This is a genomic window from Roseateles agri, from assembly GCF_034043675.1.
Lineage (GTDB): Bacteria > Pseudomonadota > Gammaproteobacteria > Burkholderiales > Burkholderiaceae_C > KK5.
Genome location: NZ_JAXCLA010000010.1, coordinates 55,276 through 109,134, shown reverse-complemented (window position 1 = coordinate 109,134; position 53,859 = coordinate 55,276). Strand labels below are relative to the sequence as shown.

Genomic DNA, 53,859 nt, shown 5'->3' with positions numbered 1-53,859 from the left:
GACGCCGCTGAACGCCTTCTACCTGCCGCCGCTCGACGGCAAGCCCGGCCCGCACGCCACTCTGGTGTTGGCCTATGGCGGCCCGCATGCGTCCACGGTGAACTGGGCCTGGCCGCGCGAGACGGCACTGATGGCGCACTGGCAGCGCCTGGGCTTCGGCATCATGATGGTCGACACGCGCGGTATGGCCAACCGCGACCGCGCCTTCACCCGTGCCCACCACCGCGCCTTCGGCAAGGTCGAGGTGGCCGACCTGTTCGCCGCCACGCGGCAGTTGCCCAAGCTCGTGCCCGACGTCGACGCCCAGCGCATCGGCTTCTGGGGCTGGTCCTATGGCGGCTTCCTCGCCGCGCGCGCGATGCTCGATGCCGACACGCCCTTCGCCTCGGCCGCCGGCGTCGCGCCGCCCACCGACTGGACGCTCTACGACACCGCCTACACCGAGCGCTACCTGGGCCTGCCCGACGGCGGCAAGGCCGAGACCTACCGCCAGGCCAACCTGCCCAGCCGCGCCGCGCTGCTGAGCAAGCCGTTGCTGCTGATCCACGGCACGGCCGACGACAACGTGCTGTTCGACAACTCGCTGCAGCTGATCCAGGCACTGCAAGACGAGGGCAAGGCCTTCGAGCTGATGATCTACCCTGGCAAGGCCCACGGCATCGCGGGCCGCAAGGCCCGGCTGCACCTGTACCGCACGCTGGACGGCTTCTTCACGCGGACGCTGAAGCCATGAACCTTGTGTATTCCACCGATTCGGGCCGCATGTGCCCGACCTGCCGCAAGCCCATGGCCGAGTGCCAGTGCGGGCAGGCCAAACGGCCGGAGGGCGACGGCATCGTGCGCGTCAGCCGCGAGAAGCGTTCGGGCAAGGTCGTCACGCTGGCCAAGGGCCTGCCGCTGGAGGCCGAGGAACTGACCGCCTTCGCCAAGAAGCTCAAGGCTGCTTGCGGCTCGGGCGGCACGGTCAAGGACTGGGTCGTCGAGATCCAGGGCGATCACGTCGACAAGGTGATGGCCGCTCTCACGCAGGCCGGCTACAAGGTCAAGCGCGCGGGCGGCTGAGCCGGATCAGCCGGCGCTGGCGGGCCAGACGAAGGACTCGTGGGCGGCCTTGCCCTGGGCCACGGTCACTGCCTGGCGCAGCGTCTTGCCCTGGTACTGCGCGTCGACCTTGTACTGGCCCGGCGGCAGCTTCACCAACAGGAAGGGGCCGCTGGATGTGGTTTGAAAGACCGCGGTGTCGTGCGCGTCGCGGATCGTCACCTGCACGTCCGACGCGTAGTCGGCGCGCGGCTGAGTATTGACGGCGAACTCCAGCGTCAGCGGCCATTGCGTGCTGACCGCCTTGATCGCCGTCGATTCGTCGCTGCCGATGCCGCCGCTGAGGTACTCGACCGCGCCGCTGCGCTTGACGGCCGGCAGCGGTGCCTGGGCGAAGGTCGCGCCGAAGGCGCACAGCGCGGCGGCGGCCACGAAGCGGTTGCGCAGTGTCTTCATCGTCATCGGATGCTCCTTATCGTGCCTGTCGGGCTTCTTCGGCTGGCGGTGCAGCCGCTCGGCCACAGCGCGCAACACGGAGGGGTTCCAGCACATGCCGCAGTGGCTGGCCTCGACCTCCACATGCTCTACATGCGGGTGCTCGCCGGGCTGGATGCAGGTCTGCCAGGCGACGACGCCATCGGTGCGGCTGTAGATCGAGGTGGTGGGGACTTCGGGCGCGGTCTGCAACTGCGTGCGCAGCGCATCGTCCAGCTGCATAGGCCGGCCATTGACCCAGCGCCACAGCAGGCCCACGCGCACCTGCGTCGGTTCGGCCGCGAAGGGCGAGCCGATCGTGATCACCTGCCGCACGGCCGGCTTGATGTGCTTGGATACCTCGCGGGCGTAGATGCCGCCGAGGCTCCAGCCCAGCAGGGTCACGCCTTCGGTGTGCGCGGACACCATCTGCTGGATGTCCAGCGCCAGTTCGCGCAGCCATTCCGAGGTGTCGCCCTGCGGGCCGTTGTTGTAGCCGCGGCCCCAGTCGTAGACGGTGTAGCCGAGGTCGCGCAGGAAGTCGCGCAACGCCGTCATCGTCTTGCCGTCGCTGGCCAATCCGGGGAAGACGACGATCGGGTGCCCATCGCCACGCGGCAGCTGCTGCCGGTTCATTCGGCGCATGCTGGCGTACTCGAACGCCGCGCGGATCGGCTCGAGGCCGAAGAGCTTGACCGAGGGCGGTGGAGCGGGAACTGCTGGGGTCGACGTCGTCGTCATCATGATCGAGGTCCTGTTCGCGTTCTGGTGGCTTCCTTGCGATCGATCATGCAAGAAGCGCGTCGGCGTGGGACCTCAGCGATGCCTGTTTGCGCGTCGGACGACTCCGACGCGAGGGGTCGGAGGTCCGTCGAGCGATCAGCGGCCGCGGTGGTCCCAGCCGCCGCGATCGTGGTAGTGATAGCCGCCGCGCGGCACGACGATGCAGCCGCTAATCAGCGAGGCGACGGCAGCCAGCAGCAGGGCACGGGTCAGCAATTTCTTGAACTTCATGGTGGAGATTTCCGTTGGTGCATGCAGCGTGATTGCTGTGCGTGTTCAACGGCAAGGGGCGGGCTCGTGTTGACCGCAACCTGATCAGCGCGAGCAAAGCTGCGGTAAAGCAGATGTAAGCAGTTGCAAGAACGGTGGCCTCGGGTGGCTTCGGGGTATGCAGCTTGCCGATGGGTGGTCAACGCAGTACCTCCGAAGGAGAACACCATGGACACGATCAACGAGCACGACAACGCCGCCGAATGCCGGGACAAACTCTGGAAGCTGATCAAGGGCACGCGCTTTTGCATGTTCGGCACGCAGCACGCGAACGGCCAGTTCCACTCGCGCCCGATGACGACGCAGAACCGCGCGATCGACGAGGACGACAGCCTGTGGTTCTTCATGTCGCGCCGTGGCGATGCGGCGGCGGATTTCGCGGCGCGGCCCGAGGTCAACATCAGCTACGCGAACCCGGACGATGACAGCTACGTCTCGATCTCCGGGCGTGCCGCCGTCGTCACCGATCCGGGCAAGGTGAACGAACTCTGGACCAAGATGGCGGCCGCCTGGTTCCCGGGCGGCCAGGAGGATCCGAACCTGATCCTGGTCCGCGTGCGCATCGCCCATGCCCACTACTGGGACGTCAAGGAAAGCAAGCTGCGCCAGCTCTACGAGATGGGCAAGGCGGTGCTCACCGGCAAGCCGCCGAAGGACCTGGGCGAGTCGGGTGACGTCGTGATGCGCGGCTGAGATCCCGGCTGATCTGGCCGGCGAGAATGCCGGCCATGACTGACAAGACCCGACCCTTTCACGCAGCATCCTCAGTGGTGCTGGCTGCGTTGCTGCTGGCGCCGTCATGGTTGCCGGCCCGCGCGGTCACGCCGTTGACTGGGCTGCTCGCACGCCAGGACTACGCCGCGGCCGCACCGCGCCTGAAGCCGCTGCTGGCGAAGAAGCAGCCGAGCGAGGCCGAGCGCGGCCTGATCTACACCTGGCTGTTCGCACACGACGACATGGCCGAGGTCGACCGCCGCAGCCGCGCCGGCAACACCGCTGCCGACTGGCAGGCGGCCGGCCGCCTGGCGATGGAGACCTATGACGAGGCGCGCGCCGAGCAATGCTTCCAGCGCGCGCTGCAGGCCGCCAATGCGTCGAATTCACCGGCCGACCGCGCCGCGGCGTTGAAAGGCCTGGGCCAGCTGGAGTTCCGCCGCCGCAACTTCGACACTGCTCTGACTCATCTGGAAGCCAGCATCGCCGCGCTGCCTACGGCCGATGGCTACGCCGCGCTGAACGAGACCCTGATCCGGCTGGGCCGTACCGACGACGCGATCGCCGCCGCCGAGACCGCCGTGCGTCTGAACCCCTATCAGGAGTTGGCGCACTACCAGCTCGGCAACGGCTACGCGCGCAAGAACTACACGCAGCTCGCCGCCGCCTACGGGCCGAAGTTTGATGAGGCGATGGCGCTGGCCAAGCGCGCGTCCGATGCATTCGAGCAAGCCCGCTTCGACGAGGCGCGCGACCTCTCGTTCGCCGCGCTGAAGATCTGCCCCGAGTTGGGCCGTGCACACGCGATCCTGGCCCGCAGCTTGGAATCGCAGCGCTTCCTTGTCGACGTACACCGCGCCGACTACGAGCGCCGCTTCGCCGCGGCGCCCATGCCTGCGGTGCCTGGCATCGAGCAGTACGTCAGCAACTGGAGCGAGCTGAGCCCGCGCATCCAGAAGCGCGTGGCGCTGTCCGTGGCGCCGTGGAAGGCCTTCATTCCAGTGCTGGTGGCGGGTGGCTCGCGGCTCTACATCAAGCCGATGGCGATGAAGCTGTCCGACGCGCCAGGCATGGAGGCGCTGAAGGACGCGCGGATCGAATACGACTCGCGCCTGTGGGACGACGTGCGCGGCGCCGGTGGCTACCTCACGGTGACCGGTGTCGAGGATGTCGAGCGCACGATCTTCGACCGCTACAACACGGTGCTGCACGAGCTCTCGCACCAGGTCCACGGCATCCTTACGGCCGACCAGTGGCGCGAGATCCAGGCGCTCTACAACCAGGCCAAGGCGCGCGACGCGCAGACCAAGAAGGGATTCCTGTCGCGCTACGCCGGCGGCTCGGTGTGGGAGTACTTTGCCGAGGGCGCGAACGCACTCGAATCCCCGCAACGTGACCGCTACGACACGCGCGACATCCGGCTCGACCGCCTGCAGGCGATCGACCCCGAGTTGCTCAAGCTGGAGCGCCGGCTGACGGCGCTGACCGATGTCTCGGCGAGCCTGCCGATCGCCTACGTCAACGCCGGCAACGACCAGCTCGGCCGGGGCCAGCTCGACGCGGCGCTGGGCTACCTCGCCAAGGCGCAGGGCGTGGCGCCGGACGACGAGCTGGTACTGGCCGCTGCCCTGTACGCCGAATCGATCAAGGGCGACCGCCCCGCCGTCGAGGCGCTGGCTGCTCGGGCGCTGAAGACGCATCCGGACGGCGGCGCGATCCGCACCGCCGTCGCCCAGGCGCTGTGGCACAGCGGCCATCCGCAGGCGGAGGTGCTGGCGACGCTCGGCCAGGGCCGCGACAAGCTGTCCGGCGACGATGCCTTCCGCGTGAACCTAGAGCTGGCGGATGGCGCGCGCCGCCTGGGCCGTGTGGACGAGGCGCTGGCCCGCTACGCCGAAGTGCTCGCCCACCAGGCCGACAGCCCCGAGGGCCTGTGGGGCCGCGCGCAGACCCTGGCGCTGGCGGGCCGCTGGGACGAGGCCTTCAAGGTCTATGCCGAGGTGCTGCGCCTGCGCACGGGCCTGGTACCGCTGCGCGCCGACTACCTGCGCGACCTGCTGCTGGCCGGCCGCGCCGACGAGGCCCGCGCGCAGTTGAAGGAGGCGCTGCTGCTCGACGCGCAAGACCCGACCCTGCTGGCGCTCTCCGCCTGGCTGGCCCTGGACGCCGGCGACGCCAAGCATGCGCTCGCCCAGGCGGATGAAGCCTTGGTGAAAGGCCCTTGGAGCGATCTGGCCTTGATCGTCCGCGCCGCCGCGCAGCGGGCGCTGGGGCAGGATGCGTCGGCGCTTCCTCCGTCCGCTGCGTCTCCGAGTTATGTCTACCGCGCCGACCAGTCGGCCTGGATCTCGGTGCACGAGGCGCCGGCGGTCGAAGCACGGGTCCGACAACGATTGCTAGGAGAGAAACAACAATGAGTAAGACGATGGAACACCGACAACTGGGCCGCTCGGGCCTGAAGGTCCCGGTGCTGAGCCTGGGCACGGGCACTTTCGGCGGGCAGGGCGAGTTCTTCGGCAAGTGGGGCCAGACGCAGGTGGACGAGGCGCGCCGCCTGGTCGACGTGTGCCTGGAGCACGGCCTGAACTTCTTCGACACGGCCGACGTCTACTCGGCCGGCGCTTCCGAGGAGATCCTCGGCGAGGCACTCAAGGGCCGCCGCGATCAGGCGCTGATCTCCACCAAGGCCACCTTCGCGATGGGCGAGGGCCCGAACGACAAGGGCTCCTCGCGTCATCACCTGGTGCGCGCCTGCGAGGCCAGCCTGAAGCGGCTGAAGACCGACTACATCGACCTGTACTTCATGCACGGCTTCGACGCGCTGACGCCGGTCGACGAGACCCTGCGCGCGCTGGACGACCTGCGCACCGCCGGAAAGATCGGCTACATCGGCGCCTCGAACTTCTCCGGCTGGCACCTGATGAAGTCGCTGGCCACCTCGGAGAAGTACGGCCTCGGCCGCTACGTGGCCTACCAGGGCTACTACTCGCTGATCGGCCGCGACTACGAGTGGGAGCTGATGCCGCTGGCGCTGGACCAGGGCATCGGCACGATGGTGTGGAGTCCGCTGGGTTGGGGCCGCCTGACCGGCAAGATCCGCCGCGGCCAGGCCGCCGGCGCGGGTCGCATCGCCTCGGGTGGTGCCGTGGGCGGCCCGCCGGTGGATGACGAGCGTCTGTTCGCCGTCGTCGACGTGCTGGACGCGATTGCCGCCGAGCGCGGCAAGACGGTGCCGCAGATCGCGCTGAACTGGCTGCTGGCGCGGCCCACGGTCAGCAACCTCGTCATCGGCGCGCGCAACGAGGAGCAATTGCTGCAGAATCTCGGCGCACTCGGCTGGACCTTGACGGCCGAGGAAATCGCCCGGCTCGACGCCGCCAGCCGCCAGACGCCTGCCTACCCGTACTGGCACCAGATGGGCTTCGACGAGCGCAACCCGAAACCCACCACCTGGGGATGACCACGATGAACATGCGGCCCCTGCTGATGACCGGCCTGTGCGCCACCGCGATCCTGCTGGCCGGGCCTTCCCGGGCTGCGCCCGAGGACGCGGCCGCCGGGCACATCACCGGCGTGGGCGGCGTGTTCTTCAAGGCCAAGGACCCGAAGGCGCTGGCCGCCTGGTACCGCGATGTGCTGGGCCTGGCACTCGAACCCTGGGGCGGCGCGGCCCTGCGCTACGACGCGCCGGGCCACCCGCCGGCGCTGATCTGGGGCACCTTCCCGGCGACGACGAAGTACTTCGAGCCGTCGACCGCCAGCTTCATGATCAATTACGCCGTCGACGACCTGGACGCCTTCCTCACGAAGCTGAAGGCCAAGGACGTCACCCCGCTGAAGCGCAGCGAGGACACGACCGGCCGCTTCGCCTGGATCCTCGATCCGGAAGGCAACAAGATCGAGCTGTGGGAGCCGCCGAAGCGGCCCGCAGCGCCCTGACTGCAACGCCCTGATCCGGCGGTGGCCTCGCTACTGCGCCGCCGACTCCGTCGTTGCGCCCAGCAGCACACGCAGGTCGATCGCGTCGGCCATGCGCTTGTAGCCGGCATCGCCCGGGTGCAGATGGTCGCCGGCGTCCAGGGCGGGATCGAGTCGCGCGGGATCGGCGGGATCGCGCAGCAAGCGATCGAAGTCGACGACCCCATCGAACACGCCCGCACGGCGGATCCACTCGTTCAGGGCCTGGCGCGTCGCATCCTTGTCGGGGCTGTAGTGCCCCTCCAGCGGCGTCCCCTGTAAGGCGTGCTTGAACGGCGGCACGGTGCCGGCCATCACGCGCACGCCGCGCGCATGGGCCTGCTCGACCAATTGCCGGAATGCCCCGGTCAGTTCCGCCAGGGTCACGGGCGCCTCGGTGGGGGCGAACGGACTGCCGGGGAAGCCGATGTCGTTGGTGCCCAGCAGCACGACGACCGCGCGGACACCGGGCCGGCTCAGCACATCGCGGTCGAGCCGCGCGAGCGCTGCGTCGCCCCAGCCACCGTGCAACAGCCGATTGCCCGCGATACCGGCGTTGAGTACGGCCACGCCCTGCGGTGCGAGCCGCCGGGCCAGGTGGTCGGGCCAGCGCTGGTCAAGGCCCATGCTGGAGCCGTTGCCGTCGGTGATCGAGTCGCCGATGGCGACCACCGACGCAGCCGGGTGATCGGAAGCCACCCACAGCTCGGAGAGGAAGGCGCGGGCGGTGGTGGTCTCCTTCGGTGTCGCGTTGCGGCGGCCCACGGCATTGCCGGGCAATAGCAGTGTGTGTTCCTGCGCGTCCCAGTGGAAGCTGGCGAGCTTGGCGGCACTCTTGGCGGCATTCGGCAAGTAGACATCCACGTCCAGGCGCTCGCCCGCATGGGTGGGCAGGTCGACCGGATCGCTGACGACCCGCGCGCCGGGCGGGACGACGATGCCGTCATGGCCCTGGAAGCGGACGGCCGCCGCTTGGCCATTGCCACCCGCGATGCGAACGCCGGCGGCGCCCAGTGTCAGCGGCGTCCTTCCGTACTCGTTGCCGAAGACCAGGCGAAGCTGTGGGCCGCCGAGGCTGGTGCGCACGACCTGTCGCAAGGTGACGTCGCGGAACTCTGTCGGCATGCCCATCGGCAGCACGGCGTCGTCGGCGAACAGGGGTTGGGCTGGTGAGATCCAGGTGGGTTGCCAATGCACGGGTGCGATGGGCTCCGCATCGGCACCGGTGACGAGCGCGGCCGCCAGCGAGGCGGCGAGAAGAGTGAGGGGTGTTTTCATGTCGTCACTCTCGTCCATTCCATCTTCATTTTGAAGTTGGCAAAATGGAAGCCAAACCATTCGATATTGGAATGCAATGGACAGGCTTCGCGCGATGAATGCCTTCGTGCGGGCGGCCGATCTTGGCAGCCTGTCGGCGGCTGCCCGGTCGCTCTCGACCACACAGCCCACGGTCAGCAAGCTGGTGGCCTCGCTCGAGGCGTCGCTCGGCGCGCGGCTGCTGGAGCGGGGAGCGTCGCGCGTCGTCCTCACCGATGAAGGGCTTCGCTTCCTCGAAAGCGCGCGGCGCCTGCTCGAGGACTACGAAGAGGCGGTGGCCCAGCTCGACGAGCGCACGGTGCGGCCGAGCGGCCGCGTGCGCATCTCGGCACCGATGGCGCTCGGCGAATTGAGGCTCCATGCCCTGATGCTGCGCGCGCTGGAGCTGTATCCGGATCTGCAGATCGACCTGATGCTGGACGACCGCTTCGTCGACCCGGTCGAAGAGCGCTTCGATCTCACCGTGCGCATTGGCGGCACCTTACCGCCGGACCTCGTCGCGCGCGAACTCGCGACCTGGCCCCGCTACATCGTTGCCTCACCCGACTACGTGAAACGCCACGGACGGCCGCGCACGGTGAATGACTTGCCCGAGCACAGCTTTCTGCGCTACCCGATGTGGACGGACGACAAGGTGACGCTCAGCAACGCCGAAGGCACGGTGGAGCTGCCAATCCAAACCCGCTACCGGGTCAATCATGCCGTCTCCCTGCTGGATGCCGTTCGCGGAGGCGCGGGCATCGCCTTCCAGCCTTGCTGGATGGTCAACGACCTCCTGAAGCGCAAGGAACTCGTACGCATCCTGCCGCAGTGGACGGGACCGGCCCAGACGGCATATCTGGTGTACGCACGCCGCCGCCGGCAGCCGAAGCGGGTGGAAGTCATGATGGACCTGCTCACGCGCGAGATTCAGTCCCTGTAGTGAGACTAGCCCTCGGAGCGGTCCGATCCCTCCCGATCGCGCTCGTAGTGCCGCGCGAGCGGGAAGGGCGGCAGCCAGGATTCGCGGCGGATCGTCCAGAGTTCGTAGGTCGGCTTGAACCGGTCGATCTCGTCCAGCGAGCCGAGGTTCACCTCGACCTCGTCGCCGCTGCGGCCGAAGACCGATGAGCCGCAGCGCGGGCAGAAGAATCGGCCGGCGTAGCTGCTCGTCTCGCCGCTGATCGCCACCTGCTCCTGCGGGAAGATCGCAGACGCATGTAACAGCGCGCCGTGGTGCTTGCGGCAGTCCAGGCAGTGGCAGACGCCGACGCGCCAGGGGCGGCCCGTCGCCACGTAGCGCACGGCGCCGCACAGGCAGCCGCCGCTATGTTGCTCATTTTGCATCGCCAGGCTCCCCGGTGGACTATCCTGCTCCATCATGTCCCAAGCCGAGCGGCGCCAGCGCGTCTTCATCAGCTACCGCCGCGCCGACGGCGCGGGGCAGGCGGGACGCCTGGCTGAAGATCTCGATCGCCTGCTGGGCGATCGGGTCTTCATGGACGTCTCGGACATCGCGCCCGGTGCGGAGTTCGAGCAGGTGCTGCGCAGCGAGCTGGCATCCTGTGGTGCCGTGCTGGCGCTGATCGGCCCGCGCTGGCTGGCATCGTTCGACGGCAGGCCGCAGGAAGCGCAGGACTATGTGCGCCTGGAGCTGGAGACCGCGCTGGCGCAGCAGGGCCTGCACGTCGCGCCCGTCCTGATCGGCGGGGTGGAACTGCCCGGCGAGGCGCAGATGCCGGCCGGTCTTGGCCCGCTGGCCAAACGCCAGGCCGTGATCCTGCGCGACGACCGCTGGCAGGACGATGTCGCCAATCTGGCGCGCGAACTTCGCGCGGTGCTGAAGCTGCGCCGGCGGGTCTGGCCCGCCATCGCGGCCGCGGTGCTGGTGGCCGCGCTCGTGTCGGGCTGGCTGCTGACGCACAGGACGCCGGCACCCGCGCCGTATTCGCACGACCAGGCTGCCGCGATCGCGGTGCGGGCGACGGAGAAGGCGATCGCGGCCTGCCGGCCCGCGCCGGCCGGCGACTGCCCGCTGGTCTTCCGCTTCCAGCCGGACGGCAGCGCGCAGCGGGTCTACTTCGACTCGGGCGCCTGCATGCTGAAGGCGCCGCCCTTCGGCGACTGCGTGCTGGACAAGCTCTCCACCGTGCGCATTCCGCCGTTCAACGACCTCGACGCGGCCGAGGTGGGGCTGGATCTCGTCGTGGAGCAGGGCGGGGTGGCGAAGGTCGTTCCGCAGCCCTAGCGGTCATCCGACCGACAGACCTCCAGCAGCAGTTCCCGCAGCCAGCGATGCGCCGGATCGCGGTCCAGGCGCGGATGCCACATCTGCGAGATGGTGATCGGCTCGGTCGGCACCGGCAGCTCGATCGCGCGCAGCGCGCCCTGGGCCAGCTCGCGTTCGAAGAAGCTGGCCGGCACCAAGGCGACCAGGTCCGTCGCCGCGGCGATGGCCAAAGCAGCGCGGAAGCTGGGCACGACCACCGCCACCCGGCGCGCCAGGCCGCGTGCGGCCAGCGCCTCGTCCACCGGCCCGCGCATGCGGCCGCGGCGGGAGGTGACGACGTGGCCACATGCCGCGTAGCACTCGGCGCTGAGCTGCGTGTCTGACAACAGCGCATGGCCCTCGCGCACGGCAGCCACGAAGCGATCGCGGTAGAGCGCCTGCACGCGCACCTCCGGTCCGGATTCGCCGAGCACGCCGATGTCCAGCTCGATCAAGCCCTCGCGCAGTGGCCGTACGTCCTTGTCCGGCTTGGGTGCGAAGCGCAGGCACACGCCGGGCGCCTGCTGCGCGGCGCGTGCCACCAGCCGGGGCGCGAAGGCTTCGATGAAACCGTCGTTGGCGCGCAGCGTGAAGGTGCGCTGCAGGGTGCGCAGTTCGAAGCCGGCACCTGCAGGCTGCAGCACGGCGCGGGCTTCCTGGGCCAGCTCGCGCACCCGTTCGCGCAGCGCCAGCGCGTGCGGCGTCGGCACCATCGCGCGGCCGGCCCGCACCAGCAGCGGATCGCCGGTGGCCTCGCGCAACCGGGCCAGCGTGCGGCTCATCGCCGATTCGCTGAGCTGCAGGCGTTCGGCGGCGCGGGCCACGCTGCCTTCGGACAAGAGCGCGTCGAGGGCGCCGAGCAGGTTGAGGTCGATATCGGCGGACGGCATGCGGCGACGCTAGCACGCCGCTGCCTCCCTCCACAGGCGTGCGATGCAGGTACAAGCTGCGCGCCGCGCGCTGGGCCGTCGCAGCCCCGGCCCGTATGCTGACTCCAACTCAGTCAGAGATGTTTCCGATGAACCCTTCCAGACCCTCCACTCGCCCGGCCGAGCCGGAATCCGACGGCCTGCCGCTGCCGCGCCGGCATGCGGCAGTCGCCGCCATCCTCGGCGCGATCGTGCTGGTGGTGCTGGATGGCGCGATCGCCAACGTCGCGCTGCCCAATATGGCCGAGCAACTGCATGCGACGCCGGCCGACACGGTGTGGATCGTCACGGCCTACCAGCTGGCCGTCGTGATGTTCCTGCTGCCGGCCTCGGCTATCGGCGAGCGCCTGGGCTATCGGCGCGTGTGGGTGGCCGGCGTGGCTCTGTTCACCGCGGCCTCGGCCCTGTGTGCGCTGGCGCCCTCGCTGCCGGTGTTGGTCGCGGGGCGCTGCCTGCAGGGGCTGGGCAGCGCGGCGGTGATGCCGCTGGGCCTGGCGCTGCTGCGCTTCACCTATCCGAAGCGGCAACTGGGCCAGGCGATCGCCTGGAACGCGCTGGCCGTGGCGGGGGCGTCCGCGGCGGGGCCGGCCGTGGGCGCGGCCATCCTGTCGGTGGCGAGCTGGCCCTGGCTGTTCGCGGTGAACCTGCCGGTGGGCCTGCTGGTGCTCGTCGTCGCGCGCGGCCTGCCGCACACGCCGGCCACGGCGCGGCCGATCGACCTTTGGAGCATCGCGCTGAACGCGGGCATGTTTGCCGCCTTCGTGCTGGGCAGCGACCAGTTGCTCGCGCAGCCGCTGCAGGGCGGCGTGCTGCTGGCCGTGGCGGCCGTCTGCCTCGCGCTGCTGATCCGGCGCGAGTTGCCGCGCGCCGCGCCGCTGATCCCGCTGGACCTGCTGCGCTCGCATTCCTTCCGCACCTCGGTGATTGCCTCGGTCTGCTGCTTCACCGGCCAGATGGCCGGCTACGTGGCGCTGCCCTTCTACATGCAGCATGTGCTGGGCTTGAGCGCGTTGGCCACCGGCCTCTTGATGACGCCCTGGCCACTGGCCGTGATGCTGGCAGCGCCGCTGGCCGGCCGCCTGTCGGACCGCCTGCCCACCGCATGGCTCTGCGCGGCCGGCGCCGCTTGCCTGGCGGCGGGCCTGGCGCTGTGCGCCGCTTGGCCCTCGGGCTCGGACCCGCGGCTGGCGCTGGTACTGTTCACCGCGCTGGCCGGCCTGGGCTTCGGCTTCTTCCAGACGCCCAACAACCGCAACATGCTGCTGGCCGCGCCGAAGGAGCGCAGCGGCGCAGCCGGCGGTGCCCAGGGCATGGCGCGCCTGACCGGACAGACGCTGGGCAGCCTGACGATGGGTCTGCTGTTCGGCCTGCTGCCCTCCGTACGGGCCACCCACTGGGGGCTGGCGATCGCCGCCGGCTTCGCGCTGCTGGCGGGCGGGGTGAGCCTGCTGAGAGGGCCGGGGCGGCTGCCGGAGGCAGCGGTCACGCGCCCCTGATGCGCGAGGCTTCCAGTTCGTCGAGCGATGTGAGCAGCAGGTCTTCGACCAGGCCCAGGATGCGGTCGCGTTCCCGCACGTCGACCCGGCCGCCGTTCAGCAACTGATGGAAGGGCTGCGCGATCGGCCGCACGGTCATCGCGCCGCGGCAGCCTTCCGCGAGGCCGGTGCAGCGCGGCGAAGGTGGCCGGTCGGTCAGGTCGAGCATCGTGCCGATGATGCGCAGCGCGCGGCCTTGCTCGTCGCGCTCGACGACGCGTCCGCGCGAGTGCAGGGTCCGGTAGCCCGAGCCGTTGCTGCGCAGGCGGAACTGCGCCTCGTAGCTGGGCCGCTCGCCGCGTGCGTGGGCGCGCATCGCGTCGAGCATCGGTTCGAGGTCGTCGGGGTGTACGCGGCAGCGCCAGAAGTGCGTGCTGTCGGCCGCGAAGGGCTCGGGGAAACCGAGCCGCTGCTTCCACTGCGGCGAGTGGTGAACGGTTTCGAGTTCCGGGCGAAGATCCCACACGCCGAGCTCACCGGCTTCGATGGCCCGGCGCCAACGCAGCTCGGCGGGCTGCTGCATTTCCATTTGGACGATTCTGCACGGCAGGGTCTCGCGCTTGATGTCTGCACTGATACCGAGCCGAATGAATCCGCCAACTTCTTGTCGGAAACAACACAGGTAACGCGTTATTTCAGCGGATACCGGGTTCCAGCTGCGGCAGTAACTGCCGGTGACCGAGCGGGGTCAGCTCCACAGCGCGGCCCTCGCCGCGCCGCACCCATTCGCGCGCCAGCCAGTGCTGGTAGATCGCCTCGGCGAGCTGGCCGGCGAGATGGTCGCGCCGCTCCGACCAATCCAGGCAGGCATAGGCATAACGCCGAGCCTGAGCGGAGGCAGGAACCTCCATGCCCATCGAGGCCAGCCAGGCGCGCCCGGCCTCGGTCAGCTCGAATCCTTCGCTGACGGCGCGCAGGCCCTGCAGTGCCTGCAGCCGCTCGTGCAGCCGCACGCCCAGGCGCCCGGCCAGATGCCCGTAGCAGCAGCGCGCCTCACGCAGCCGGCTGCGCTGCGGGGCCTCCCAGGCGCGTTCGTGAGCGCTGCGCTCTGCTACCAGCGCCAGTGCTTCGAGCGCATGGGCCACGTCCGGCCCGGCCAGCTTGTAGTAGCGGTGCCGGCCGCGTGGCTCGCAGGCGATCAGGCCGGCTTCGAGCAGCTTGGCCAGGTGACCGCTGGCGGTGGCCGGGGTGACCGATGCGCTGCGCGCCAGCTCGCCGGCACTGGCGTACTCGCCCGAGAGCAAATAAGCCAGCATGCGCGAGCGGGCCGGGTCGGCCATCGCGGCGGCGATGCGGGCGATGCGGGGCTCGTGCGGGGTGTCGCTGCTCATGATGGCGAGAGGGTAACGCGCCGTGTTGACGCCACGTCCTCCAGCCACGTGCGTTCCTCCCGCAGGATGAAGCGCTGGCGCTGTGCCCATTCGAAGTTCGCGCGGCCTTGCGGGTCGGCGCGCAGCGTTGTGCGGTAGCGCTCGTAGGCGGCCAGCGACTCGAAGCCGATCAAGCCCCAGGCGATGTCGTTCGTGCCTTCCAGCGGCAGGAAGTAGCCGATCAGCGCGCCGCCGCAGCGCGGGATGACCTCGGCCCAGACCTCGGCGTAGCGCTGGAATTCCGCGCGCTGGAACGGGTCGATCTGGTAGCGGATGAAGCAGGTGATGTTCATGGGCCCACTATCGGCCCGCGAGTGCCGCGCTTGTTTCGTTGTGGGCCGAAGCTTTCCATCCTGTCATGCGTCATTTAAGGGATTTCACCGAGGATTTGATGCATGAAAGTACAGGTGAGGGCGATCGGAGTACCGAAGCCGCAAGGACAAGTCTCCAGAATCCGGCCCACGACGCCTGCGGCACGGACCGCTCGTCGATCGAATCAACAACAGGAGACAAGCAGCATGAAGCGCCTTTCCCTCGCCAAGGCCGGCCTGGCCGCAGCCACCGTTTTCGCCATGACCGCCCCGGCGCTGGCCGCCACCGAACTGGTCATCGCCACCGTCAACAACGGTCACATGATCGAGATGCAGAAGCTGACGCCCTTCTTCGAGAAGGCGCATCCGGACATCAAGCTGAAGTGGGTCACGCTGGAAGAGGGCACCCTGCGCCAGCGCGTGACGACCGACATCGCCACCAAGGGCGGCCAGTTCGACGTGATGACGATCGGCCTGTACGAGGCGCCGATCTGGTCCAAGAAGGGCTGGCTGCAGCCGATCGCCACCGACGCCGCCTACGACGCCGACGACCTGCTGCCCGCCTTCCGCGACGGCCTGTCCTACCAGGGCAAGCTCTACGCCGCGCCGTTCTACGGCGAAAGCTCGATGCTGATGTACCGCAAGGACCTGGCCGACAAGGCCGGCTTCACGATGCCCGATCAGCCGACCTGGGCGCAGATCAAGGACCTGGCCGGCAAGATGACCGACAAGAGCGCCGGCGTCTACGGCATCTGCCTGCGCGGTAAGCCGGGCTGGGGCGACAACATGGCCTTCCTGACCACGCTGGTGAACACCAACGGCGGCCAGTGGTTCGACATGGGCTGGAAGCCGCAGCTGGAAACCAAGCCCTGGAAGGACGCGATCAACTTCTACGTGGACCTGCTGAAGAAGGACGGCCCGCCCGGATCGGCCGCCAACTCCTTCAACGAGATCCTGGCCCTGTTCAACGAAGGCAAGTGCGGCATGTGGGTGGACGCGACGATCGCCGCCTCCTTCATCAGCGATCCGAAGCAGAGCAAGGTGGCGGACAAGGTCGCCTTCGCGCAGGCACCGGTGGCCGTGACGCCCAAGGGCGCGAACTGGATGTGGAGCTGGAACCTGGCGATTCCCGCCAGCTCCACCAAGGCTGACGCCGCGCAGACCTTCGTCAAGTGGGCGACCAGCAAGGAGTACATCCAGCTGGTGGCCAAGGAAGCCGGCTGGGGCGCCGTGCCGACCGGCACGCGCAAGAGCACCTACGCGAACCCCGAGTTCAAGAAGGTGGCCAAGTTCGCCGATGCCGAGCTGAAGGCAATCAACAGCGCCAACCTCAGCGACAGCACCTTGCCGAAGTCGCCGTATGTTGGCGTCCAGTACGCCGCCATCCCCGAGTTCCAGGCGATCGGCATCGCCGTGGGCCAGCAGATGACGGCAGCGCTGTCGGGCAAGGTCACGGTGGACCAGGCGCTCAAGGCCGGCCAGACGGCCGCCGAGCGCGAGATGAAGAAGGGCGGCTACTACAAGTAACCGCCGGGTGACAAAGGCCCCCGCACGCGCGCCGTGCGGGGTTCATGCAGTTTGCTGGGAGTCACCTCCATGTCTTCTTCGTCTTCGAATACACGCCTTCTCCCCCGGGCGCTGATGGCGCCCGCCATCGGCACGCTCTTCCTGTGGATGATCGTGCCGCTGTGCATGACGATCTACTTCTCGCTCGTCAACTACAACCTGATGCAGCCGGGCGAGCGCACGTTCGCCGGGCTCGACAACTACACGTACTTCATCACCGATCCGGACTTCTGGCCGGCGGTGTGGAACACGCTGCTGCTGATCGGCAGCGTGATCGGCATCACCGTGGTGCTGGGCGTGCTGCTGGGCCTGCTGGTGAACGATCCGTTCCCGGGCCGCGGCATCGTGCGCGTGCTGCTGATCTCGCCCTTCTTCGTCATGCCCGCGGTGAACGCGCTGCTGTGGAAGCACATGATGATGAACCCGAACTACGGCGTGCTGGCCGACGTCTGGCGCCACTTCGGGCTCACGCCGGTGGACTGGCTGACCGACTGGCCGCTGCTGTCGGTGATCATCATGGTGGCCTGGCAGTGGCTGCCCTTCGCCTGCCTGATCTTCATCACCTCGCTGCAGTCGCTGGACCGCGAGCAGATGGAAGCGGCCCGCATGGACGGCTCCAACGCCTTCCAGCGCTTCTTCTACCTGACGGTGCCTCACCTGGCCCGGCCGATGGCCGTGGTCATCATGATCGAGATGATCTTCCTGCTCTCGATCTTCGCCGAGATCTTCATCACGACCAGTGGCGGACCCGGCAACGCGAGCACGAACATGACCTTCCTGATCTACAAGCAATCGCTGATGAATTTCGACGTCGGCGTGGCATCGGCCGGTGCGCTGTTCGCGGTGATCTTCGCCAACATCGTCTCGTTCTTCCTGGTCCGCATGGTCGGCAAGAACCTGGATTGAGAAGGAGCACGACATCATGAATACCGTTGCCCAAAAGAGCCCTGTTGTCGCCGCGCCCACGCAGTTCGCGGTGCAGAAGCCGCCCAGCCAGTTCCTGCCCGTGGCGCTGCGCACGGCCGGTGCGTGGCTCGTCGCGCTGCTGCTGTTCTTCCCGCTCGGCTGGCTGTTCCTGACCGCCTTCAAGACCGAGCAGCAGGCGATCAGCGTGCCGCCGCTGTTCCTGTTCTCGCCGACGCTGGAGAACTTCCACGAGGTGAACAGCCGCAGCGACTACCTGCTGCATGCGATGAACTCGCTGATCACGAGCCTGGGCTCCACGATCCTGGGCCTCGCGATCGCAGCACCGGCTGCCTACTCGATGGCCTTCTTCCGCACGAAGAAGACGCGCGACATCCTGCTGTGGATGCTGTCCACCAAGATGATGCCGGCCGTCGGTGCGCTGCTGCCGATCTACGTGATGGCGCAGACCGCGGGCATGCTGGACAGCGTCGGCGCGCTGATCATCGTGTTCACCCTGTCCAACCTGCCGATCATGGTCTGGATGCTCTACACGAGCTACAAGGACATCCCGCCCGAGATCCTCGAGGCCGCCCGCATGGACGGCGCCACGCTGTGGAAGGAGTTCCGCCACGTGGTGCTGCCGCTGTCGGTCGGCGGCATGGCGTCCACCGGCCTGCTGTGCCTGGTGCTGAGCTGGAACGAGGCTTTCTGGTCGCTGAACCTCGTCGCCGCCAAGGCCGGCACCCTGGCCACCTTGATCGCCTCGTATTCGAGCCCCGAAGGCCTGTTCTGGGCCAAGCTGTCCGCCGCCTCGCTGCTGGCCATCGCCCCCATCGTGATCTTCGGCTGGTTCAGCCAGAAGCAACTCGTCCAGGGCCTGACCTTCGGCGCCGTCAAGTAGTAGTCAAGAACGGAGACAAACAAATGGCTTACCTCCAACTCCATCAGATCAAGAAGAGCTTTGAAGACGCCCACATCATCAAGGGCGTCGACCTGGAGATCCAGAAGGGCGAGTTCATCGTCTTCGTCGGCCCTTCGGGCTGCGGCAAGTCCACCTTGCTGCGCCTGATCGCGGGCCTGGAGCAGATCAGCAGCGGCAACCTGCTGCTGGACGGGCGCGACATCACCTACGCACCCTCCGGCAAGCGCGACCTGGCGATGGTGTTCCAGAGCTATGCGCTCTATCCGCACATGAGCGTGTTCGACAACATGAGCTTCGCGCTGAAGCTCGCCAACGTGCCCAAGGACGAGATCAAGACCAAGGTCGACCGCGCGGCCGCGCAGCTGAACCTGACGAAGTACCTGGATCACACGCCCAAGCAGCTGTCCGGCGGCCAGCGCCAGCGCGTCGCGATCGGCCGGGCGATCGTCCGTGCGCCCAAGGTCTTCCTGTTCGACGAACCGCTGTCCAACCTCGATGCGGCGCTGCGCGGCAACACGCGAGTCGAGATCCACAAGCTGCACGTGGCGCTCGGCGCGACGACGATCTACGTCACCCACGACCAGGTGGAGGCCATGACATTGGCGGACCGCGTGGTGGTGTTGAAGGACGGCCTGATCGAGCAGGTCGGCACGCCGCTGGAGCTGTACGACCGGCCGGTCAACCAGTTCGTCGCGCAGTTCATCGGCATGCCGTCGATGAACATGATGCCGGCCAAGGCGATCCCGAGCTTTTCGGCGGCCACTGGCGGGCGCTTGCCGGCCGACGGCTTCCTCGGCGTGCGGCCGGAAGGCCTGCGCGTGCATGCGGGCAACGGCAAGGGCGTCGACGGCAAGGTCGAGCTGGTCGAGGCGCTGGGCTCGGACACGCTGATCCACGTCGACGTCGGCGGTCTGCAACTGATCGCCCGCCAGAACGAGCGCACCTCGCTGCAGAGCGGGGACGACGTGGCCGTCGAGCTGGACCCTTCCGTCCTCCATCTGTTCAACCGCGAGGGCCGTTCCCTCGCTGCCGCCTGATTCGGCCTGACATCATGAACCCGATCCCCCCCGCCGAATTCACGATCCTCCACCTCGGTCTCGGCTCCTTCCACCGCGCCCACCAGGCCGTCTACCTGCAGGCCCTGCATGAGGCCGGCGACCGGCGCTGGGCGCTGAGCGGCGCCAACATCCGGCCCGATATGGCGGACGTCCTCGCCGCGCTGCGCGCCCAGGACGGGCGCTACACCTTGGAGACCGTCTCGCCGGCCGGCGAGTACCGCTACCAGCAGATCGAGTCGATCCGCGAGGTGATCCCCTACGAGCCGAAGCTGGCTGCGGTGATCGCGCGCGGCGCCGCGCCGTCCACGCGCATCATCAGCTTCACCGTCACCGAGGCCGGCTACTACATCGATGCCAAGGGCAAGCTGGACATGAGCTTCGCCGACCTCGTCGCCGACATCGGCCGCGTGCAGCGCGGCGAGATCGGGCAGACGATCTACGGTGCGCTCGTCGCCATCCTCGCTGCGCGGCGCAGCGGCGATGGCGGCCCGGTCACCTTGCTGAACTGCGACAACCTGCGCCACAACGGCGAGCGCGTGCGCGCCGGCCTGATCGAGTTCATCGAGCGCGTCGGCGACATGGACCTGCTCGCCTGGGTCAAGGCCTTCACCCGCTGCCCGAACGCGATGGTGGACCGCATCACACCGCGCCCGCCGGCGGAGCTGCGTGAGCGCGTCAAGGCCGCCACCGGCCGCGACGATGCGGCCGCCATCACCGGCGAGAGCTTCATTCAGTGGGTGATCGAGGACGACTTCATCGCCGGCCGCCCGGACTGGGGCCGCGTCGGCGTGGAACTGGTGAACTCGGTCCAGCCCTACGAGGAGGCCAAGATCCGCATCCTCAACGCGACGCACAGTTGCATCGCCTGGGCCGGCACCCTGGTCGGGCTGAACTTCATCCACGAAGGCACGCACGACGCGGAGATCCGCAAGTTCGCATTCGACTACGTCACGGACGACGTGATCCCCTGCCTGAGTCCGAGCCCGATCGACCTGGCCGCCTACCGCGACGTGGTGCTGGATCGCTTCGGCAATCCGGCGATCAAGGACACCAATCAGCGCGTGGCCGCGGACGGCTTCTCGAAGATCCCCGGCTTCATCGCGCCGACGATCCGCGAGCGGCTCGCCGCTGGCGGCAGCATCGACAGCGTGGCGATGCTGCCGGCGCTGTTCCTGGCCTTCCTGCAGCGCTGGCACGCGGGGCAACTGAGCTATGCCTACCAGGACCAGGGCATGGACCCGACCGTGGCTCATGCGATCTGCGCGGCGCAGGATCCCGTCGCCGCGCTGTGCGCCGACCGCTTGCTGTGGGGCAATCTGGCCGGCGACGAGCGACTGGTGGCCGCGGTGCGCGGCGCAGGCGATCGCGTGGCTGCCTTCCTCGCGAGGCGCGCATGAGCGGCGGCCAACGTCTCGCCGGCCGCCACGTGCTGCTGACCGGCGCCGGCGGCGGCATCGGCCTGGCCGTGGCCGAGGCCTGCATCGCCGAGGGCGCCGTCTGCAGCATCGTCGACATCGCTCCGACGAGACCCGAGCCGGTCGCGGCGCTGCTGGAGCGCCACGCCGGCCGTGCGGCCTACATCGCCGCCGACATCACCGCGCCGGGTGCGATCGACCGCATGCTGGCCGATGCGAGCGCGGCCTTCGGCCCGGTCCACTGCCTGTTCAACAACGCCGCGGTGTTCGACCTCGCGCCGCTGCTGGAGGCCGACGAAGCCTCGTTCGACCGGCTCTTCAGCGTCAACGTCAAGGGCTTCTTCTTCGTGATGCAGGCGGTGCTGCGCCAGATGGTGGAGCAGGGCACGTCAGGCGCCAGCATCATCAACATGGCCTCGCAGGCCGGGCGGCGCGGCGAGGCGCTGGTCTCGCACTACTGCGCCACCAAGGCCGCGGTGATCAGCTACACGCAGAGCGCGGCGCTGGCGATGGCGCCGCACGGCATCCGCGTCAACGCCATCGCGCCGGGTGTCGTCGACACGCCGATGTGGGCGCATGTGGACAGCCTGTTCGCCAAGGCGGAAGGTCTGCCCATCGGTGAGAAGAAGAAGCGCGTCGGCGAGGCCGTGCCGCTCGGGCGCATGGGCACGCCGTCCGATATCGCCGGCGCCGCCGTGTTCCTGGCCAGCGACGAGGCCCGCTACATCACCGCGCAGTGCTTGAACGTCGACGGCGGCAACGTGATGAGCTGAAAATCGGGTCATGCGTCAGAGAACCGTCCCCCGCCAGACCCAGCCCGAGCTGGAGCGCGACTTCGCCCGTTCGCCCTCGCTGGGCTACGAGGCGCAGGAGGACACGGGCCTGGTGCGCTGCCTGGCCCACGGTTTTCCGAGCCCGCTGGTGCGCTGGCACTTCCACGAGGAATACGAGCTACACCTGATCACCGAGACCTCGGGCAAGGCCTTCATCGGCGACTGGATCGGGCCCTTCCAGCCGGGCCATCTGGTGCTGTGCGGACCGCGGCTGCCGCACAACTGGATCTCGCTCGATGCACCAGCCGGCGGCGCGGCCGGGCGCGACCGCGTCATCCAGTTCCTGCATGAGCCGATCAACCGCGCTGCCGAGCAGATCCCCGAGCTGCGCGAGGTGCTGCAACTGCTGGAGCGCGCGCGCCACGGCATCGAGTTCTTCGGCATGTCCGAGCGGGCACTGGCGCACTGGAACGCCATCAAGGCCGAGCGCGGCCTGCGGCGCCTGGGCCTGTTCTTCGACTTCCTCGCCGACCTGGCGCAGTGCGCCGACTACCGGCTGCTTTCCAGCGTGCAGATGCAGGGCGAGCACGGCCCCGCCGGTGACGAGCAGACCGACCAGATCAACGACGTGGTGAACCGCATCACCAACAACCTGGCCGAGCCGGTCTCGATGGCCGACCTGGCCACCGAGCTGGGCATGAGCGAGAGCCGCTTCAGCCGCTTCTTCAAGCGCGCCACCGGCAACAGCTTCACCGATTTCGTCAACCAGGTGCGCATCAACAGCGCCTGCCACCTGCTGATGCAGAGCGACCACCTGGTGGCCGACATCTGCTATCAGGTCGGCTTCAACAACGTGGCCAACTTCAACCGCCGCTTCCTCGAGATCAAGGGCATGACACCCAGCGAGTTCCGCCGTCAGGCGGAGGCGCGCTTCGGCGACGAGCGGGCGCGCAGCCGCGTGTGAGCCTTCAGCTCGCCGGCAGCAGTCGCCGCGCGTGCTCTACCTCGGCGGCGACGATGGTTTCCAGGCTGCCGTCGCGCCGCATCGCGGCGATCGCCTGGTCGAAACGCTGCAGCAGAGGCTTTGCCGACAAGGTCTTCGGCACCGCCAGCGCGATCCCCATCGACAGCAGCGGCTGGGCCAGTGGCGCGATCGTGCCGGCGGCTTCAGCGCCCAGCAGCATCCGGCCGGCCAGCTCGGTCGCCACGACCGCATCGAGCCGATTGAGGCGCAGCTTGCCGAAGTTGCGGCTGTCGGTGTCCACCTCCTCGACCGCGAACAGGTGCTGCGCGCGGGCGCGGTCGAAGGCATCGCCGTAGGACCAACCGCGAACCACGCCGATGTGCAGGCCGCGCAGCCCCGCGATGCCCGGTGGTAGCTCCGGCGCGCCTGCGCGGCGGAACAGCGACAGGTTCTCCGTGAAGTAGTCGCCGCTGTAGTCGGCGATGGCCAGGCGCTCTTCGTTGCGGACCACGCCGCCGGCCGCGCCGGTGCCGCCGAACAAGGTGGCGATCAGGCGGCGGAAGGGCTCGGCCACCAGCTCGGCCGGTTCGTTCATCAGCGCGAAGGCATGGCGCACGATGGCCGGATAGACGCCGGCCGCGCCGCCTTGCGCATCGGTGTACATCGTCGGCGCGCTGGCGGCGTCGAAGGCGATGCGCAGCGGTGTTGCTGCAGTTGCTCTTGCTGCGGGCACGCCCAGTGCCAACAAGGGCAGGGCGAGCCGCAGTCGTGCGTGCATCAGTAGTTGATCGTGAAGCGCTGGCCCTTGAAGACCAGCACGGCGGTCTTCAGGCCGATCTCTTCCAGCACCAGGTCCGGGCTCAGCTTCTCGCCTTCGTGCAGCACCTGGCCGTTCAGTATCAGCATGCGATTGGCCGGGGTGTCGGAGTACATCGCGCCGCCGGTCTTCAGCGGCGGCAGCTGGCGGCGCAGTGCCTCGGGCAGCTCGGCCTGCGTGGGGACGTGTTGCGGCGCGGGCGCTGCCTGAGGTGCGGGCACGGGTGCGGGCGCGGGCACCGCCTGCGGAGGCGGCGGTGGCGCGGCTGGAGCCTGGGCCTGCTGCAGCGGCGGCACGCTCAGCGGCACGGTCGCGACGGTGGGCGGCAACTGCGGGCTGGGCTGCGGCGCCGGCTGGGGTGCGGCCTGCTGCGGAGGCTGAGGCGCAGGTGCGCTCGCCAGCACGACCGGCTCCGGCGTGCGCGGCCAGAACAGGAAGGCGGCCAACGCGGCAAGCACTACGCCTGCACCGACCGCCAGAGGCCAGGTTGGCCGCGAGCTTGCGCCGGCGCGCGCAGGGTCGCGATGTTCGACCTCCTCATCGTCGTCGGCCGCCAAGTCGGCCGGGCCGGGATTGGCGTGCAGCGTGGGCACGGTGCCGCGCTCACGTTCGGAATTCGCGCGTCGTAGCGCGTCGAGGATGTAGCTCATGTTCGGGGTTCCAGGCGCGGTTCGTCGACGCCAGCGGCGCGGTTCAGCTGCATCAGCGTGATCGGGCCGGGCTTGCCGTCGCTGCGCAGGCCCTGCGAGCGTTGGAAGGCGGCCACCTGCGCCTGCAGGCGCCCGTCGAGGTTGTGCGTCAGCGGCGCCGAGGGTTCGGCCAGGATCTGCTTCAGGTGCAGGGCCAGCCAGTCGGCGGTCTCGGGTGCGAGTCCGCGCGCCGGCGGCTGGGAGAGGAAGCCCGGCGGCGTGCGCCACAGCGTGGCGAACTCGCCGGTCCACTGCTTGCTGAGCGCCACGAGGCTGACCGTCTGCGTGGCCGTACCGGCCCGCACGGTGGCCGTCTGCGGACCCAGGCCGACGAGCAGGACGTAGGCCGGCTGGCCGGATTCGTCGCGCAGGGTCAGGATGCCCGGCCGGTCCAGCTGGCGGATCAACGCAAGGCCGCCGTCGCTGCGGAAGCATTGCAGGTCCTGCGGCTTCAGGCCGGCGCAGGGCGTGTCGCCGAGGCCGGCCGTGTCGGCATGCCAGCCCTGGGCCAGCGCGGCCCAGGCGTCGGCCTCGCGCAGCAAGCCGAGGCTGATGCTGGGGCTGATCAGGGGAGCGGGCGATGCGCTGCTGGCTGGCACCGAAGCGGGTAGCGCAGCGGCGACCGGATGGGCGACGGCCACGGGTGCCGGGATCTCCTTGCGCGCACCCGTCGTGGCGAACCAAGCCGCTGCAGCGATCACGCCGATCGCCGCTGCGCCGATGGCGAGCTGCCGCTGCGAGCCGCTGGCGGCCGGCGTTGCCGCTGCCGGCTCAACGGTTCCCTCGAACACCTCGGCGGCCGCCTTCTCCAGGGTCTGCAGGTCGATCCGCTTGCGGCCCTGCGCGTAGGCACCCAGCAGCGCGCGGTCGCACAGCAGGTTGATCCGCCGCGGCACGCCGCGCGTCAACTGGTGCACGCGCGCCAGGGTCGACGCGTCGAAGGGCATAGTGCCGCCGAAGCCTGCCACCGCGAGGCGGTGTCGCACATAGGGCCCGATCTCGTCCGGCGTGAGCGCGCCGAGATGGAAGCGCGCGATCACCCGTTGTGCAAGCTGCTCCAGCTCCGGCCGCGCCAGCATCGTGCGCAGTTCCGGCTGGCCGATCAGCACGATCTGCAGCAGCTTGCGTTCGCTGGTCTCCAGGTTGGTCAGCAGGCGCAGCTGCTCCAGCACCTCGGCGCTGAGGTTCTGCGCCTCGTCGATGATCAGCACCGCGTTCTGCCCGGCCGCGTGGCTGGCCAGCAGGAAGGCATTCAAGGCGTCGACATAACGCTTCACCGAAGCGGAGTCGTCGTCCTCGCCGGCCACGGCGATGCCGAACTCGTCGCAGACGGTGCGCAGCAGCTCGGGCACCGTCAGCTTCGGATTGAAGATGTAGGCGACCTTGCAGTTCTCCGGGATTTGCTCCAGGAAGCAGCGGCAGACGGTCGTCTTGCCCGCGCCGATTTCGCCGGTCAGCAGCACGAAGCCGCCGCCGCCACGCAGGCCATAGAGCAGGTGCGCCAGCGCGTCGCGGTGGCGTTCGCTCATGAACAGGTAGCGCGGATCGGGCGCGATCGAGAAGGGCTCGGCCTGCAGGCCGAAGAACTTCGCGTAAAGAGAGGGCAGTGGATTCACGCGCGTGATGGTATCGCCCGTTAGCCTGTGTTCACGTGGACCCGCATGTGAAGCCGCCGATAGGCCTGCGGTGTCATGCCGGTGGAGCGCTTGAACAGGCGCCGGAAGTAGCCGATGTCGTCGAAGCCGCACTGTGCGGCGACGGCGGCCGTGGCCCGGCCTTCGGCCAGCAGCGCGGTGGCCTGGCGCAGCCGGCGGGTGTGGATCGCCTCGGTCAAGGTGCAACGGTAGATGCTGCGGAAGACCCGGCCGAGATAGTCGGAATTGCAACCCAGCTGCTGTGCGATCGATGATGTGCTGATCGGCCCGCCGAAGCCGGTGCAGATCAGCTCGTCGGCCCGCGCGGCCAGCACCGCGGCCGAGCCGTCGGCCACCGGGCCCGCTGCGCCGACGGCGCGCGAGTTCGCCACCTCCCACAGCATCTGCATCAGCATCAGGCTCATCGGCACCTGGCGTTCGCCGAGCAGTTCCTGCTCGTTCAGGAAGCGCCGGAACAGGCCGGTCATCTGCTCGGGCCGCGCCACGCGGGCGTGCTGCGGCACGTCCAGCTGCAGGTCCGAAGGGCGGGGTTTTCCCTTGGGAGTGGGCAGCAGGAAGTGGGCCCAGAAGAAGTGCAGGTCGGGCGTGTAGGGTATCGAGCCGCCGTGCTCCCGGCCTGGCCACAGCACCAGCGTCTCCTCCGGCCCGACGAGGAACTGCTGGCCGTCCTCCTCGATGCCCAGCTGGCCCTTCTTCACGTAAAGCAGCTCAAAGGAATCGATCACCCGGCGCGGATGCTGGCCGACGCCGCGCGAGATGAACAGGCCGCCGTTCGTCGCCTGCAGGCTCTGCGGCAGCACGAAGGAAAGCGCGTTGTCGTTCATCGGCTCGGGTGGCGGCGGAAAAGTCGGATTTGTCCCGCAATGCGCAGGCTTTGTCATCTTGTTGGCCCCGGGGCTTGCTGTCAACATCGCGCCACCTCGAGGGCCAGACCTTGGGGTCACGAGAAAACAGAACGGAGACAAACCGATGCGAATCCCGCCCACGCTGCGCCGGCTGACCGGTGTCCTTGCTGGTCTCCTGCTTGCCGCCGCGGCGCAGGCGCAGACCGAGATCTCCTTCTGGGTCCGCGCGCCGGATGCCGGCTTCGTCGAGCCGTTGGTGAAGAACTGGAATGCCAGCCATAACAACAAGGTTGCACTGACCGTGATCCCGGCCGACGACTTCGTCACCAAGTTCGGCACGGCCGTGGCCGGCGGCGCGGCGCCCGACGTCGTGGCGATCGACCTGATCTTCGTGCCGGCCTTCTCGCAGGCCGGCCAGCTGATGGAGATCGGCGCGGAGGCCAAGGCCCTGCCGTATGCGAAGAGCCTGTCGCCCTCGCACGTGCGGCTGGCGATGTACGAGGGCCGCCAGTACGCGGTGCCCTTCAGCGCCGAGAGCTCCTTCCTGGTCTACAACAAGGACCTGTTCAAGAAGGCCGGGCTCGATCCGGAGAAGCCGCCGAAGACGATGGGCGAGCTGGAGTCCTACGCGAAGAAGATCGCGGGCCTGGGCAAGGGCGTGAAGGGCTTCTACTTCTCCGGCGCCTGTGGCGGCTGCAACATCTTCACGATGACGCCCTACGTCTGGGCCTCCGGCGGCGACGTGTTCACGCCCGACAACAAGCAGGAGGCGCTGGACAACCCGGCGCTGCGCAACACCTTGGCGATGTACCGCCGGCTGTGGGAGGCGGGTGCGATCCCGGCCGGTGCGAAGACCGACAACGGCAGCAATTTCATCAGCCCTTTCTTCACCGGCAAGATCGGCATGATCGGCTCGGGCGCGTTCTCGATCGGCCTCTTGAAAAAGGAACACCCGGAGCTGGACTTCGGCGTGACGCCGCTGCCCGGCGACAAGGGCGGCTCGTCGAGCTTCGCCGGCGGCGACTCCATCGCGATCCCCAAGGGCTCCAAGCACAAGAAGGAGGCCTGGGAGTTCATCCAATGGTGCCTGTCGCCGGAGGTGCAGGTGGAGCAGTTCGCCAAGAACGGCAGCCTGCCGGTGCGCGCCGACCTGGCCGACAACGCCTACAGCCGCCAGGACTCTCGCTTCGCCGTCGCCTCGGCGCAGATGCAGGCCGGCCGCACGCCGTACTCGGTCAAGTTCAACCAGCTGATCAACGACCCGAACGGGCCCTGGCTGGCGATGATCCAGGAGGCGGTGTTCGGCCCCGGCGTCGATCCTGCGATCAAGAACGCGCAGGCCAAGTTCCGGCAGATCCTGGCAACACCCTGATCGCGCCCTGATGGTCACGACCTTCTTCGGCCGCAACATCCCGCGGCACTGGGCGGCTTATGTCTTCATCCTGCCCTGCCTCGCGGTAACGACGTTGTTCTTCCTCGTGCCGCTGGGCATGACGGCCTGGATGTCGCTGAACGAGTGGCCGCTGCTGGGCCACCCGAGCTTCGCCGGGCTGCGCAACTACCTCGCGCTGTTCGTCGACGCGTCCTTCTGGGGCAGCCTGCTGTTCACGGTGAAGTACACGCTGGTCGTGACGCCGGCGATCTTCCTGTTCGCTTTCGCATTGGCGCTGCTGGTGCAACGCGGTGCGAGGTTTGTGGGGATTTTTCGCACCGCGTACTTTCTTCCGGTCGTCATCGGCATGACCAGCGCCAGCCTGCTCTGGACCTGGCTGTTCAACGACCAGGTCGGCATCTTCAGTGCAGTGCTGATGGACTTGGGGCTGGTCGACGAGCCGGTGCAGTGGCTGGGCGAGACGAACAGCGCGCTGGCCTCCATCGTCACGATGGTGCTGTGGAAGGCGGCCGGCTTCACGATGGTGATCCTGCTGGTGGGCATGCAGGCGATCCCGATCGACCTGTACGAGGCGGCCGCGCTGGACGGCGCGGGCTGGCTGAGGCAGATCCGCTCGATCACGATCCCGCTGATGCGGCGCACCTTCGCGCTGGCGCTGACGATGAGCTTCATCGGCTCCTTCCTTGCCTTCGAGCAGTTCTTCGTGATGACGCGCGGCGGGCCCTTCAACAGCACGATCACGATCGTCCACTGGATCTACCGGGCATCGTTTACCTACTTCAAGCTCGGCTACGGCGCGGCGATGTCGATGGTGCTGCTGATGATCCTGCTGCTGCTCTCGGGCCTGCAGCTCTGGCTGCTCAGGGACGACAAGGAATGATGCTCGGCCGCATCGAAGGCTTCGGCGGTGTCGTCCGTGGCCGCACGGAAGCTCCGCCCTCGCGGCTGGTGCTGTGGTGGCGTCGCTGGGGCGTCAATGCCGCGTACTACGGGCTGTGCACCGTGCTGCTGCTGATGTTCCTGTTCCCGATCGCCTGGTCGCTGCTCACGTCCTTCGAGACGGCGCGTGAGGCCAGCGCCTCGCCACCGGCCTACTGGCCGAGCCGCTTCTCGATCGAGAACTACCGCAACCTGGCGAACTACGGCGAGGGCATCGGCCGGTACGTCTGGAACAGCGGCTCGGTGGCGCTGCTGACGGTGATCGGCACGCTGGTGCTGGCGACCTTGGGCGGCTACGGCTTCTCGCGCTTCCGTTTCCCGGGCCGCAACGCACTGTTCATGCTGATCCTGGCGACGCTGATGATCCCGTTCCAGTCGATCCTCAATCCGCTGTTCATCCTGCTGCGCCTGCTCCATCTGCAGGACACGCACCTGGGCCTTGCGCTGGTCTACACAACCTTCCAGCTGCCCTTCGCCGTCTTCATGATGCGCAACGCCTTCGACGCGGTGCCGATCGAGATCGAGGAGGCTGCGGTGCTGGACGGTTGCTCGCCCACCGGCACGCTGCTGCGGGTGATGCTGCCGCTGGTGGGGCCAGGTCTTGCCACTGTCGGCCTGTTCGCCTTCTTCGGCTCATGGAACGAGCTGCTGGCGGCGCTGATTTTGGTCTCCGACTCACGCGCCTACACCTTGCCGGTGATGCTGCTGAACGCGCAGAGCGGCCAGCTCGGCGCTGTCAACTGGGGCCTGATGCAGGCCGGCATCGTGCTGACCATCATTCCCTGCGCCGCGCTCTTCCTGCTGCTGCAGCGCTACTACATCTCCGGCCTCGTCGCCGGTGCGATTAAAGGCTGAAATGACCGACAACACCCATGCTCCCGTCGTCGACTTCCGCGCCAGCCGTGGCGCCAGGCTGCAGCCGGTGCCGCCCACCGCCGTCACGCTGGCGGGGCGCTTCTGGGGTCCGCGGCTGCAGCGCATCCGCGAGACCAGCCTGCCGAGCCAGCACGCGCTGCTGGAAAGCACCGGCCGGCTGGACAACTTCCGCCGCGTGGCCGGCACCAGCGACAAGCCCTACACGGGCCTGTTCTTCAACGACTCCGACATCTACAAATGGCTGGAGGCAGCAGCCTGGGCGCAGGCGGCCGGCCCGGTGCCGGAGCTGCAGGCGCTGATCGACCAGACGATCCCGCTGGTCGAGGCCGCGCAGGGCGAAGACGGCTACATCAACACCTATCACAGCCTGGAGCGCCGCCACGAGCGCTGGAGCAATCTGCGCGACCTGCACGAGCTCTACTGCGGCGGCCACCTGATGCAGGCGGCGGTGGCGATGCACCGCATCACCGGCGACGCGCGGCTGCTGCGGGTGGCCTGCCGCTTCGCCGACCTGATCTGCACGGTGTTCGGCCCGGCCGCCGAAGGCCGGCTGGAGATGATCGACGGGCACGAGGAGGTCGAGATGGGCCTGATCGAGCTGGCCCGCGAGACCGGCGAGCGCCGCTACCGCGAGCTGGCGCGCTTCTTCATCGAGGCGCGTGGTCACGGCCTGCTGCATGGCGGGCGCTTCGGCATCGAATACTTCCAGGACGAACGGCCGGTCCGCGAGATGAAGGCCTTGGCCGGCCACGCGGTGCGCGCCGTCTACATGGCCTGCGGCATCACCGACCAGGCGATGGACGACGGCGATGCGCCGCTGCTCGCCCACCTCGAAACGCTCTGGACCGAGATGACGCGCCGGCGCAGCTACATCAGCGGCGGCATCGGCTCGCGCCACGAGGGCGAGGCCTTCGGCAAAGACTTCGAGCTGCCCAACGCCCGCGCCTACACCGAGACCTGCGCCGCGATCGGCAGCCTGATGTGGAGCCACCGGCTGCTGGCGGCCACCGGCGACGCGCGCTATGCCGATTCGATCGAGTGGACGCTCTACAACGGCATGCTGCCCGGCTGGGGCCTGGACGGCCGCCGCTACTTCTACGTCAACCCGCTGGAGGACGACGGCACGCACCAGCGCCAGACCTGGTACGAGTGCTCCTGCTGCCCGCCCAATGTGGCGCGCACGCTGGGCGGGCTCTCGGGCTACGCGTACGCCACCAGCGAGGGCGCCGTCTGGGTGCATCTGTATGCCGAGGGCAGGGCGCGGGTTGAACTGGGCGCAGGCCGCACGGTGGAGTTGGTGCAGCGCACCGACTATCCCTGGGACGGCGCGGTGGCGATCGAGATCGCTGCGGGCGGCGGGCGCTTCGCGCTGAAGCTGCGCGTGCCGGCCTGGTGCCGCGCCGGCGCGCGGGCGGAGGTCAATGGCGTGGCCGTCGGCGATGCCGTCGAGCCTGGGCGTTATCTGACGATCGAGCGCGACTGGCAGCCGGGCGACACAGTGCGCCTGGAGCTGCCGATGGCGGTCACGGCCTGGCAGAGCCATCCGCAGTTGCACGAGAACCGCGGCCGCATCGCTCTCTCTCGCGGGCCATTGCTGTATTGCCTGGAAGGGGTGGACCACTCCCGTGCGCTGGATGAACTGGCCATCGACCCGGCCGGCATCGAGGCCAGCTTCGAGCCCGGGACCCTGGGCGGCGCCGTCGTGCTGCGTGGCCGCGCGCTGGCGCGTGGGCTGGCTCCTGCGTGGGAGCAGGGGCTGTACCGGCCCGTGGACGCCCCGGAGCCGGCTGCGGACGAGGCGCAGGTGCCGTTCATGGCGGTGCCGTACTTCGCCTGGCAGAACCGCGGCAGCTCGCCGATGGCGGTCTGGCTGCAGCGCTATAGAGCCTGAGCCCTCGAGCGACAGGATTGCCCCCATGGCGGCGAGGCCCGCCGGCAGGGGGCAGAATCCGCGTCCATGACGACGCTGATCGATCTGTTCACCGGCCACGGCGTGCTGCTGGTTTTCTTCGTGACCTTCGCCGCGCGTGTGGGCCTGCCGGTGCCGGCTGCGCCGGTGCTGGTCATTGCCGGCGGCATGGCCTCGGTGAATGCGATCTCGGCGCCGCTGGCCCTGGCCGTGGCCACGCTGGCCAATCTGCTCGGCGATGCCGTCTGGTACGAAGCCGGGCGCCGCCAGGGGCACCGGGTGATGAAGCTGTTGTGCCGGGTCTCGTTGTCGCCCGACTCCTGCGTGCGCCAGAGCGAATCGCTGATCACCCGCTGGGGCGGCCGCTCTCTGGTGGCCGCCAAGTTCCTGCCGGGCATTTCCGTCGTGGCCGCGCCGATGGCCGGTGCGCTGGGCATGTCGCTGCGCCGTTTCGTCGTCTTCGACCTGCTGGCCGGTGCCTTGTGGAGCGCGGTGTTCCTGGGCCTGGGCCTGCTGCTGCGCGACCAGATCCAGCGCGTGCTGGAGGTGCTGGCCGAAGCCGGACTGGTGGCGACCGTGGCGCTGCTGGCCATCGTGGCGGGTCTGATTGCACAGCGCGCCTGGCGGCGCCAGAGCTTCCTGCGCGCCGCTCGCAAGGTGCGCCGGCTGGGCATCGCCGAAGTGGCGGGGCTGATCGAGCGGGGTGAGCCGCCGGTGTTCATCGACGTGCGCGGCCCCGGCAGCGTGGGCCTGGACCCGCGTCGCATTCCCGGCGCCTGGCCGGTCGAGCTGAAGACCTTGGCCGAGCATGCCGCGCGCCTGCCGCGCGAGCGCCTGCTGGTGGCCTATTGCAACTGCCCGAACGAGGTGTCGGCGGCCAAGGCCGCGCAGACGCTGGCGGGGCTCGGATTCGAGCGCGTAGCGGCGCTGGTGGGCGGGCTGGACGGCTGGGTCGCCGCCGGCCGGCCGGTGGAGCACGGTGAAAGCGGCGCCACGCCGCTGCGCGAGCCCGAGGTGGTCGGCGCGCTGTAAGGTGCGGCGCCTGCCGGGCGACGGAGGAAGGAAGCGCGGAGAGCCCAGAGGCGCTGCCGTTGAAAGCCCCGCCGCCGCACCCATTTGAAGCTTCTGCCATTGATCGATTGAAGAACGGAGTCGCACGATGACCAAGGCCTATGCCAAGACCCCCGAAGCGCTTGCCCGGCTGACGCCCGAGCAGTACCACGTGACGCAACGCAGCGGCACCGAATACCCCGGCACCGGCGCCTACCTGCACGAGCACGAGCCGGGCATCTACGTGGACATCGTCTCCGGCGAGCCGCTGTTCGCCTCCGGCGACAAGTTCGACTCCGGCTGCGGCTGGCCCAGCTTCACCAAGCCCATCGTGCCGGCCCACGTGCAGGAACTGCGGGACGATTCGCACGGCATGGTCCGCATCGAGGTGCGCTCCAAGCACGGCGACAGCCACCTGGGCCACGTGTTCCCCGACGGCCCGCGTGACCGCGGGGGCCTGCGCTACTGCATCAATTCGGCCTCGCTGCGTTTCATCCATCGCGATGACATGGAAGCAGAGGGCTACGGCGAATACATCGACCAGGTCGAGGAGCGTTGAGATCATGACGACGACACACAACACCGAACGGGCCGTGCTTGCTGGCGGCTGCTTCTGGGGCATGCAGGACCTGATCCGCAAGATGCCGGGCGTGCAGTCCACCCGCGTGGGCTACAGCGGCGGTGACGTGAAGAACGCCACCTATCGCAACCACGGCAGCCATGCCGAGGCGATCGAGGTGATCTTCGACCCGGCCGTGCTGAGCTACCGCAAGCTGCTGGAGTTCTTCTTCCAGATCCACGACCCGAGCACGCCGAACCGGCAGGGCAACGACCGGGGCGCCTCGTACCGCTCGGCGATCTACTACACGTCGCCGACGCAGCACGACGAGGCGGTGAACACGATCGCCGATGTGAACGCCTCGGGCCTGTGGCCCGGCAAGGTGGTGACCGAGGTGGAGCCGGTGAGCGACTTCTGGGAGGCGGAGCCTGAGCACCAGGACTACCTGGAGCGCATTCCAAACGGCTACACCTGCCACTTCGCACGGCCGGACTGGGTGCTGCCGCGGCGGAACGTGGCCTGATCAAGGTCTAATACGGGGCCATGAATTCAGCCCCGAAGAAGATCCGCGCCGTCCTGTTCGACATGGACGGCACCCTCGTCGACAGCGAGGCCACCCATTTCCGCGCGATGCAGGACCTGCTCGATGAGCAGGATCTGACCCTGCCGCCGGGTTTCGACGAAGCCTGCACCGGCATGACCATCGGCGCCGTACACGAGCGCCTGGTCGACCAGTGCGGCATGACGATGGAGCTGCCGGTGTTCGTCGAACGCAAGAACGGCCGCTTCATCGCCCGGCTGGCCGAACTGCGCCGCCGCCATGGCGCGAGCGAGGCGCTGGCGGTGCTGGCCAAGGCCGGCGTGCCGCATGCGATCGTGTCGAACTCCGAGCGGCCGGTGATGGATGCCAGCCTCGCGATGCTGGGCCTGATCGAGCCGGGCGGCGTGACCGTCTCGCGCAACGAGGTCGAGCATGGCAAGCCGGCGCCGGACCCGTACCTGCGGGCGGCCGCGCTGCTGGGCGTTGCGCCCGAGGACTGCGCCGTCGTCGAGGACAGCGCGCCCGGCGCGGCCGCCGGCCTTGCCGCGGGCATGCTGACGATCGGCTGGCCCGAACCGCATCGCGACGACATCGTGTTCCCGGCCGGCGCGCAGGTGCTGGCGGCGACAGAGCAGGGCGGTGAACTGGCCGAGTTGCTGAGGACGCTGGTCTAGCCATGCGCCGCGCACTCAGTGCGTTTGTGTTTCTTCTCGCCGCGGCTTCGGCCGGCGCGGCGCCCGAGGGCCCGTCGCTGGCTCGCATCCGCAGTACCGGCGTCATCGTCGCCGGCTATCGCCCGAGTTCGCCGCCGTTCTCCTACCTCGATGCGCGGCTGAAGCCGATCGGCTACACGGTGACCCTGTGCGAGCGCGTGATCGCGGCGCTGAAGGCGGACCTCGGTCTGCCGGGCCTGGAGACGAAGTGGGTGGCCGTCACCTCGGCGACGCGGATGCCGATGGTGGCCAACGGCATGCTGGACCTGGAGTGCGGCATCACGACGAACAACGCCGAGCGTGCGCGCAGCCAGGGCTTCTCGCTGACGATCTTCGTGGCGCAGACGCGGCTGCTGTCGCGCCGAGCCGATCCGATCCGCAACCTCGACGACCTGCGCGGCAAGCCGGTCGTCTCGACGATCGGCACCACCAGCATCCAGTACCTGCACGAGATCAATGAGCGCCAGGGGCTGGAGCTGCACATCCTGGCGGGCCTCGACGACCCCGAGAGCTTCCGCACGCTGCAGGCCGGGCGGGCGCTGGCCTACATGATGGACGACGTGCTGCTGCGCAGCCTGCAGATGCAGCAGCCAAACCCGGACGAGTACATGATCTCCGCCGAGCCGCTGACGGTGGAGCCTTATGGCATCGGCCTGAATCGCGAGGACGCGGCCTTCAAGCTCAAGGTGGACGCCGTGCTGCGCAATCTCTACCGCAGCGGCGAGATCCGCGAGATCTACCGCCAGTGGTTCGAATCGCCGATCCCGCCGCGCGGCGTGAACCTGCAGATGCCGATGAGCGCGGCGTTCAAGAAGATCATCGACAAGCCGACGGATTCGGCGGATCCGGGGCGATACCGCTAGCGTTCAGGGCGCTTCAGGCAACTCGTAGCGCATGACCAGCGCCGCGGGGAGCGGCGGATAGTTCATCTTCAGCCGGTAGCCGACGAAGTCTTCCGCCGCCCAGTTCATCCGCGTCATGACGAGGTCGAACATCTCGGCGTAGCGGGGCACTTCCAGCGTCAGCGGTGCGGGCGCCGGGATGCCCAGCTCGATCAAGGGATCGTTCAAGGGCAGCCGGCTGCGCTCGGGATCCTGCTCGTGCAGTTCGATCAGGCTGGATAGCGTCACGCTGGGCGGCATCACGTCCGCGATCGACTTGTGGACGAACAGGTCGACGATCGCGACCTCGCTGGGTACGTTCAGGTAGTTCATGAACCGCGACAGGCGATCGGCCTCGCTGCGGACGTGCGGCATGCGGCGAAGGATCTTGCCGAAGACGCAGGAGAGTTGGCCGGCGTTGCCCACCGGCCCGGGATCGAGCGACACGGTCGTCCGCCCGCCCTCGGCGCGCAGGCTGAACTGAGGGACCGGGTCCGTGCAGAAATCGTGCAGCAGCGGGACGTCCGAGGACGAGCGGAGGTCGAGCGCCTCGGGCGCGCCGATAGCCATCGAATCGCCGCTGTCGTGGCGGCTCATCTGGCGCGACATCACCCACGAGAGGTTCTCGCGCAGGCGGCGGAAACCGATCCAGGCCTTGATGTTCACGAGATCCACCTGCCCGGCGATCGTCGTCTCACCCGCCGTCGGTCCGACGTACCAGGACGCGAAGTTCACCTTGGCCTGGGCGCCCCAGATGGAGCTTGCGCCGAGGAAGAATTGCTTGCGCTGGTTCTCCTGCTGCTGCAGCGCCTGGTCGACCTGGGACAGCCCGCTGCCCATGATGTCGAACACGGCGCGGTCGCCGCAGTGCGTCTCGATCAGTTCATCGAAAGTGCCGGCGGCCTGGCGCACCTGAGCCAGCAGCGCGGCGGCGACACCCGCCTGCTCGGCGCGCTTGAGGATGATCCCCAGGCCCTCGTTGCCCGGCAGGTGCTGCAGCGCTACGTAGGCGTCTCGCAACTGGATGACCTTGACGACCTTCCAGGAAAGCTGCCGGTTCAGGCCCCAGCGCCGGGCCATCGATTGCGGGTCCGAAGGATCGAGGCCCGCGGCCAGCATCAGGGAAGACAGGGCGGCGCGAATCTGCCTTGCGACGCGATCAAGATCAGTGGCGAAATGCGGAACGGTGGTCAAGATTGGAGCGCCTGCGTCGGCGGTAGAGGGTTCACTTTGGTGCGCCTGACCGCGTCGACGCACCCTTCTCGAACAAGGCGGCGCGAGGATAACCGATGCCCATGCGCAGCCTTCAAAACCCTAGGGAATGTCCCACCGGAAATATCACTGAAAACATTTGCAGTGCAATTTGAACGCAATTAACCTGACGGTCAGCCTCGGTTGTTCAGCGGCTACTCCACCTCTTTCGCGTTCCACGACAACTGGAGAATTTGCATGTACACGACTTCCTTCCGTCCGTTCCTGCGCGCTGCCGCTGCGACGGCCTTCCTCGGCCTGGCTCTCGCCGGCGCCGCCAGCGCCACGGACGTGACCACCTACGCGGACCCAACGCTGTTCGACCAGGCCGCTCCGGGTCTCTCCACCTATGTCTTTCCCGCCGGTGACGGCGATGGCGGCTTCGAGCCGCGTCCGTACATCCTCGGCCCGCTGGGCTTCAGCACCTACCAGCACTTCACGCACCCGTACCTCGAGAGCGACGGTGCCTATGGCGCGGGGAACTATCTGGCGATGATCGGCATTCCGGGCGTCAACGCGGCGATGGACACGCAGGTCGACGGCATCTACGCGCTGGGCTTCAACCTCGGCACCTACGACGGCGCCGACACGATCACCGTAACGATCAACTTCGGCCAGTCCGTGGGGACCTTCGACACCAGCGGCGGCGTGGGCACATCCACCTTCTTCGGCATCGTCAGCTCCGATCCGATCACGCAAATCACGTTCACTGCCGCGACCGGCGAAGAAATCGACATCCTCAACTTCAAGGCGAACGCCATCTCGGCGGTGCCGGAACCCGCCTCCATGGCACTCGCGCTGGCGGGGCTCGGCGTTGTTGGCGTCGTGGCGCGGCGCCGCAAGATCACGCAGGGCTGAGAGATCGTCATTCAGCAACACGGGCGACGCTCGTCGAAGCGTCGCCTGCTTACCTGGAAATGCCGAAGTTCCAACTGGGTCCGAATGATCGCTACGCGCGGTCCACACCGCTATCGATGCTTCCGATCAACGCTCGCGCTCGCATCCAGCTGGAACGGATGGGTGTGCGCTGTCTCGGCGACCTGGCCCAGATCGCCGAAGCGGACCTTCGCGCCAACGGGCATATCGGTGCGACCTCGCTGGAACGGCTCTGTGTCCTGCTGCGATCGGTCGCGGTGGACTTTGCCGAGCTGACCACGCTTCCACAGGAACTCCCGAAATCCGTGCCGCGCACGCCCGATACGGATGAAACGCCCGTGGTCGCACTTCGCCCCTGGTTGGGTGCGGTCGTCAACAAGCTTCAAGCTGCCGATCTGAATACCCTGGGTGCGGTCCGCGCCGCGAGCCGGGCCGCGCGTCTTTCGCGCATTCCGGGTCTCGGGATGCGATCGGAGGCGCTTATCGATCATTTCCTCCACGAGATCGCTCCCGATCGACCCACTGCTTAGTTCGCGCCGGCCTGAACAGATGACGCTTGCCTCGGCGATCGAGTCGCGGTTACGCTCGTCGGGCCATGTCATCAATTCGCAATATTTTTTCGATAGGCCTCGCCGGCGCGGACGCTGGCGTGCTGTCGTGGTGGCGGGCGCTTCGCGCGCTCGCCGTGCTGAACATCTGCCTGTGGCTGGCCGTGCTGTACTTCGGGCCGGTCAGCGGTGCCCACGGCGGCTTGCAACTGGCCTTGTCCGGCGTCTACGTGCTGGTGTGTGCCTACCGCTCGATACTGCCCCGGGTCGACCTGGAGCGATTGGTGGTCGTGGACACGCGGCTGTCCAGCATCTTCCTGGGCCGCACGGCGGCCACAGTGGCCGAGATCTGCTTTGCGCTCCAACTGGGGCTGCTGGTCCACCAACTGGGCGCGCACGCCGGCCTGCCTTGGGTGCAGACGGCCGCCTGGACCGTGCCGGTGTTCATGGTCGTGGCCCAGGGCTTCTGCTGGCACAGCGTGCTGACCTTGAACCACATCACGCAGGCCTGTGAGTCGCTGCTCTGGGCCGCCGGCTTTTCGTGGATGGCGGCGCTGCTGGCCATCATCGCGCTCGACAGCAACGGGTGGGTCAGCGCACTGGCGATCTTCGGCATCCTGGGCTCGACGGCCTTCGTGGCCTACGTGCTGAGTGTGGACGTGCCGATGTACTGGCGCCGCTACCGCCACGGCCGCTCGAGCGGCCTGGTCTACATGCCGCTGAACCAGGGCGCGCGCGACGCCTGGAACCGCCGCGTGCCGACCGGCAACTGGGCCGCATGGAAGGCCGACGCGCTCTGGCTGACGCCGTACTTCAGCTTCGGCGTCTGGATCAGCATCGCGATCGTCTGCGTGCCCAGCGCCTGAACGGCTCATTTACCCGTCGGTACGAGCATCGATCCGACGCTGGACTGAAACAGCGCTTGCATTTCGCTCGCCGGCTCCTTCATCCCGTTCTCCGTCCACCAGGCCAGCAGCGCTGCCAGGTTGGCGACGATGAGGCGGGCGGCGATGGGCGGCTCTAGCGGCGCGCGTAAGGACCACCCCGCTGAGAGACGCTCGGTCAGGATCTCAGCCGCTCGCTCTTCCAGCACTTCCTGCACGATGCGCAGCGACCGTGCGGCGGCGGAGCGCCCCGCCACGAGGCGGTAAAGCATCGGGACCTCGCGGACATGCGCGAACAGCGGCATCGCGTCGAGCAGGTCCGGTTGATCCGGACCGCCCCTGAGCATGGCCCCCAGGACCTGGCGAAGCTGGACACGCAGCAGCTCGTCCTTGGACGTGTAGTGCTCGTAGAAGGTGGCGCGGCCGACGTTGGCCTCGCGCACGATGTCGCTCACGCCGACACTCTCATAGCCGCGCTTCTGGAGCAGCAGCAGGAAGGCCTTGTCGATGCTTTGCCGCGTCCGCGAGATCCGGCGGTCGACGACGGGTTTCCGGACACTTTCGCGTGGGCGTCCGCTAGTGGACAGGGCCGGCATGTTGCGGGTGGAGTTGGATGAGGATGCGGCGAATGATAGGGGCCGTCTCCACTCGCAAATCGCCTCATGTCACCCGTGCGTCTCCGTTCCTTCGCCGCCGCCGCGTTGCCCATGCTCCTGCCCGTGCTGCTGGTGCTGGTCTTCGCCATGCACCTGCGCAGCCTGCCGCAGTTCCTCGATTTCCGCCTGCACTACGAGCCGACGCCGCCGGCGCTCATCGTGCCGTGGCTGATCGCGCACGGCGCGCAGCGCCCGCTGCTGCACGACCCGCACGTCATCGCCTATCTCGCGCTGCCGCTGTTCCTCGCCACGGCCTGGGCGCTGCATCGGCTCGGGCGGGCGCGGCGGCCCGTGGCCAGCGCCTTGGCATGCGCCACGACAGTGGTCGGCACGATCTACCTGGGTGGTCTGTTCGGCATGTGGACCGCGTTCTATGGCGGCCTGGCCCACGTCGATCCGAGCCAGGTCGAAGGTGCCATCGCGACCTTCGCCGCAATGAGCGCGCCGCGTGGCGCGTTCCTGCTCACGACGACGCTCGCCAAGCTCGCGTTCGTCGGCCTGGCATTGCAAGGCCTGGTCCTCTGGGGTCGCGACCTTCGCGCGCGGGTGGGGACGGCATGCATCGTCGCCGGAGCCGCACTATTCCTCGCGTTCTGGGATCTGGACAACTGGATGCTGGTGGGTAGCCTTCTGCTGCTGCTCGGTATCGCAGTGAGCCGTCGTCCCGCGCACCCCGCTACCTGAACTGATCCGCATCGATCCCATGCCGATGCAGCTTGTCGTACAGCGTCTTCTTCGCGATGCCCAGCAGCTCCATCGTCGCCGGGATCTTGCCCTGGGTACGACGCAGGGCCTGCTCGATCAGCGTCTTCTCGACCAGTTCCATCTGCCGCGCCAGCGATAGCGGCGGGATGTCCTGCACGGCTGCTGCGGCGCTGCCATCGAGCTCGTCCAGCGCCAGCACGAAGCGGTCGGCGGCGTTGCGGATCTCGCGCACATTGCCGGGCCAGTCGTGCGCCATCAGCTCGCCCAGGCGGGCCGAGGTCAGCTCCGGGGCTTCGCGCTCGTAGCGGGCGCTGGCCTGGGCGACGAAGTGCTGGAACAGCAGCGGGATGTCCTCGCGGCGCTCGCGCAGCGGCGGCAGCTGCAGCGTGGCGACGTTGAGGCGGTAGTAGAGGTCGCTGCGGAAGCTGCCTTGCTCGCCCATCTCGCGCAGGTCGGCCTTGCTGGCGGCGATGAAGCGCACGTTGATCGGCAGCTCGTCGTTGGAGCCGAGCCGCTCGATCCGGCGCTCCTGCAGCACGCGCAGCAGCTTGATCTGCAGCACGATCGGCATGGTCTCGATCTCGTCGAGCAGCAGGGTGCCGCCGTTGGCATGCTCGATCTTGCCGATGCGGCGCTTCGCGGCCGAGGTGAATGAACCCTGCTCGTGGCCGAACAGCTCGCTCTCGAACAGCGCCTCCGGCAGGCCGCCGCAGTTGATCGCGACGAAGTTGCGGTCGCGCCGGCTGCTCTGGTCGTGCAGGCAGCGGGCCACCAGTTCCTTGCCGCTGCCGGTCTCGCCCAGGATCATCACGTCGGCCGAGGTTCCGGCCAAGGTCAGCACGCGGCGCCGCAGCTGCTGCATCACCGGCGAGTTGCCCAGCAGCACCGCCTCAATGCCGTTGAAGCGCTGCAGCTGCGTGCGCATGTCTTCCAGCGCAGCGCGCATCAAGCGTGCCTCGAGCGCGCGCTTGGCCGTGTCGACCAGGCGCTCGGGCGGGAAGGGCTTCTCGATGAAGTCGTAGGCGCCTGCGCGCATCGCACCGACGGCCATCGCCACGTCGCCATGCGCGGTGATCAAGGTCACCGGGATGCCAGGATCGGTGGCGAGCACATGGTCCAGCAGGGCCAGGCCGTCCATGCCGGGCAGGCGCACATCGGTGACGACGATCAGCTGCGCGCCGGGCGCGATCAGCGGCAGCGCTTCCTCGGCCGAGCCGCAGGCGACCACGGACAGGCCCGCGAGTTCCAGCGTCTGCGTGAGGCTGGCGCGCACGGGCGGATCGTCTTCGACGAAAAGGACTTGGTAGCCGTCAAACATCGCTGGAGTCTTGGAGAGCCGGGAGATCGAATTCGAAGCGCATGCCGCCGCCGTTGTTGCGTTGCGCGTGCAAGGTGCCGCCGAAGTCGTGAATGATCTTGGACGAGATTACCAGCCCCAGGCCCAGGCCTTCGCCGGCCGGCTTGGTGGTGAAGAAGGGCTCGAACAGGCGCGGCAGCAGGTTCTCGCTCATGCCCCGGCCGGTGTCGTCCACGACGACCCGCACGCGGCCGTCGTCGCTGGCGGCGGCGCCGACCGTCAGCAGACGCTGCGGTTCACCGTGCATGGCGTCGATCGCGTTGCCGAACAGGTTGACGAGCACCTGCTCGAGCCGGTTGCCATCGCACAGCACACGCAGCGCGGGCGGCACATCGAGCTTCAGCGTGACGACGTCCTCGCGCAGCCGGTGGCCGACCAGCAGCAGCGCGTTCTCGATCGAGGTGAGCAAGGTCACCGGCGCGCCTTCCTGCTGCTCGGCCTTGCGCGCGAAGGTCTTCAGTTGGCGTGTGATGAGGCCCAGGCGCTCGACCATCGCGTCGATCGCGGTCAGGTTCTCGGCCACCGTGGCGTGCCGGCCCGCCTCCAGCAGCAGCAGGCCGTTGCGGGCCAGCGCGCGCATGGCGGTCAGCGGCTGGTTCACCTCGTGCGAGATGCCGGCCGACATCTGGCCCAGCACGGCCAGCTTGCCGGCCTGCACCAGCTCGTCCTCGGCTTTCACGCGCTGGCCGATCTGGTGCTTCAGCTCCTCGTTGGTGCTGCGCAGCTGCGCGGTGCGGGCGTCGACGAGGCGCTCCAGCTGCGCGTGGGCCTGCTGCAGTTGCGCCTGGGCTTGCGAGAGCTGGCGCAGCGCGCGGCGGCGCGAGGCCAGGTACAGGCCCAGCACGCCGGCGAAGGCGCCGAAGGCCGCGCCGCCCCAGCCGGCGTAGCGCGCCTGCCGGCGCACGCCACTGGGATCGGAGAGGGCGATCAGCCGCAGGCCCAGCGGCACCAGCGGGCGCTCCTGCGGCATCAGCACCGGGCCGGCCTTCTGGATCGCCTCCAGCGGCGGCATGCGCACCAGCGGCATGTCGCCGGGGGATTCGAGCGCCTCGGCGGGGATGCCCATGTCCTCGAAGCCCGCATCGGCGGGATAGCGGCCGCTGGCGCGCAATGCGGCGCGCTCGCTGTCCCGCGCGGCGCCGCTGCCACGGCCCAGCAGGAAGTAGCGCCAGCGCGGCACCGAACTCATGATGACCACGCCCTGCGCGTCGACCACCAGCAGCCGCTCGCCCTCGGAGCGCAGGCCCAGGTCCACCCAGGTGGCTTCCAGTGGCGCCAGGCTCACCTTGACGACCAGCGTGGCCGCGGCGCCGCCCTCGGACTGCAGCGGGTGCAGCAGGTAGTAGGCGAGGCTGGCGGCGCGTTCGTCCGCGGCGAAGAAGTGCGGCCGGCCGGCGTTCAAGGCTTCCCGCAGCCGCGGCGGGGGCGGGGATTGGGTCGATTGGGCGCCATCGCTGCTGGCCAGGACCTGCCCGTCCGGCGCGGCGATGAAGATCTGCATCGCACCGGCGCGCACATTGATGCGGGCCAGCGTCCGGCTGATCTGGGCCCGCAGCTTGATGTCCTGAGGCGACTGCACCAGTGCCTGCACCTGCGGATCGGTGGCCAGCAGGCCCGGCAGGTCGGCATGGCGGGCCAGCTCGGCGTCCAGCGTGTTGGAGTAGAGCTCCAGCCGCTCCAGGGTCATCGCGCTGAGCTGGGTCATGCCTGCCCGCTCGCTGACGCTCTGGCCGACGATCCAGCCCAACACCATCAGCAGCACCGTCACATAGACGTAGACGCTGGGCCGGGCGAGGCGTCGGATCAGGGTATTCAGGAACGGTGGCATCGGCGAGCAGTGTGCCTTGTTTGCCGGGTGCGGATTTCCACCCCGCCGGAGTGCCGGTAGTGCGGATTTCCGCCCTCTTGGCGTGCGCATGGCGCCCCTGCGGGCCGGCAGCGGCCCCGGTGGCTCGGTCCGGTCCTACGTGCTTACCCGCAACTCGTGATTTTTGGCACAGCGCTTGCGATCAGCCATTCCCATCGCGGTCAAACCGCATCCGGGACTCGAATGATGGAAACCTTGATCCAGCAAATCATCAACGGGCTGGTGCTCGGGAGCATGTATGCCCTCGTGGCGCTGGGCTACACGATGGTGTACGGGATCATCAACCTGATCAATTTCGCGCACGGCGAGATTCTGATGGTCGGTGGTCTGACGGCGTGGACGGTGGTGACGGCGCTGGACGGCGCTGGCCTGCCGGGCTGGCTGATGATGCTGATCGGCCTGATCTGCGCGATCGTCGTCTGCGCGGTGCTGAACTTCCTGGTCGAGAAGATCGCCTACCGGCCGCTGCGCAACGCGCCGCGCCTGGCGCCGCTGATCACCGCCATGGGCATGTCGCTGCTCTTGCAGACCCTGGCCATGATCATCTGGAAGCCGAACCCCAAGCCCTTCCCGCTGCTGCTGCCCACCGACCCGATCGACCTCGGCGGCCCGGTCATCACCGTCACCCAGTGCCTGATCCTGGGCCTGACCGTGGCGATCCTGGCGGCGCTGATGTGGCTGGTCAATCACACCAAGCTCGGCCGCGCGATGCGTGCCACCGCCGAGAACCCGCGCGTGGCGGGCCTGATGGGCGTGAAGCCCGACTTCATCATCTCCACCACCTTCGTTATCGGCGCCGTGCTGGCGGCCGTGGCCGGGCTGATGTGGGCGGCCAACTACGGCACCGTGCAGCACACGATGGGCTTCATGCCGGGCCTCAAGGCCTTCACGGCGGCGGTGCTGGGCGGCATCGGCAACCTCGCCGGCGCCATGCTCGGCGGCGTGCTGCTGGGCCTGATCGAAGCGATCGGCGCGGGCTACCTGGGCGACCTCACCGGCGACTTCCTGGGCAGCCAGTACACCGACATCTTCGCCTTCGTCTCGCTGATCCTGGTGCTTACGCTGCGCCCATCGGGCCTGCTGGGCGAACGCGTCGCCGATCGCGCCTGACCTGGAGCCCTTCAACATGAAACAAAACAAGCTCGTCGTCTTCCTGCTCTGCGCGCTGGGCCTGCTGGTCCTGCCGCTGTTCGTCCAGCAACTGGGCAACGGCCCGGTGCGCATCATCGACCTGGCGCTGCTCTACGTGCTGCTCGCGCTGGGTCTGAACATCGTCGTCGGCTACGCGGGTCTGCTGGACCTCGGCTATGTCGCCTTCTACGCCGTCGGCGCCTACATGTTCGCGCTGCTGGCCAGCCCGCAGCTCACCGCGAACTTCGACAACCTCGCCGCCAGCTTCCCCGAGGGGCTGCACACGCCGCTGATCATCATCATTCCGCTGGGCGCGGGGCTGGCGGCGCTGTTCGGCGTCGTGCTCGGCGCACCGACGCTGAAGCTGCGGGGTGACTACCTGGCCATCGTCACGCTGGGCTTCGGCGAGATCATCCGGGTGTTCATGAACAACCTGGACAACCCCGTCAACATCACCAACGGCCCGCGCGGCATCGGCCAGATCGACTCCTTCCACATCTTCGGCGTGGACCTGGGCAAGACCTGGCACGTCGGCGGCTTCGAGATCCCCTCGGTCAGCCTGTACTACTACCTGTTCCTGCTGCTGGTCGTGTTCAGCGTGATCATCTGCTACCGGCTCGAGAACTCGCGTATCGGCCGTGCCTGGATGGCCATCCGTGAAGACGAGATCGCCGCCAAGGCCATGGGCATCAACACCCGCAACATGAAGCTGCTGGCCTTCGGCATGGGCGCAACCTTCGGTGGCGTCTCCGGCACCATGTTCGCCAGCTTCCAGGGCTTCGTCAGCCCCGAGAGCTTCACGCTGCAGGAGTCGGTGATGATCGTCGCCATGGTCGTGCTGGGCGGCCTGGGCCACATCCCCGGCGTGATCCTGGGCGCGCTGCTGCTGTCGGCCCTGCCCGAAGTGCTGCGCTACGTCAGCGAGCCGCTGGTGCAGCTGACCGGCGGGCGGCTGGATGCCGCCATCCTGCGCCAGCTGCTGGTGGCCCTGGCCATGATCGGCGTGATGCTGGTGCGCCCTCGCGGCCTGTGGCCCGCGCCCGAGCACGGCAAGCTCATCTCGCTGCCATCGTCCAAATAAGAGGCCAGGGGAACCCTCACCATGACAGACAACATCGTCCTCAACGTCGCCGGCGTGTCCAAGCGCTTCGGCGGCCTGCAAGCCCTCTCCGAGGTCGGCATCCAGATCAAGGCCGGCCAGGTCTATGGCCTGATCGGCCCCAACGGCGCCGGTAAGACCACCTTCTTCAACGTCATCACCGGGCTCTACACGCCCGATGCCGGCAGCTTCAGCCTGGGCGGCACGCCCTACACCCCGCAGGCCGTGCACCAGGTGGCCAAAGCCGGCATCGCGCGTACCTTCCAGAACATCCGGCTGTTCGCCGACATGACCGCCATCGAGAACGTGATGGTGGGCCGCCACATCCGCACCAAGAGCGGCCTCTTCGGCGCCGTCTTCAGGAGCCCCAGCTTCAAGCAGGAAGAGGCGGCCATCCGCCAGCGCAGCCAGGAACTGCTGGACTACGTGGGTATCGGCAAGTTCGCCGAATACAAGGCTCGCACCTTGAGCTACGGCGACCAGCGGCGCCTCGAGATCGCCCGGGCGCTGGCCACCGATCCCAAGCTGATCGCGCTGGACGAACCGGCAGCCGGCATGAACGCGACCGAGAAGGTGGTGCTGCGCGAGCTGATCGACCGCATCCGCAACGACGGCCGCACGATCCTGCTGATCGAGCACGACGTGAAGCTGGTGATGGGCCTGTGTGACCGGCTCACGGTGCTGGACTACGGCAAGCAGATCGCCGAAGGATCGCCCGCCGAAGTGCAGGGCAACGAGAAGGTGATCGAGGCCTACCTCGGCGCCGGCCACAAGGCGCATTGAGAGCAGGACACAAGACATGGCAACAGCAACGAAAACCACCCTGCTCGAGGTGAAGAACCTGAAGGTCGCCTACGGCGGCATCCAGGCCGTCAAGGGCGTGAGCTTCGAGGTCCGGGAAGGCGAGCTCGTCAGCCTGATCGGCGCCAACGGCGCGGGCAAGACGACCACGCTGAAGGCCGTGACCGGCATCCAGCCGGTGGCCGACGGCGACATCCTGTACCTGGGCCAGTCCATCAAGGGCCGCGGTGCCTGGGACCTAGTGAAGCAGGGTCTGGTGATGGTGCCGGAGGGCCGCGGTACCTTCACGCGCATGACCATCACCGAGAACCTGCAGATGGGCGCCTACATCCGCAACGACAAGGAAGTGGACAGCGACATCGAGCGGATCTTCGGCATCTTCCCGCGGCTCAAGGAGCGGCGTAACCAGCTGGCCGGCACGATGAGCGGCGGCGAACAGCAGATGCTGGCGATGGGCCGGGCGCTGATGACGCGCCCGAAGGTGCTGCTGCTCGACGAACCCAGCATGGGCCTCTCGCCGATCATGGTGGACAAGATCTTCGAAGTGGTGAACGACATCCACGGCCAGGGCGTGACTGTGCTTCTGGTGGAGCAGAACGCCTCGCGCGCACTGCAGCTCGCCAACCGCGGCTACGTGATGGAGAGCGGCGAGGTGACGATGACCGGCGATGGCCAGGCGCTGCTGAACGATCCGAAGGTGCGTGCGGCCTATCTGGGCGAATGATTTGGCGAGTAAGTTCGCGAATGAAGTTGGAAGAGGAGACAAGTAGATGAAGAAGTCGATGATTGCAGCCGCCGCGCTGCTGACGGTGGCGGCTGCCGCGCAGGCCGAAGACCTGGTCGTGAAGATCGGCCTGACCGGCCCGCTGTCCGGTGCCAATGCCTTCGCCGGCAAGGACAACCAGAACGGCGTGCAGATGGCCGTCGATGAGGCCAACGCGAAGAAGATCCAGATCGGCGGCAAGACCCTGAAGCTGGAACTGAAGAGCGAGGACGACCAGTGCGACCCGAAGACCGGCGTCAGCGTCGCGCAGCGCTTCGTCGACTCCGGCGTCAAGTTCGTGCTCGGCCCTTACTGCTCGGGCGTGGCGATCCCGGCGTCCAAGGTCTATGACGAAGGCAAGGCGCTGATGTCCACCGTCGGCACCAACCCGCAGGTCACGACCGGCGGCTACGCAGGCGTGTTCCGCATCGTCGCGGCCGACGATCTGATCGGCCCCGGCATGGCCCGTTTCGCGCAAGCCAAGATGAAGGTCAAGACGGCCGCCGTGATGGACGACCGCACCGCCTTCGGCCAGGGCCTGGCCGACCAGTTCGCCAAGGAGGCGAAGGCGCTGGGCATCAACGTCGTCGCCCGCGAGTTCACGACCGACAAGGCGACCGACTTCAACGCCGTGCTGACCAAGCTGAAGGGCAAGTCGCCCGATGTGATCTTCTACGGCGGCTACGCCACCCAGGCCGGCCCGATGGCCCGCCAGATGAAGGGCCTGGGCCTGACGGCCAAGCTGCTCGGCGGCGACACGCTCTGCGTCCCCGAGGTCGGCAAGCTGGCCGGCGACGCCGCCAATGACACCGTCTACTGCGCCCAGGGCGGCGCCGTGATGGACAAGAGCTCGGCCTTCGCCGCCGCCTACAAGAAGAAGTTCAACCAGGATCCGGACGCCTACGCGGCCTCCTTCTACGACCAGACCCTGTTCATCGTCCAGCAGATGCAGAAGACCCAGTCCGTCGATGCGGCCAAGGTCGGCGCCTCGATGAAGACGGACAGCTACAAGGGCGTGGTCACGAGCTACAGCTACGACGACAAGGGCAACCTGAAGAACGCGCCGATCACGGTCTACACGTTCAAGAACGGGACGCTGGCGCCGGTCCAGTGACGGCTCGTTGTTGAGTGCAGCCCCCGATTTCGGGGGTGGGCGCTACGCCAGCGTAAACCTAGCATGCTTCGGCCTCGGGATGCCAATGCCCGCCGTAACAATGCACAAGGAACGTCGCATGAAACTCTCTAGCGTCAGCGCACCGGCTCTGGTTCTCCTCGTTGCAGCGACGGCGGCTCATGCCGCCGATCCGGTCCCGGTCGCGCAGTACAACTTCAATGGGACGCTGGCATCCAGCGTCGCCGGTGCCCCCGCATTGACGGTGACCGATCCGCTGGGCCTCAGCGGATTCGGGACCGACTCCGTCATGGGGAACACGCAGACTGTCTGGAATTTCCAGGGTAGCCGTACACCGGTGACCGACCAGGCTGGCTTGACGCTCAACACCGCCGGGCTGATCACCAGCAGCGACGTGTACTCGGTGGAGATGGTGTTCAAGTTCACCGAATCCGCCAATGCCTGGCGCCGCGTCATTGATGTGCAGAACCGCCAGAGCGACAACGGCTTCTACGTCGATCCGAGCAACAACCTGGATGTCTTCCCGGTGGCGGGCGGCGCGGCGTTCACCAACGACGTCTACCACGACGTCTTCCTCGTCAACAACGCCGGCGTCGTGACCTTCTATCTCGACGGCTCTGCGCAGGCGACGGTCACGACCAATGTGATGAACCTGGATGCCAGTCAGACGATGAATTTCTTCCTGGACAACGTCGTTGCGGGCGGCCAGGGCGAGTACTCGAGCGGAAGCATCTCGATGATCCGCGTCTACGACCAGGCCCTGGACACGGTTCCCCCGCCGGCGGTTCCGGAACCTGCAACGCTGGCCATGCTGCTCGCAGGCCTTGGCGTCGTCGGAGCAGCAGGCGCACGCAGGCAATCTCGTCGCTAACATGCCAGATGGCCGAGAACAAGACCAGGGCGACCGCCATCGGCCCTGACGGCTACATCTCCGCGATCACCGACGAGTCGAGGCGCCGTGATTGCGAGGCGCTGCTGGCCTTGATGAGCAAGGCCTCGGGCCATCCTGCCGTGATGTGGGGCACCGCCATCGTCGGATTCGGCCGTTACCAATATCCGCTCGCCAGCGGCAAGATGGGCGAGATCTGCGCCGTGGGTTTCTCTTCGCGTGCCAAGGACATTTCCATCTACGGCGTCGCCGGCACCGCCGGGGCGGAGGAGCTTCTTGCCCAGCTCGGGAAGCACAAGCTCGGCAAGGGCTGCCTTTACGTCAGCCGCCTTGAAGACGTCGATGGCAAGGTTCTCGAAAAGCTCGTGTCGCGCGCCGTCGCGGCGAAGCATTCCTAGCCGCGTCTGGAGGGTGTGCGAGGCTTTTTTCGCCCCTGGGTCTCAGCCGCGGCCAGCTCGCCCGCATCCAGCACGTACTCCGATGAGTGGCCCAGCCGTTCGATGGCGAGATCGATGAACGATCGCACGCGTGAGGGCTGCGCCGCGCGGCTGCCGTAGTAGACATAGACGCTCATATGGTCGGCCACGTGCTTCGTCAGCAAGGGTACGAGCCGACCCGAGCGGATCAGCGGCGCTGCCGACAGGGCGGACAGCAGGCCGATGGCGTGGCCCGCGAGCACGGCCTCGACTTCCACATCCGCGTCGTTGCTGGAAACGGTGGGTGGAAGATCGAGCGAGACCAGTTCGCCCTCGTTCTTGAGGAGCCAGGGCAACACCCGTCCGGTGGCCGAATGCCGCAGCACGCTGCATCGATGCGAGGCCAGTTGCTCGATCGAATCCGGTGCGCCATGGGCCGCGATGTACGCAGGCGCGGCGCAGACGATCAACTGCATCGCGCACAGGCGGCGAGCGGCGACGCCATCCTCCGGTGACGAGCCGATGCGAAACCCCAGGTCGGCGCGATCGAGGACCCAATCGCCGACGCGGTCGTTGAGATTCAGGTGCGGTTCGACCTGCGGGTGACGGCGGCAGAACTCGTCGACCAGGGGCCAGATCATGGGCTTGAACGCATAGCGGGGCGCGACGATGCGTAGTGGCCCGGCGATCTCGTCCTTGGCCGTGCGAACGCGATCGATCGCGCGTTCCAGCGTCGCCAGTGCGGGTCGGACGCCCTCCAGGAACTGCTGCCCCTCGAAGGTCAGCGCGATGCTACGCGTCGTGCGATGCAGCAGCCGCACGCCCAGCTGCTTCTCCAGGCCTGCCAGCGCCTTGCTCGCGGCCTGGGGACTGACACCCTGAGCCGCCGCAGCGCGGCGGATGCTGCCCAGTTCCACCGCCTTGGTAAACATGTCGATCGCGCGAATGTCGCTGATGGGCATTCCACTCTCCGCCTCAAGAATTGGGAGGCGCCAGTATCAACCCATGGTTGCTTCTGGATCAATCGCCAGGCTACTAGTTGGTGGACAGTCCCCTGCCTAAAGTGCGCCCGGTCGATTCATCCACAGGAGAGCGCCATGGGCGACAACATCGAAGGCAAGGTCATCGTCATCACCGGAGCCAGCAGCGGGCTGGGCCTCGCGGCAGCGCGCCTGCTGGGCGGGCAGGGCGCGCGCGTCGTGCTGGGCGCGCGGCGCATCGAACGCCTGCAGCAGATCGCCGACGAATTGAACGGCGCGGGGCTGCGCGCGCTGGCGATCGAGACCGACGTCACCGTGTGCGAGGAGGTGAAGCGGCTGGTCGACACCGCCGTGCAGACCTTCGGTCGCATCGACGTCATGGTCAACAACGCGGGCGTTATGCCGCAGTCGCCGCTGGAGCGCTTGAAGGTCGAGGAATGGGATCGGACGATCGACGTCAACCTGAAGGGCGTGCTCTACGGCATCGCAGCGGCGCTGCCGCACATGCAGCGGCAGATGGGCGGCCAGATCGTCAACGTGTCTTCCACGGCCGGCCACAAGATCATGCTCAACGGCGCCGTCTACAGCGCGACCAAGCATGCGGTGCGCGCGCTGTCGGAGGGTCTGCGGCAGGAGGTCAAGAACTGGAACATCCGCACCACCGTCATCTCGCCCGGCGCGGTGCTCAGCGAGCTGCCGGGAAGCTCTGCCGAGCAGGACATGAAGTCGCGCCTGGACGATTTCTACAAGTCCACCGCCATCCCCGCGGACTCCTTCGCACGCGCGTTGGCCTTCGCGATCGCCCAGCCCGAGGAGATGGATGTGAACGAGATCGTGTTCCGACCTACTCGTCAGATCCCGTGAACGCCTAGCTGCCCGAGCCGACGTAGATGTTGAACGACTCGATGTCCGCCAGGCAGCCGGCCATCAGGTCCACGAAGGCGCGCACCTTGCGGCTCGCGTAGCGCTGGCGCTGATAGGCGCAGTAGATGCGGCGCTGCTCCGGCTTCCAGCCGGGCAGCACCGGCTGCAGGATCTTGCGCTTGACCTCCGGTCGAGCGAAGAAGTCGGGCAGCAGCGCGATACCGAAGCCGTCGATGCAGAAGGTCTTCAAGGTCCAGTAGTCGTTGCTGACGATGGCGGGCCGCGCGGGCGCGTAGTTCGCGCTGCCGGTGGCGCTGTGCAGCAGCGCGGCGGCCGGCGCGTCGCGGCTGACGATGGCGCGGTGGCGGTGCAACTCCGCGGGCGTCTCGGGCAGGCCGTGGCGGTCGAGGTAGCCAGGGCTGGCGTAGAGCCCGTAGCCGAGGCGGCCCAGCGGCTTGGCGACGAGGTTGGGCAGGTCGGGCGGCTGCTCGCATACGTAGCAGTCCACCTCATCGGCAGCGGGCGCGTGCCATTGCCCGGCCACGTCGAGCTGGCAGTCCAGCTTCGGATGCTGCTCCAGGTAGAGCCGCGTCACATGGCAGACGAAGGTGGTGCTGAACTGCGGATCGCACAGCACGCGAAGCATGCCGGCCGTGCCGGCGTGCAGCTGCTGGACCTCGCTGTGCGCCGCCTCCAGCCGGCCGCTGACTTCGGCCAGCAAGGTCTCGCAATGGGCGTGGAAGGCGCGGCCGGCTTCGGTCAATTGCAGCTTGCGCGTCGTGCGGCTCAGCAGTTGCGCGCCGAGCTGCTGCTCCAGCTTGGCCAGCGCCCGGCTCAGCGTGGCCTTGGACTGGCCGCTCTGGCTCTCGGCCTGCGTCATGCTGCCGCTGCGGACGATCAGGTGGAAGGCTTCCACCAGCTTCAGGTCGATGGGCATCGCGCATTGTTTCAGAAGTGAAACGATGCATTTCAGGCCAGGCCTTACGCGCGCGCTGCTGCCTCGTTATCGTTGCAGCCTTTGCCGGGAGCCCAAAGCATGCGTCGTGGTTTCATCATCAAGGCGCTTGCCGCCATGGCGCTCGGCGCCGGTCTGGGCGGTGCCCATGCAGCCGAGCCGATGAAGGTGGCCTTCGTCTACCTCGGCCCGGTGGGCGACAGCGGCTGGACCTTCCAGCACGATCTCGGCCGGCGCGAGCTGGAGGCCAAGCTGGGCAGCAAGATCACCGTGCGCACGGTGCCTAGCGTCAACGAGGGCCCGGACTCCGAGCGGGTGATCCGCGAGCTTTCGGCCGACGGCAACAAGCTGATCTTCGCCGTGTCCTTCGGCTACATGCAGCCGGCCCTGCGCGTTGCCGCCGAGAACCCGGACAAGTTCTACACGACGGCCAGCGGCTACCTGACGGCGCCCAATGTGGGCGGCTACAACGCCAAGTGGCACGAGGGCGGCTACCTGGCCGGCATCATCGCGGCCAAGACCACAAAGTCCAACGTGCTGGGCTTCGTCGGTGCCTTGCCGGTGCCCGATGTGGTGTGGGACCTGAACGCCTTCACGCTCGGCGCGCGCAGCATCAATCCGAAGATCCAAGTGCGCACGGTCTTCGTCAACTCCTGGTACGACCCGCCGCGCGAGCGCGAGGCCGCCGTCACACTGATGAATGCCGGCGCCGACGTGTTGACCCATTTCACCGACACGCCCGCCGTCGTCACCGCCGCCGAGGAGCGCGGCGTGCCCAGCATCTCCTTTCACTCGGACATGCGCAAGTTCGCGCCCAAGCACTACCTGACCGGCATCACCCACCAGTGGGGCAGCTACTATACGCAGGTCACCCAGGAGGTGATGGCCGGTACCTGGAAGGGCCAGCTCTACTTCGGCGGCCTGAAGGAAGGCACGATTCGCATGGCGCCGTTCGGCGACAGCGTGCCCAAGGATGTGCGGGACTTCGTCAACGCAAAGCAGCAGGACATCGTCTCCGGCAAGTTGAAGGTCTTCGCGGGCCCGATCAAGGACCAGAAGGGCGTCGTCCGCGTGGCCGCCGGGTCGAGCTACCCCGATGCGGACCTGGGCAAGATGGACTGGTTCGTCGAGGGCGTCGTCGGCGGCCCGGGCCGCTGAGCGGGACGACGATGAGCTGGCAACCGGTCCTGCCCTCGCAGGCGCTGCAGGCGTCGGACAACATCGTCGCCGGCTTCCTGCACGGCGAGGAACTGGCGCTGTGGCGC

Annotated in this window: 57 protein-coding genes (2 of these 57 cut by a window edge); 39 read left to right on the top strand and 18 right to left on the bottom strand. The window is 68.1% G+C overall.

What is annotated here, in order from left to right:
* Both SNE35_RS27680 and SNE35_RS27675 read left to right on the top strand, forming a co-directional pair.
* Positions 1–733, top strand: the 3' end of a protein-coding gene (locus tag SNE35_RS27680) for a S9 family peptidase (RefSeq protein ID WP_320426283.1). The gene continues 1,472 nt to the left of window position 1, outside the view; only the last 733 of its 2,205 coding nucleotides appear in the window; its start codon lies beyond the left edge, outside the window; its stop codon occupies positions 731–733.
* A complete protein-coding gene (locus SNE35_RS27675; RefSeq protein ID WP_320426282.1) occupies positions 730–1,062 on the top strand; it encodes a translation initiation factor Sui1 in 333 nt (110 codons plus the stop codon). Before SNE35_RS27680 ends, SNE35_RS27675 begins: the two co-directional genes overlap by 4 nt.
* A 6-nt stretch (positions 1,063–1,068) precedes the next feature.
* On the opposite strand, the gene SNE35_RS27670 is transcribed toward SNE35_RS27675, so the two are convergent.
* Positions 1,069–2,259, bottom strand: a complete 1,191-nt coding sequence (locus SNE35_RS27670; RefSeq protein ID WP_320426281.1) for an alpha/beta fold hydrolase — start codon at positions 2,257–2,259, stop codon at positions 1,069–1,071.
* Positions 2,260–2,394: 135 nt separating this feature from the next.
* Positions 2,395–2,529: a hypothetical protein gene (locus SNE35_RS27665; RefSeq protein ID WP_320426280.1), complete on the bottom strand. Its 135-nt coding sequence runs from the start codon at positions 2,527–2,529 to the stop codon at positions 2,395–2,397.
* A gap of 207 nt (positions 2,530–2,736) precedes the next feature.
* Between SNE35_RS27665 and SNE35_RS27660 the strand changes: the two genes are divergently transcribed.
* Genes SNE35_RS27660 through SNE35_RS27645 form a run of 4 tightly spaced genes read left to right on the top strand, consistent with a single transcriptional unit; the run spans position 2,737 to position 7,221 of the window.
* Positions 2,737–3,261: a pyridoxamine 5'-phosphate oxidase family protein gene (locus tag SNE35_RS27660; protein ID WP_320426279.1), complete on the top strand. Its 525-nt coding sequence runs from the start codon at positions 2,737–2,739 to the stop codon at positions 3,259–3,261.
* A 35-nt stretch (positions 3,262–3,296) separates the two neighbouring features.
* Positions 3,297–5,699, top strand: coding sequence for a tetratricopeptide repeat protein (locus SNE35_RS27655; RefSeq protein ID WP_320426278.1), 2,403 nt, complete (start codon positions 3,297–3,299; stop codon positions 5,697–5,699).
* Between the two features lie 8 nt (positions 5,700–5,707).
* Positions 5,708–6,742: an aldo/keto reductase gene (locus SNE35_RS27650; RefSeq protein WP_320426277.1), complete on the top strand. Its 1,035-nt coding sequence runs from the start codon at positions 5,708–5,710 to the stop codon at positions 6,740–6,742.
* Positions 6,743–6,747: 5 nt separating this feature from the next.
* Complete coding sequence (locus SNE35_RS27645; protein ID WP_320426276.1) at positions 6,748–7,221, top strand: VOC family protein; 474 nt, start codon at positions 6,748–6,750, stop codon at positions 7,219–7,221.
* A gap of 30 nt (positions 7,222–7,251) precedes the next feature.
* Here the strand turns inward: SNE35_RS27645 and SNE35_RS27640 are convergent, their stop codons facing one another.
* Positions 7,252–8,517, bottom strand: a complete 1,266-nt coding sequence (locus SNE35_RS27640; protein ID WP_320426275.1) for an SGNH/GDSL hydrolase family protein — start codon at positions 8,515–8,517, stop codon at positions 7,252–7,254.
* A gap of 94 nt (positions 8,518–8,611) precedes the next feature.
* Here SNE35_RS27640 and SNE35_RS27635 point away from each other — a divergent pair, with 94 nt between their 5' ends.
* On the top strand, positions 8,612–9,478 hold the full coding sequence (locus tag SNE35_RS27635; RefSeq protein ID WP_320426274.1) for a LysR family transcriptional regulator: 867 nt from the start codon (positions 8,612–8,614) through the stop codon (positions 9,476–9,478).
* Positions 9,479–9,483: 5 nt separating this feature from the next.
* Here SNE35_RS27635 and SNE35_RS27630 read toward each other — a convergent pair whose 3' ends face one another.
* Entirely contained in the window at positions 9,484–9,882 is a 399-nt protein-coding gene (locus tag SNE35_RS27630) for a GFA family protein (protein ID WP_320426273.1), read from the bottom strand.
* 34 nt (positions 9,883–9,916) lie between these two features.
* Here SNE35_RS27630 and SNE35_RS27625 point away from each other — a divergent pair, with 34 nt between their 5' ends.
* Positions 9,917–10,783 (top strand): toll/interleukin-1 receptor domain-containing protein, encoded by an 867-nt coding sequence (locus SNE35_RS27625; RefSeq protein ID WP_320426272.1) that lies wholly within the window; start codon positions 9,917–9,919, stop codon positions 10,781–10,783.
* On the opposite strand, the gene SNE35_RS27620 is transcribed toward SNE35_RS27625, so the two are convergent.
* The gene (locus SNE35_RS27620; RefSeq protein WP_320426271.1) at positions 10,780–11,694 is read right to left on the bottom strand and encodes a LysR family transcriptional regulator; all 915 of its coding nucleotides are present in this window, start codon (positions 11,692–11,694) and stop codon (positions 10,780–10,782) included. The two genes, SNE35_RS27625 and SNE35_RS27620, sit on opposite strands and share 4 nt — an antisense overlap.
* Before the next feature lie 128 nt (positions 11,695–11,822).
* On the opposite strand from SNE35_RS27620, the gene SNE35_RS27615 reads away from it, so the two are divergent.
* Complete coding sequence (locus tag SNE35_RS27615) at positions 11,823–13,229, top strand: MFS transporter (protein ID WP_320426270.1); 1,407 nt, start codon at positions 11,823–11,825, stop codon at positions 13,227–13,229.
* On the opposite strand, the gene SNE35_RS27610 is transcribed toward SNE35_RS27615, so the two are convergent.
* The 3 genes from SNE35_RS27610 to SNE35_RS27600 all read right to left on the bottom strand — a co-directional run bounded on the left by SNE35_RS27610 (position 13,216) and on the right by SNE35_RS27600 (position 14,931).
* Positions 13,216–13,797, bottom strand: coding sequence for a PAS domain-containing protein (locus tag SNE35_RS27610; RefSeq protein ID WP_320426269.1), 582 nt, complete (start codon positions 13,795–13,797; stop codon positions 13,216–13,218). The two genes, SNE35_RS27615 and SNE35_RS27610, sit on opposite strands and share 14 nt — an antisense overlap.
* A gap of 106 nt (positions 13,798–13,903) precedes the next feature.
* Positions 13,904–14,599, bottom strand: a complete 696-nt coding sequence (locus tag SNE35_RS27605) for an ArsR/SmtB family transcription factor (RefSeq protein WP_320426268.1) — start codon at positions 14,597–14,599, stop codon at positions 13,904–13,906.
* Positions 14,596–14,931 carry an NIPSNAP family protein gene (locus SNE35_RS27600; protein WP_320426267.1) on the bottom strand — a complete coding sequence of 112 codons (336 nt, stop codon included), beginning with the start codon at positions 14,929–14,931 and terminating at the stop codon, positions 14,596–14,598. The genes SNE35_RS27605 and SNE35_RS27600 overlap by 4 nt, the downstream gene beginning before the upstream one ends.
* Before the next feature lie 225 nt (positions 14,932–15,156).
* Here SNE35_RS27600 and SNE35_RS27595 point away from each other — a divergent pair, with 225 nt between their 5' ends.
* The 7 genes from SNE35_RS27595 (at position 15,157) to SNE35_RS27565 (ending at position 22,553) form a co-directional block, all read left to right on the top strand.
* Complete coding sequence (locus tag SNE35_RS27595; RefSeq protein WP_320426266.1) at positions 15,157–16,476, top strand: ABC transporter substrate-binding protein; 1,320 nt, start codon at positions 15,157–15,159, stop codon at positions 16,474–16,476.
* Positions 16,477–16,545: 69 nt separating this feature from the next.
* Positions 16,546–17,421: a carbohydrate ABC transporter permease gene (locus tag SNE35_RS27590; RefSeq protein WP_320426265.1), complete on the top strand. Its 876-nt coding sequence runs from the start codon at positions 16,546–16,548 to the stop codon at positions 17,419–17,421.
* Positions 17,422–17,437: 16 nt separating this feature from the next.
* Positions 17,438–18,322 carry a carbohydrate ABC transporter permease gene (locus tag SNE35_RS27585; RefSeq protein ID WP_320426264.1) on the top strand — a complete coding sequence of 295 codons (885 nt, stop codon included), beginning with the start codon at positions 17,438–17,440 and terminating at the stop codon, positions 18,320–18,322.
* A gap of 23 nt (positions 18,323–18,345) precedes the next feature.
* Entirely contained in the window at positions 18,346–19,380 is a 1,035-nt protein-coding gene (locus SNE35_RS27580) for an ABC transporter ATP-binding protein (RefSeq protein ID WP_320426263.1), read from the top strand.
* 14 nt (positions 19,381–19,394) lie between these two features.
* Positions 19,395–20,798: a D-arabinitol 4-dehydrogenase gene (gene dalD / locus SNE35_RS27575; RefSeq protein WP_320426262.1), complete on the top strand. Its 1,404-nt coding sequence runs from the start codon at positions 19,395–19,397 to the stop codon at positions 20,796–20,798.
* On the top strand, positions 20,795–21,589 hold the full coding sequence (locus SNE35_RS27570; protein WP_320426261.1) for an L-iditol 2-dehydrogenase: 795 nt from the start codon (positions 20,795–20,797) through the stop codon (positions 21,587–21,589). Before dalD ends, SNE35_RS27570 begins: the two co-directional genes overlap by 4 nt.
* Before the next feature lie 10 nt (positions 21,590–21,599).
* Positions 21,600–22,553: an AraC family transcriptional regulator gene (locus SNE35_RS27565; RefSeq protein ID WP_320426260.1), complete on the top strand. Its 954-nt coding sequence runs from the start codon at positions 21,600–21,602 to the stop codon at positions 22,551–22,553.
* Between the two features lie 4 nt (positions 22,554–22,557).
* On the opposite strand, the gene SNE35_RS27560 is transcribed toward SNE35_RS27565, so the two are convergent.
* Genes SNE35_RS27560 through SNE35_RS27545 form a run of 4 tightly spaced genes read right to left on the bottom strand, consistent with a single transcriptional unit; the run spans position 22,558 to position 26,538 of the window.
* Entirely contained in the window at positions 22,558–23,331 is a 774-nt protein-coding gene (locus tag SNE35_RS27560; RefSeq protein ID WP_320426259.1) for a substrate-binding periplasmic protein, read from the bottom strand.
* Positions 23,331–24,020, bottom strand: coding sequence for a general secretion pathway protein GspB (locus tag SNE35_RS27555; RefSeq protein ID WP_320426258.1), 690 nt, complete (start codon positions 24,018–24,020; stop codon positions 23,331–23,333). The genes SNE35_RS27560 and SNE35_RS27555 overlap by 1 nt, the downstream gene beginning before the upstream one ends.
* Complete coding sequence (locus tag SNE35_RS27550; protein WP_320426257.1) at positions 24,017–25,675, bottom strand: ExeA family protein; 1,659 nt, start codon at positions 25,673–25,675, stop codon at positions 24,017–24,019. Before SNE35_RS27550 ends, SNE35_RS27555 begins: the two co-directional genes overlap by 4 nt.
* A gap of 20 nt (positions 25,676–25,695) precedes the next feature.
* Entirely contained in the window at positions 25,696–26,538 is an 843-nt protein-coding gene (locus SNE35_RS27545; protein ID WP_320426256.1) for a helix-turn-helix transcriptional regulator, read from the bottom strand.
* A gap of 145 nt (positions 26,539–26,683) precedes the next feature.
* Between SNE35_RS27545 and SNE35_RS27540 the strand changes: the two genes are divergently transcribed.
* From SNE35_RS27540 to SNE35_RS27500, 9 genes are all read left to right on the top strand, one after another.
* A complete protein-coding gene (locus SNE35_RS27540) occupies positions 26,684–27,931 on the top strand; it encodes an ABC transporter substrate-binding protein (RefSeq protein ID WP_320426255.1) in 1,248 nt (415 codons plus the stop codon).
* 10 nt (positions 27,932–27,941) lie between these two features.
* Complete coding sequence (locus SNE35_RS27535; protein WP_320426254.1) at positions 27,942–28,832, top strand: carbohydrate ABC transporter permease; 891 nt, start codon at positions 27,942–27,944, stop codon at positions 28,830–28,832.
* Positions 28,829–29,746: a carbohydrate ABC transporter permease gene (locus tag SNE35_RS27530; RefSeq protein WP_320426253.1), complete on the top strand. Its 918-nt coding sequence runs from the start codon at positions 28,829–28,831 to the stop codon at positions 29,744–29,746. The genes SNE35_RS27535 and SNE35_RS27530 overlap by 4 nt, the downstream gene beginning before the upstream one ends.
* Position 29,747: 1 nt before the next feature.
* Positions 29,748–31,658: a glycoside hydrolase family 127 protein gene (locus tag SNE35_RS27525; protein ID WP_320426252.1), complete on the top strand. Its 1,911-nt coding sequence runs from the start codon at positions 29,748–29,750 to the stop codon at positions 31,656–31,658.
* 66 nt (positions 31,659–31,724) lie between these two features.
* Positions 31,725–32,708: a VTT domain-containing protein gene (locus tag SNE35_RS27520; protein WP_320426251.1), complete on the top strand. Its 984-nt coding sequence runs from the start codon at positions 31,725–31,727 to the stop codon at positions 32,706–32,708.
* 127 nt (positions 32,709–32,835) lie between these two features.
* Positions 32,836–33,285 carry a peptide-methionine (R)-S-oxide reductase MsrB gene (gene msrB, locus SNE35_RS27515; protein WP_320426250.1) on the top strand — a complete coding sequence of 150 codons (450 nt, stop codon included), beginning with the start codon at positions 32,836–32,838 and terminating at the stop codon, positions 33,283–33,285.
* A 4-nt stretch (positions 33,286–33,289) separates the two neighbouring features.
* Complete coding sequence (gene msrA / locus SNE35_RS27510) at positions 33,290–33,808, top strand: peptide-methionine (S)-S-oxide reductase MsrA (RefSeq protein WP_320426249.1); 519 nt, start codon at positions 33,290–33,292, stop codon at positions 33,806–33,808.
* A 20-nt stretch (positions 33,809–33,828) separates the two neighbouring features.
* Positions 33,829–34,500 carry an HAD family hydrolase gene (locus SNE35_RS27505; RefSeq protein ID WP_320426248.1) on the top strand — a complete coding sequence of 224 codons (672 nt, stop codon included), beginning with the start codon at positions 33,829–33,831 and terminating at the stop codon, positions 34,498–34,500.
* A gap of 2 nt (positions 34,501–34,502) precedes the next feature.
* Positions 34,503–35,402 (top strand): amino acid ABC transporter substrate-binding protein, encoded by a 900-nt coding sequence (locus SNE35_RS27500; protein ID WP_320426247.1) that lies wholly within the window; start codon positions 34,503–34,505, stop codon positions 35,400–35,402.
* Between the two features lie 3 nt (positions 35,403–35,405).
* Here the strand turns inward: SNE35_RS27500 and SNE35_RS27495 are convergent, their stop codons facing one another.
* A complete protein-coding gene (locus tag SNE35_RS27495; RefSeq protein ID WP_320426246.1) occupies positions 35,406–36,614 on the bottom strand; it encodes a hypothetical protein in 1,209 nt (402 codons plus the stop codon).
* Between the two features lie 255 nt (positions 36,615–36,869).
* Between SNE35_RS27495 and SNE35_RS27490 the strand changes: the two genes are divergently transcribed.
* From SNE35_RS27490 to SNE35_RS27480, 3 genes are all read left to right on the top strand, one after another.
* Positions 36,870–37,529 carry a PEP-CTERM sorting domain-containing protein gene (locus SNE35_RS27490; RefSeq protein WP_320426245.1) on the top strand — a complete coding sequence of 220 codons (660 nt, stop codon included), beginning with the start codon at positions 36,870–36,872 and terminating at the stop codon, positions 37,527–37,529.
* Positions 37,530–37,645: 116 nt separating this feature from the next.
* The gene (locus SNE35_RS27485) at positions 37,646–38,077 is read left to right on the top strand and encodes a hypothetical protein (protein ID WP_320426244.1); all 432 of its coding nucleotides are present in this window, start codon (positions 37,646–37,648) and stop codon (positions 38,075–38,077) included.
* A 65-nt stretch (positions 38,078–38,142) separates the two neighbouring features.
* Positions 38,143–38,961, top strand: coding sequence for a hypothetical protein (locus tag SNE35_RS27480; protein WP_320426243.1), 819 nt, complete (start codon positions 38,143–38,145; stop codon positions 38,959–38,961).
* 5 nt (positions 38,962–38,966) lie between these two features.
* Here the strand turns inward: SNE35_RS27480 and SNE35_RS27475 are convergent, their stop codons facing one another.
* Entirely contained in the window at positions 38,967–39,575 is a 609-nt protein-coding gene (locus SNE35_RS27475) for a TetR/AcrR family transcriptional regulator (protein WP_320426242.1), read from the bottom strand.
* A 111-nt stretch (positions 39,576–39,686) separates the two neighbouring features.
* Here SNE35_RS27475 and SNE35_RS27470 point away from each other — a divergent pair, with 111 nt between their 5' ends.
* Positions 39,687–40,319: a hypothetical protein gene (locus SNE35_RS27470; RefSeq protein WP_320426241.1), complete on the top strand. Its 633-nt coding sequence runs from the start codon at positions 39,687–39,689 to the stop codon at positions 40,317–40,319.
* On the opposite strand, the gene SNE35_RS27465 is transcribed toward SNE35_RS27470, so the two are convergent.
* Together SNE35_RS27465 and SNE35_RS27460 are read right to left on the bottom strand one after the other, a co-directional pair.
* Positions 40,312–41,658, bottom strand: coding sequence for a sigma-54-dependent transcriptional regulator (locus SNE35_RS27465; RefSeq protein ID WP_320426240.1), 1,347 nt, complete (start codon positions 41,656–41,658; stop codon positions 40,312–40,314). The genes SNE35_RS27470 and SNE35_RS27465 overlap by 8 nt on opposite strands.
* Entirely contained in the window at positions 41,651–43,525 is a 1,875-nt protein-coding gene (locus tag SNE35_RS27460; protein ID WP_320426239.1) for a sensor histidine kinase, read from the bottom strand. Before SNE35_RS27460 ends, SNE35_RS27465 begins: the two co-directional genes overlap by 8 nt.
* A 225-nt stretch (positions 43,526–43,750) precedes the next feature.
* On the opposite strand from SNE35_RS27460, the gene SNE35_RS27455 reads away from it, so the two are divergent.
* From SNE35_RS27455 to SNE35_RS27425, 7 genes are all read left to right on the top strand, one after another.
* Complete coding sequence (locus SNE35_RS27455) at positions 43,751–44,674, top strand: branched-chain amino acid ABC transporter permease (RefSeq protein WP_320426238.1); 924 nt, start codon at positions 43,751–43,753, stop codon at positions 44,672–44,674.
* 16 nt (positions 44,675–44,690) lie between these two features.
* On the top strand, positions 44,691–45,776 hold the full coding sequence (locus SNE35_RS27450; protein ID WP_320426237.1) for a branched-chain amino acid ABC transporter permease: 1,086 nt from the start codon (positions 44,691–44,693) through the stop codon (positions 45,774–45,776).
* A 21-nt stretch (positions 45,777–45,797) separates the two neighbouring features.
* Complete coding sequence (locus tag SNE35_RS27445; protein WP_320426236.1) at positions 45,798–46,577, top strand: ABC transporter ATP-binding protein; 780 nt, start codon at positions 45,798–45,800, stop codon at positions 46,575–46,577.
* 16 nt (positions 46,578–46,593) lie between these two features.
* Complete coding sequence (locus tag SNE35_RS27440; protein ID WP_320426235.1) at positions 46,594–47,319, top strand: ABC transporter ATP-binding protein; 726 nt, start codon at positions 46,594–46,596, stop codon at positions 47,317–47,319.
* A 46-nt stretch (positions 47,320–47,365) separates the two neighbouring features.
* Complete coding sequence (locus tag SNE35_RS27435; protein WP_320426234.1) at positions 47,366–48,472, top strand: branched-chain amino acid ABC transporter substrate-binding protein; 1,107 nt, start codon at positions 47,366–47,368, stop codon at positions 48,470–48,472.
* A gap of 118 nt (positions 48,473–48,590) precedes the next feature.
* Positions 48,591–49,361, top strand: coding sequence for a LamG-like jellyroll fold domain-containing protein (locus tag SNE35_RS27430; protein WP_320426233.1), 771 nt, complete (start codon positions 48,591–48,593; stop codon positions 49,359–49,361).
* Between the two features lie 8 nt (positions 49,362–49,369).
* Positions 49,370–49,777 (top strand): DUF1801 domain-containing protein, encoded by a 408-nt coding sequence (locus SNE35_RS27425; RefSeq protein WP_320426232.1) that lies wholly within the window; start codon positions 49,370–49,372, stop codon positions 49,775–49,777.
* Here SNE35_RS27425 and SNE35_RS27420 read toward each other — a convergent pair.
* Positions 49,774–50,757, bottom strand: coding sequence for a LysR family transcriptional regulator (locus SNE35_RS27420; RefSeq protein WP_320426231.1), 984 nt, complete (start codon positions 50,755–50,757; stop codon positions 49,774–49,776). The genes SNE35_RS27425 and SNE35_RS27420 overlap by 4 nt on opposite strands.
* Positions 50,758–50,892: 135 nt before the next feature.
* Between SNE35_RS27420 and SNE35_RS27415 the strand changes: the two genes are divergently transcribed.
* Positions 50,893–51,639, top strand: a complete 747-nt coding sequence (locus SNE35_RS27415; RefSeq protein ID WP_320426230.1) for an SDR family oxidoreductase — start codon at positions 50,893–50,895, stop codon at positions 51,637–51,639.
* A 4-nt stretch (positions 51,640–51,643) separates the two neighbouring features.
* Here SNE35_RS27415 and SNE35_RS27410 read toward each other — a convergent pair whose 3' ends face one another.
* Positions 51,644–52,576 (bottom strand): LysR family transcriptional regulator, encoded by a 933-nt coding sequence (locus tag SNE35_RS27410; protein ID WP_320426229.1) that lies wholly within the window; start codon positions 52,574–52,576, stop codon positions 51,644–51,646.
* Between the two features lie 99 nt (positions 52,577–52,675).
* On the opposite strand from SNE35_RS27410, the gene SNE35_RS27405 reads away from it, so the two are divergent.
* Together SNE35_RS27405 and SNE35_RS27400 are read left to right on the top strand one after the other, a co-directional pair.
* Positions 52,676–53,752: a BMP family ABC transporter substrate-binding protein gene (locus tag SNE35_RS27405; RefSeq protein ID WP_320426228.1), complete on the top strand. Its 1,077-nt coding sequence runs from the start codon at positions 52,676–52,678 to the stop codon at positions 53,750–53,752.
* A gap of 11 nt (positions 53,753–53,763) precedes the next feature.
* Positions 53,764–53,859, top strand: partial view of a Rieske 2Fe-2S domain-containing protein gene (locus tag SNE35_RS27400; RefSeq protein WP_320426227.1) — the beginning only. It continues 537 nt past the right edge of the window; only the first 96 of its 633 coding nucleotides appear in the window; the start codon lies at positions 53,764–53,766; its stop codon lies beyond the right edge, outside the window.

Coding starts and splice junctions, on each gene's coding strand:
- SNE35_RS27555 (WP_320426258.1), bottom strand. CDS start 24,020: ATGAGCTACATCCTCGACGCGCTACGACGCGCGAATTCCGAACGTGAG.
- SNE35_RS27620 (WP_320426271.1), bottom strand. CDS start 11,694: ATGCCGTCCGCCGATATCGACCTCAACCTGCTCGGCGCCCTCGACGCG.
- SNE35_RS27500 (WP_320426247.1), top strand. CDS start 34,503: ATGCGCCGCGCACTCAGTGCGTTTGTGTTTCTTCTCGCCGCGGCTTCG.
- SNE35_RS27645 (WP_320426276.1), top strand. CDS start 6,748: ATGAACATGCGGCCCCTGCTGATGACCGGCCTGTGCGCCACCGCGATC.
- SNE35_RS27600 (WP_320426267.1), bottom strand. CDS start 14,931: ATGAACATCACCTGCTTCATCCGCTACCAGATCGACCCGTTCCAGCGC.
- SNE35_RS27675 (WP_320426282.1), top strand. CDS start 730: ATGAACCTTGTGTATTCCACCGATTCGGGCCGCATGTGCCCGACCTGC.
- dalD (WP_320426262.1), top strand. CDS start 19,395: ATGAACCCGATCCCCCCCGCCGAATTCACGATCCTCCACCTCGGTCTC.
- SNE35_RS27410 (WP_320426229.1), bottom strand. CDS start 52,576: ATGCCCATCGACCTGAAGCTGGTGGAAGCCTTCCACCTGATCGTCCGC.
- SNE35_RS27445 (WP_320426236.1), top strand. CDS start 45,798: ATGACAGACAACATCGTCCTCAACGTCGCCGGCGTGTCCAAGCGCTTC.
- SNE35_RS27660 (WP_320426279.1), top strand. CDS start 2,737: ATGGACACGATCAACGAGCACGACAACGCCGCCGAATGCCGGGACAAA.
- SNE35_RS27505 (WP_320426248.1), top strand. CDS start 33,829: ATGAATTCAGCCCCGAAGAAGATCCGCGCCGTCCTGTTCGACATGGAC.
- SNE35_RS27420 (WP_320426231.1), bottom strand. CDS start 50,757: ATGCCCATCAGCGACATTCGCGCGATCGACATGTTTACCAAGGCGGTG.
- SNE35_RS27545 (WP_320426256.1), bottom strand. CDS start 26,538: ATGAACGACAACGCGCTTTCCTTCGTGCTGCCGCAGAGCCTGCAGGCG.
- SNE35_RS27650 (WP_320426277.1), top strand. CDS start 5,708: ATGGAACACCGACAACTGGGCCGCTCGGGCCTGAAGGTCCCGGTGCTG.
- SNE35_RS27655 (WP_320426278.1), top strand. CDS start 3,297: ATGACTGACAAGACCCGACCCTTTCACGCAGCATCCTCAGTGGTGCTG.
- SNE35_RS27625 (WP_320426272.1), top strand. CDS start 9,917: ATGTCCCAAGCCGAGCGGCGCCAGCGCGTCTTCATCAGCTACCGCCGC.
- SNE35_RS27465 (WP_320426240.1), bottom strand. CDS start 41,658: ATGTTTGACGGCTACCAAGTCCTTTTCGTCGAAGACGATCCGCCCGTG.
- SNE35_RS27430 (WP_320426233.1), top strand. CDS start 48,591: ATGAAACTCTCTAGCGTCAGCGCACCGGCTCTGGTTCTCCTCGTTGCA.
- SNE35_RS27425 (WP_320426232.1), top strand. CDS start 49,370: ATGGCCGAGAACAAGACCAGGGCGACCGCCATCGGCCCTGACGGCTAC.
- SNE35_RS27670 (WP_320426281.1), bottom strand. CDS start 2,259: ATGATGACGACGACGTCGACCCCAGCAGTTCCCGCTCCACCGCCCTCG.
- SNE35_RS27565 (WP_320426260.1), top strand. CDS start 21,600: ATGCGTCAGAGAACCGTCCCCCGCCAGACCCAGCCCGAGCTGGAGCGC.
- SNE35_RS27450 (WP_320426237.1), top strand. CDS start 44,691: ATGAAACAAAACAAGCTCGTCGTCTTCCTGCTCTGCGCGCTGGGCCTG.
- SNE35_RS27475 (WP_320426242.1), bottom strand. CDS start 39,575: ATGCCGGCCCTGTCCACTAGCGGACGCCCACGCGAAAGTGTCCGGAAA.
- msrB (WP_320426250.1), top strand. CDS start 32,836: ATGACCAAGGCCTATGCCAAGACCCCCGAAGCGCTTGCCCGGCTGACG.
- SNE35_RS27665 (WP_320426280.1), bottom strand. CDS start 2,529: ATGAAGTTCAAGAAATTGCTGACCCGTGCCCTGCTGCTGGCTGCCGTC.
- SNE35_RS27610 (WP_320426269.1), bottom strand. CDS start 13,797: ATGGAAATGCAGCAGCCCGCCGAGCTGCGTTGGCGCCGGGCCATCGAA.
- SNE35_RS27560 (WP_320426259.1), bottom strand. CDS start 23,331: ATGCACGCACGACTGCGGCTCGCCCTGCCCTTGTTGGCACTGGGCGTG.
- SNE35_RS27530 (WP_320426253.1), top strand. CDS start 28,829: ATGATGCTCGGCCGCATCGAAGGCTTCGGCGGTGTCGTCCGTGGCCGC.
- SNE35_RS27440 (WP_320426235.1), top strand. CDS start 46,594: ATGGCAACAGCAACGAAAACCACCCTGCTCGAGGTGAAGAACCTGAAG.
- SNE35_RS27525 (WP_320426252.1), top strand. CDS start 29,748: ATGACCGACAACACCCATGCTCCCGTCGTCGACTTCCGCGCCAGCCGT.
- SNE35_RS27470 (WP_320426241.1), top strand. CDS start 39,687: ATGCTCCTGCCCGTGCTGCTGGTGCTGGTCTTCGCCATGCACCTGCGC.
- SNE35_RS27570 (WP_320426261.1), top strand. CDS start 20,795: ATGAGCGGCGGCCAACGTCTCGCCGGCCGCCACGTGCTGCTGACCGGC.
- SNE35_RS27490 (WP_320426245.1), top strand. CDS start 36,870: ATGTACACGACTTCCTTCCGTCCGTTCCTGCGCGCTGCCGCTGCGACG.
- SNE35_RS27605 (WP_320426268.1), bottom strand. CDS start 14,599: ATGAGCAGCGACACCCCGCACGAGCCCCGCATCGCCCGCATCGCCGCC.
- SNE35_RS27460 (WP_320426239.1), bottom strand. CDS start 43,525: ATGCCACCGTTCCTGAATACCCTGATCCGACGCCTCGCCCGGCCCAGC.
- SNE35_RS27535 (WP_320426254.1), top strand. CDS start 27,942: ATGGTCACGACCTTCTTCGGCCGCAACATCCCGCGGCACTGGGCGGCT.
- SNE35_RS27590 (WP_320426265.1), top strand. CDS start 16,546: ATGTCTTCTTCGTCTTCGAATACACGCCTTCTCCCCCGGGCGCTGATG.
- msrA (WP_320426249.1), top strand. CDS start 33,290: ATGACGACGACACACAACACCGAACGGGCCGTGCTTGCTGGCGGCTGC.
- SNE35_RS27415 (WP_320426230.1), top strand. CDS start 50,893: ATGGGCGACAACATCGAAGGCAAGGTCATCGTCATCACCGGAGCCAGC.
- SNE35_RS27455 (WP_320426238.1), top strand. CDS start 43,751: ATGGAAACCTTGATCCAGCAAATCATCAACGGGCTGGTGCTCGGGAGC.
- SNE35_RS27595 (WP_320426266.1), top strand. CDS start 15,157: ATGAAGCGCCTTTCCCTCGCCAAGGCCGGCCTGGCCGCAGCCACCGTT.
- SNE35_RS27405 (WP_320426228.1), top strand. CDS start 52,676: ATGCGTCGTGGTTTCATCATCAAGGCGCTTGCCGCCATGGCGCTCGGC.
- SNE35_RS27640 (WP_320426275.1), bottom strand. CDS start 8,517: ATGAAAACACCCCTCACTCTTCTCGCCGCCTCGCTGGCGGCCGCGCTC.
- SNE35_RS27485 (WP_320426244.1), top strand. CDS start 37,646: ATGCTTCCGATCAACGCTCGCGCTCGCATCCAGCTGGAACGGATGGGT.
- SNE35_RS27540 (WP_320426255.1), top strand. CDS start 26,684: ATGCGAATCCCGCCCACGCTGCGCCGGCTGACCGGTGTCCTTGCTGGT.
- SNE35_RS27580 (WP_320426263.1), top strand. CDS start 18,346: ATGGCTTACCTCCAACTCCATCAGATCAAGAAGAGCTTTGAAGACGCC.
- SNE35_RS27520 (WP_320426251.1), top strand. CDS start 31,725: ATGACGACGCTGATCGATCTGTTCACCGGCCACGGCGTGCTGCTGGTT.
- SNE35_RS27435 (WP_320426234.1), top strand. CDS start 47,366: ATGAAGAAGTCGATGATTGCAGCCGCCGCGCTGCTGACGGTGGCGGCT.
- SNE35_RS27635 (WP_320426274.1), top strand. CDS start 8,612: ATGAATGCCTTCGTGCGGGCGGCCGATCTTGGCAGCCTGTCGGCGGCT.
- SNE35_RS27630 (WP_320426273.1), bottom strand. CDS start 9,882: ATGCAAAATGAGCAACATAGCGGCGGCTGCCTGTGCGGCGCCGTGCGC.
- SNE35_RS27615 (WP_320426270.1), top strand. CDS start 11,823: ATGAACCCTTCCAGACCCTCCACTCGCCCGGCCGAGCCGGAATCCGAC.
- SNE35_RS27480 (WP_320426243.1), top strand. CDS start 38,143: ATGTCATCAATTCGCAATATTTTTTCGATAGGCCTCGCCGGCGCGGAC.
- SNE35_RS27585 (WP_320426264.1), top strand. CDS start 17,438: ATGAATACCGTTGCCCAAAAGAGCCCTGTTGTCGCCGCGCCCACGCAG.